This is a genomic window from Aliarcobacter vitoriensis, from assembly GCF_003316695.1.
GTDB lineage: Bacteria > Campylobacterota > Campylobacteria > Campylobacterales > Arcobacteraceae > Aliarcobacter > Aliarcobacter vitoriensis.
The window spans coordinates 57,672-115,342 of sequence record NZ_PDKB01000008.1 but is presented as its reverse complement, the minus strand read 5'-3'; the positions used below and the strand labels follow the sequence as shown (position 1 = coordinate 115,342).

Here is a 57,671-nt window from a genome sequence, read left to right as displayed (position 1 = left end):
ATTTTTCATTCTTTAAAAACCCATATTATAAAAGATATGTTATCATAACAAAACATTGCTAATTAAGGGGTTATTTTGAAATATTCAATTGAAAAAAATTTATCTAAAATAATTATTTCTACATCTATTATAATCATGTCTGCTATGATATTTGCAATATCTTACTTTTATGTACAAAATACTTATGAGGATTTTGAAGAAGATATGCAAAGATTTGTAAAAGAGTATTATGATGAAGAAGCAAAGGGACTAAAAAAAGAGGTAAATACAGTAATAGATATATTAAATTATAATATTGCAACATCAGATTTAAGTGATGAAGAATTAAAGCAAAATGCTATACAACTTCTAAATAATATAAATTTCGAAATCAATAAAAGTAACTATTTTTTTGTATATGACATAGAAAATATGAGTGGTGGAGATGATTTTGCTACAATGATTGTTAATCCAAATAGAACAGATTTAGTAGGAACTAAAATCTCTACAAATTATGAAGATGCTGATGGTAAAAAATTTCGTGAAGAGTTTATGCAAAATATAAAGCAAAATAAAGAGTCTTATTCAAAATACTCTTATAAAAAGCCAAATACAAGTGAATTACAATATAAGCTATCATATTTTAAATATTTTGATAGATTTAATTGGGTAATTGCTTTAGGTGTATATACAGATGATATAGAAAGTAAAATTGCACTCAAGAAAGTTGCTTTAGAAAATAAAATAAAAAAACAGATAAATCAAAATATTGTTCTTTTTTTAATGTTTTTAACAGTTGCGATAATAGTATTATTTACTATTTCATATAAAATTGATGATATTTTAAAAAAATATGAAGAAAAAGTAAGAAACTATGCAAATGATTTAGAAATGCTAAATGCAAGTTTAGAAGAAAAAATAAAAACACAAATTGAAGAAAATAGAGAAAATGAACAAATTTTAATACAAAAATCAAGATTTATAGCATTAGGAGAAATGATTTCAAATATTGCCCATCAATGGAGACAACCACTATCTGAACTATCTTCTATTTTAATGTTTATAAAATTCAAATATGATTTAAATGCTTTAGACAGTCAAACTATGGATAAAAAATCAAATGAAGCAACTAAAGTTTTAGAGTATATGTCACAAACGATTGATGATTTTAGAAACTTCTTTTTACCTAAAAAAGATAAAGAAGAGTTTTATTTATACAAAGCTATAAATAGTGTTATGAGTATTGTTGCAAGTGGATTAAGTAGTAGCAATATTGTTGTTGAAATAGATATAGACAAAGATATAAAATTAAAAACATTTTTAAATGAATATCAACAGGTTGTTTTAAATATTTTGAAAAATGCACAGGATATACTAGAAGAAAAATCTATAGAAAGTCCTCTAATCAAAATATATTCAAAAGATAATGAACATCACACTATTTTATTTATTGAAGACAATGGTGGAGGAATTATAACAGAACCAAAAAGTAAAATTTTTGAACCATATTTTACAACAAAAGATAAAAGTAATGGTACTGGAATTGGACTTTATATGTCTAAAATTATTGTCGAAAGAAATATGAAGGGAAAATTAAAAGTAGATAATATAAATATAGGTGCTAGATTTGCTATTTATATTCCAAAATAAAAAAGCAAGAGTTAAAACTCTTACTTTTTGAACAATTTTTTAATATCCAAACATTAAATTTGGAAGCCATAAAGATATAGCTGGTATATATGTAACTAAAATAAGTCCTAATAATAAAACTAAAGTCATAGGAATAGAGGCTTTCGTAACTGTTCCCATACTAAGTCCTGTAATACCACTACCAACAAGGATGTTAAGACCTACTGGTGGGGTAATCATACCTATTTCCATATTTACAACCATAATAACTCCAAGGTGAATCGGATCAATTCCAAGAGCTACTCCTATTGGAAGTAAAAGTGGTACTGTAATCATAACAACAGAACTAGGTTCCATAAATTGTCCCATTACTAAAAGTAAAATATTTACTATAATTAAGAACATTAATGGTGTAACATTTGCATCTAATATCATTTGAGTAATTGTTTGTGGAATTTGCTCATCTGTTAAGAAGTGTGCAAAAATCATAGCATTTGCAATAATGAAGAAAATCATTGAACTTGTTTGTGCTGAATCTAATACAATTTTATATAAATCTCTTATCTTTAAATCTTTATAAACAAAGAAAGATATAAATAATGCATAAACAACACTCACTGCACCTGCTTCTGTTGGTGTGAATATACCACCATATATTCCTCCAATAACCACAATAATGATTAATAAAGCCCAAACAGATTCCTTAAATGTTCTAAACATTTCAGAAAAAGGTGCTCTTTTACTTCCCTTATATCCACTTCTTACAGCTAAAATATAAGTAGCTATCATCATCATAGCACCAAGCATAAGTCCAGGAACAACTCCAGCCATAAAAAGTTTTGCAATTGATTGTTCTGCACTTACCCCATATACGATAAATACAATAGATGGTGGGATAAGAATACCTAATGTTCCAGCTGTTGTGATTGTACCAATAGCAAATTGGTTATTATATCCAGCTTGTTTAATAGCACCATACATAACAGAACCAATAGCAGCAACAGTTGCAGGAGAACTACCACTAATAGCTGCAAAAATAACTGAAGCTAAAATAGCAGCAATTGGAAGACCACCAGGTAAGTGTCCTACAACACTTTTAGCAAAATTAACAATTCTAGTTGCTGCGCTTCCACGTGCTAGAAGTGAACCAGCTAAAACGAACATTGGAATTGCCATAAGTGTATATTTATTTAAACCATCAAAAATATGAGATGCAACTCCCATTAAATCATTATCTGTAAATAAAAATGCTGAAGCTAAAGTACTAATTCCAAGCGATACAGCAACTGGAACCCCAACTAACATCAATCCAAAAAGCAAACTAAAAAGTGTAACTATAACCATATTATTTTTCTCCTTTTATTTCATCAACAATATGTTCATGTTCACTAAACACTTTTATATCTTTTGAATCAGTTTTAAGTAATTCAACTAATTTTTCAAAAACTCTATAAGCTGCAAGTAAGAATGCAATAGGAATAACTAGTTGTGGTATCCACATAGGAACTTGTAAATCAACACTTATTTCTCCAAAATCCATTAACATTAAAATTAATTGATAACCTAAATAAGAGATTAAAAGAAGATAAGCTATAGACAATAAGTTTGCTAAAACTAAAAAAGTTTTTGTCATAATAGGAGATAATTTTGCTATTAACAGTGTAATAGAAATGTGAGCTCCCTGTCTAAATCCATAAGCAGCACCAAAGAGAGCTGACCAAATAAATAACCATTGTGTAAGTTCTCCAGCCCATGGTAAACTAGCTCCAAAGGCATATCTTAGTATAACATTAACGAAGGCCAATAAGACTCCCAAAACCATACCGTAAACGGCTATGGTTTGGTTTATCGTACCAACTATAACATCCATGATTTTAAAAAATTTATCCATTGTTCTTCTTTAATTATTTTGTTTCAATAGCTTTTTTGATTAAGTCTTCACCAATTACATTATAGAATTTTGGATAAACTTCTTCCATAACTTTTCTCCAGTTTGCAACTTGCTCAGGTGTTAGCTCATATATCTCAAGTCTTTTTGACTCATCAGCATATTTTTTTAATTCAGTCATAATTTTTGCATCATCTTCTTCAGTTGCTTTTCTTTCAAATTCTGTTGCTTCTTTCATAGCTTGAGATACTTTTTCTTGTAAATCTTTTGGTAATTTATCCCAGAATTTTTGATTCATAACAACTAAATAACCTAAATATCCGTGATTACTTAAAGTAAGACTAGATTGAACCTCATGGAATTTTTTTGTCCAAAGATTTGATAATGGATTTTCTGTTGCATCAACAACACCTTGTTGAAGTGCTGAATAAACTTCAGAGAATGGCAAAATTTGTGGACTTCCACCAATAGCTTTAATTTGCTCTTCTAAAACTTTTGAAGATTGAATTCTAAATTTTTGACCTTTAGCATCGTCAGGATTAATAATTGCTTGTTTAGAACTTGAGAAGTGTTTAAATCCAGCATCCCAATAATCAAATGCTTTCATCTGTTTTTTAGCATCAACAAATGATTTAAGCTTTGCTCCAACTTCTCCATCCATAACTTTATATAAGTGTTCTTTGTCTCTAAATAAGAATGGTAAATCAAAAAGTTGAATTTGAGGTACGATAGATGGGAATTTAGATAAACTTGGCATAATTAATTGAACATTATTCATAGCCAAAGCTTTCATCTCATCAGCATCACCATATAATTGTGAGTTAGGGAAAACTTGAACATCAATCTTTCCACCAGTTAATTCTTCAATTCTTTTTTCTAAAAAATTAGCTGCCATACCTTTTGGAGTATTGTCACTTACAACGTGACTAATCTTCATAACATAATCAGCTGCGAAACTCGAAGTTGCTAGCATTGCTGCTGCAATCGTTCCTAAAACTACTTTTTTCATAAGGGGCTCCTTAAAATTTTGGTTAAGAATGGATTATATTTAAAAGTTATGTAACTATTATGTATTAAAATCGAAATTATTGAATTTCTTTTAAGCTATATTTAATCTTGCTTAAATTTATAAACTAATATATTTATTTTATAAATATTGACAAATTTTACTTCTAAATATTAATTTTTACTTAAATACTTAAAAAGTTTGACATCCGTCAAGAATAAACTTTATGCTTTCAGTTAAGATTACTTTGTTATTAATTTATTTCAAAAAAAGGAGAAAAGATGTCGCTTTCAAGAAGAGATTTTCTAAAAAGTTCAGCAGCAGCAAGTGCAGCAGCAGCGATTGGTATGAATATACCATCAAATGTACAAGCACAAGCAAACACTGCTGAAAGTGGTTGGCGTTGGGATAAAGCAGCTTGTAGGTTCTGTGGAACAGGCTGTGGAATTATGCTTGCAACAAAAGAAGGAAAGATTGTTGCAGTAAAAGGAGATCCAGCAGCTCCTGTTAATAGAGGGCTTAACTGTATTAAAGGATATTTTAATGCAAAAATTATGTATGGTGCTGATAGATTAAAGACTCCTTTATTAAGAGTAAATAAAAAAGGTGACTTTGATAAAAAAGGTGATTTTGCTCCTGTTTCTTGGCAAAGAGCATTTGATGAGATGGAAAAACATATAAGAGTTGCATTAAAAGAAAAAGGTCCAGAGGGAATTGGTATCTTTGCAAGTGGTCAGCACACAATTATGGAAGGATATGCTGCACTTAAAATGATGAAGGCTGGATTTAGATCAAATGCAATTGATCCAAATGCAAGACACTGTATGGCATCTGCTGTTGTTGGTTTTTACCAAACATTTGGAATAGATGAACCAAGTGGTTGTTATGATGATATTGAACTAACTGATACTGTTGTTTGTTGGGGTTCAAATATGGCAGAAATGCACCCTATTTTATGGTCAAGAGTTACTGATAGAAAATTAAGTAATCCAGATAAAGTAAAAGTTGTAAATATATCTACATATAGACATAGAACATCTGATATTGCTGATTTAGAAATCATATTTACTCCAAATACAGATTTGGCTTTATGGAATTATATAGCTAGAGAGATTGTTTATAATCATCCTGAATCTATTGATTGGGATTTTGTTAAAGAACATATTGTTTTTGCGGCAAGTCCAGTAAACATTGGTTATGGTATGAGAAGAAGTGATGAAAAATCAATCAAAGATGGTAAATACTCAAAAGCTGAAATGGAAATAATAAGCAAAGAGATGGAAAAAACAGTTTCTGAAACTGAAGCTCCAGCACTTGCTCCTTATGGATATAAAGCTGGTGATAAAATGACAAATAAAAATACAGGTCTTGCTCACTGGGAAATATCTTTTGAAGAGTATAAAAAATTTCTTGAACCTTACACACTAGATTATGTTGCAAAAATTTCTAAAGGAAATCCTGATGAAGATATTGAAGAGTTTAAAAATAAACTTCAACAATTAGCAAATTGGTATATTGAACAAGATAGAAAAGTTGTAAGTTTCTGGACTATGGGTATGAACCAACATACACGTGGGACTTGGGTAAATACTTTAGCCTATAATGTTCACTTTTTATTAAATAAACAAGCTAAACCAGGAAGTGGAGCGTTCTCACTTACAGGACAACCAAGTGCTTGTGGAACAGCAAGAGAAGTTGGAACATTTACTCATAGACTTCCAGCAGATATGATGGTTGAAAATCCAAAACATAGAGAGATAACTGAAAAAGCTTGGAATTTACCTAAAGGAACTTTAAATCCAAAAGGTCATCAACATATCATGAAAATTCATAGAGATATTGAAGATGGAAATATAAAATTTGCTTGGGTAAATGTTTGTAATCCATATCAAGATACAGCAAGTGCAACTCACTGGATAAAAGCAGCACGTGAAATGGATAATTTTATAGTTACAAGTGATGGTTATCCTGGTATTTCAGCAAAAGTTTCTGACTTAATTCTACCATCAGCTATGATTTATGAAAAATGGGGTGGATACGGAAATGCTGAAAGAAGAACACAACTTTGGAGACAACAAGTAGTCCCTGTTGGTGATGCGATGAGTGATACTTGGCAATGGGTTGAACTTTCAAAAAGATTTACAGTTAAAGATTTATGGGGTGAAAAAACACTATTAAGTTCAAAAGGGGAAGTTAAACTTCCAGATATGATTGAAGCTGCTCGTGCTATGGGGTATGATGAAAATACAACTATGTATGAGATTTTATTTGCAAATGAAAGAGCAAAATCATATAAAGCAGACAAAAATGACCCTATTCAAGCTGGATTTGATAATACTGAAGCATTTGGAGATAATAGAAAAGTATTAGGAAGCGATGGGAAACCTTGGGAAGGATATGGATTCTTCATTCAAAAATATCTATTTGAAGAGTATGCAGACTTTGGAAGAGGTCATGCTCACGATTTAGCAGATTTTGACACATATCACAAGGTAAGAGGACTTAAATGGCCAGTTGTTGATGGAAAAGAGACATCTTGGAGATTTAATACAAAATATGACCCTTATGCAAAAAAAGCAAATCCAAATAGTGATTTTGCATTCTATGGAACTTTGGCAAAAGAGTTAGCTCAAGGTGATTTATTAGGTGTAAAAGATGAAACTAAAAAATCTTTAAAAAATAAAGCAAAAATTTTCGCTCGTCCTTATATGGATCCACCTGAAATGCCAGATAATGAATATCCAGTTTGGCTTAGCACAGGAAGAGTATTAGAACATTGGCATAGTGGAACTATGACTATGAGAGTTCCTGAACTATATCGTGCTGTTCCAGAAGCACTTTGCTATATGCACCCTGAAGATGCAACAAAATATGGTGTAAAACAAGGTGAACTAGCTTGGGTTGAAAGCCGAAGAGGAAAAGTAAAAGCAAGAGTTGAAACAAGAGGAAGAAATAGACCTTCAAGAGGTTTAGTATATGTTCCTTGGTTTGATGAAAAAGTATTTATCAATAAAGTTTGTTTAGATGCAACTTGTCCACAATCAGGGCAAACAGACTTTAAAAAATGTGCAGTTAAAGTTTACAAAGCATAAAGGTAAATTATGGATATCTTAAATAAACCCAAAGAAGATAGAAGAAAATTTATTCTTTCTAGTGCTAGAGCCATTGGACTAGCTATTCTTGGGGGTTTAACTTGGAGTGCCTATTTAAGTGAAGTGAAAGCAACTTCACTAATTTTAAGACCACCAGCAGCCTTAGCCGAAAATGATTTTTTAGCAACCTGTATTAAGTGTGGTTTATGTGTTGAAGCCTGTCCTTTTGACACTTTAAAATTGGCAAAACCAGGTGATAATATGCCTTTAGGAACTCCATATTTTGTTCCAAGAGAAATACCTTGTTATATGTGCGTTGATATTCCTTGTGTTCCTATTTGTCCAACAGACGCACTTGATGAAAAACTTGTAAAAAATAGTAAAAATGAGTTTGAAATCAGACAAATGCAAATGGGAGTTGCTATTGTAGATGAGAAATCTTGTGTAGCTTTTTGGGGAATACAATGTGATGCTTGTTATAGAGCCTGTCCACTTTTAGGTGAAGCTATAAATATCGTTTATGAAAAAAATGATAGAACAGGAAAACATGCCTTTTTAAAACCAGTTGTAAATAGTGATATTTGTACAGGTTGTGGACTTTGTGAAAAAGCTTGTATTACTGAAAAACCAGCAATTTTGGTTTTACCAAGAGAAATTGCCTTGGGAAAAGTAGGAGATCACTATATCAAAGGTTGGGATGAAAGTGATGAAAAAAGAGTAAAAAATGCATCTAGTGATACGAATGAAAGAACAATAAATCAAAAAAATGCAATAGACTCTTTAAATAGTGGTATGAAGGATTTATTAGAATGAAAAAGTATAGATTTTTAATAGCAAGAAGAGTTACACAAATATCTATTATGCTTCTTTACATTTTAGCAAATGTATATGGAATAAATTTTTTAATGGGTAATTTAAGTTCTTCATTAGTTTTACAAACTATTCCATTAAGTGATCCTTTTGCAGTTTTACAGATGTTCTTTGCAGGTGCAGTTATATCGTTTGATATTTTATTAGGTGCGATAATAGTATCTGTTTTTTATCTTTTTATTGGAGGAAGAGCATTTTGTTCTTGGGTTTGCCCAGTCAATATTATAACTGATAGTGCAAATTTTTTGCGAAGAAAATTAAACTTAAACCAAATAGAAAAAAAACAACCAGCTTCAAGAAATATTAGATATTGGGTGATAGGAATAAGTTTTATAATATCTTATTTTATGGGAGTTGCAGCTTTTGAACTAATATCACCTGTATCAATGGTACATAGAGGTTTGATTTTTGGTTTAGGCTTTGGTTTTGCAACAATTCTTGTAATATTTTTATTTGATTTGTTTGTTTTGAAAAATGGTTGGTGTGGACATATTTGCCCACTTGGTGGATTTTATTCATTAATTGGAAGATTTAGTCTAATAAGAGTCCATCATAACCACAATAATTGTACTGCTTGTATGAAGTGTAAAGTTGTTTGCCCTGAAAATCAGGTTTTACATATGATTACAAAATCGAGTGAACCAATTCTTCAAGAGTGTACAAATTGTGGTAGATGTGTTGAAGTGTGTGATGATGATGCACTTAATTTTGAATTACGAAATTATATAAAGGATAAAAAATGAATTTATCAAAATTAACTTTAAGTATTCTTACTTTCTCATCTATTTTGGTAGTATCTATGAATGCTGCAAATAGTATCAAAGATGATTCTTTAGGATTAAGACATGAAAGTTTATTAAAAGAGGATAAAGTTACAGGGGATGAAACAAAATATGGTACAGATCCAGCTGGAACAAGTACAAAATTTAAAAGAGCTTTTGAAAATGCTCCACCAATGATTCCACATGATACAGAAGGATTACTTCCAATTACAATAGATAATAATATGTGTACATCTTGTCACGATCCATTGGTAGCTGAAAGTATGGGAGCAACTCCTATTCCAAAATCTCACTTTACAAATTTTAGAGAATATGTTGCTTTAAATAAAGATGGACAGTTAGAAAGAGATGGAAAAGTTGTAGGTAATAGTAGTGATTTAAAAACTATTAAAAAACCACTTGATATGTTAGCAAATGCTAGATTTAATTGTTCAGCTTGTCATGCTCCACAATCAGATAGTGCAAATATTCCAAAAAACAATTTTACTCCTGATTTTAGAAGTAGTGATTTAAATGATAAATCAAACCTTTTAGATGTAATAACTGAAGGTGTTAAATAGATGAAAAGAAGAGAGCTTTTCAGCTCTCTTGCTAAACCTTTTAGGCAAAAGCAAGAAAGCATAATTCGTCCACCATATTTTAAAGATGAAAATCTTTTTTTTACAAACTGTACAAAATGTATTGAGAAACCTTGTAGTACAGTTTGCGAAGAAAATATTATTGTTATTCAAGAAGATTTAACACCTAAAATAGATTTTACAAACTCTGGATGTACTTATTGTGATTTGTGTGCAGAAGCCTGTAAAAATGATGTCTTAAACTTGGAAGAAAAAAAACATATAAATGCTAGAATACAAATAGATACACAATCTTGTCTTGCTTGGAATCAAACAATGTGTTTTTCTTGTAAAGATCCTTGTTTAGATGATGCTATAAATTTTTTAGCAATGTTTAAACCAACTATAAATGATAACTGCACAAGTTGTGGATTTTGTATAAAAGTTTGTCCAACAAATGCTATAAAGGTACTTTAATGTTAAAAATTATATTTTTTACTCTATTTTGTTTAGTTTTAAATGCAAAAGAAATAAGTCCAGAGTTTTCTTTAAAAACTTCTGGAGCTATTACAGATTTTATCGTAGAAGATACTGTTTTATATGTTGCAACAACAGCTAGTAGTGTTGATATATTTTCTTTAGAAGAAAAAGAAAAAATAAATTCTATAAAAGTACCTAAAATAAAAGATTTTCTAGGTGATATAATAGATGCAAAAATATTTAGTGTAGATAAAATCAATAATAAAATTTTAATATTATCTCAAGGTGAAAATGGTGGACGAAATATTTTTATATATGAAGATAATAAACTACAAAATATCATAAATGCGAAAGATAGGCTATTTATTGCCCAAGCAAAATTTTTAGATGAAAACAACATAATATACACTCTTTTATCAAATCAAATTTTTATATATGATATAAAAAATTCTAAGATTATAAATGAAATTCAAGTTTCACAATCTTCATTTTCTCATTTTGTATTAAGTGATGATAAAAAAACAATTTTAGTCACAGATGAAAGTGGAGTAATAAACCAGTATGATACAAAAAATTTAAAAAGACTTAAAACTTTTAAAGGACAAAATGTAGATAGAGTTTTTCAAGTAGATATAAAAAAAGATACGATTTTAGCATCAGGTCAAGATAGAAGAGCATCTATTTACTTTACAAATGGAAAAGCACCTTTTTACAAATCTTTTGATTTTTTAGTTTATGCTGGTTCTTTAAGTCCATCATCAAATCTTGCTTGTGTTTCAAATGATGAAAATAATAATGCTTTAGTATTTGATATAAATACAAATGAAAATAAATATTTACTTACACAAAATAGAGCTATATTAACAAAAATTCTATTTTTAGATGAAGACAATATAGCTATCTCAAGTGATGATGAAAATATAAACTTTTACAATCTCAAAATAAAGGAATAAAAATGAATATCTCAAGTATTGTAGTGCAAACTTTGCCAAAAAATTTAGAAAATGTAATAGAGAGTTTAAAAAAGTCTGGAATATGCGACTATCATATGCATGATGAAATAGGAAGAGTTATCGTAACTATTGAAGGTAAAAATGTTGAAGAGGAGCTAAAAAAATTAAAAGTTATTGAAGCAATACCAAATGTAATTAGTGCTGATATGCAAATGAGTTATAGTGAAGAAGAGTTAAGTTCTCATTTGGAAGTTTTAGAAAACTCTGATGCCGTTCCAAAAGTTTTAAATGACAAAGATATTAAAGTTGAAGATATAGTATATCATGGTGATTTAAAAAGGAAAGATTTAATAGGCTTTGCAAAAGAATTTGATAATACAGGAAAATAAAATGGAATTTTTATCTGGAAATTTTTTAATTGAAACCATAGTTCCAAAAGATGAACTTATAGTATCAAGAACTGATTTAAAAGGAATTATAACTTATGCAAATGAAACATTTGCAAAGATATCAGGATATAACTCAGATGAACTTATTGGAAAATCACACAATATTGTAAGACATCCAGATATGCCAAAATTCATTTTTAAAAATATGTGGAGTGATTTACACACAAAAGGAAGATGGAGTGGTATTGTAAAAAATCTTAGAAAAGATGAAGGATTTTATTGGGTTTATGCAGAGGTTTCTCAAGTATTTAGAAATGACAAATTAGTTGAATATAAATCAATAAGAAGTCCAATATCTTTTCAAGACAAGAAAAATTATCAACTATTATATGATGAATTAAGAGAAAGAAACAATGAAGTAAAAAGAATCATATCTTATAAATAATTATTTTATAGCCTAATTAAGCTAACTCTAAATAGACTTTTTAATATTAAAGTTTATTATTAAAATAGTAAACTTTACTTTACCATATTTCCTGTAATACCGATAAAAACGACTTATTTAAGATTAACAAAAGGTTAATAACTATATACTTCTTTATATCTAATAGATAAGGATATACGATGGAAAAAAATAGAAAAATAATTTTCTATGGAGCAATTTTAAGCGTTATAATTGCTGCTGGATTATTTATTTACACGATGTATGCTTCTTCAATGTTGTCATATCTTTCTAGTGATCCCAAAGCCTGTATAAACTGCCATGTTATGCATTCAGCCTATACAACATGGGATAATAGTTCACATAAAAATGTGGCTAAATGTGTTGATTGTCATCTTCCTGTTGGAGATGAAATCGCTAAGTACACAGCAAAAGCAATTGATGGATGGAATCACTCAGTAGCTTTTACTTTAAATACTTATAAAAACAACATTAGAATAAGTGAAAATGCTGCAGAACGTGTACAAGCAAACTGTATTAGATGCCACAGTAGTGTGAGTGAAACTGTACAAAAAAATGCAAGTTTTTATCACAACAATAGCAATTTTGACAATAGTAGGAAATGTTGGGATTGCCATAAATATGTTCCTCATGGTAAAGTTAGAAGTTTAACTTCAACTCCATATAATTTGGGAATAAAAGAACACTTAAAGTAATTAAGTAGGAGGAGAAAATTATGAGAAAATATAAGTTTTTATTTGCAATTTCTGTTATTGCAATAGGTTTAATGTCGGTATTACTGGCTTCAATAAATGAAAAAAAAGCAGAAAAAGAACAACTTTTAGCTGTACCTCAAATTGAAAAGAAATGGGAAACAAAAAGTGAGGAGTTTAGAAAACATTATCCAAGAGAAACTGATTCATGGAAACAAACAAAAAACTCTGATAATATTGATGATATGCTAAAGGCACATCCTGAAATGGTTGTATTATGGGCTGGTTATCCTTTTTCAAAGGATTATAATGCTCCAAGAGGTCACTTTTATGCAATTGATGATGTAAGTAATACATTAAGAACTGCTGCACCAGTAGATAAAGAAAGTGGTCCACTTCCTAGTGCCTGTTGGACATGTAAATCTCCAGATGTTCCAAGAATAATGGATGAACAAGGAAATTCGGAATATTTTACAGGTAAATGGGCAAAATATGGTGCTGATATAGTAAACCCTGTTGGATGTTTAGATTGTCACAATCCTAAAACTATGGAGCTTCAAATTGGGAGAAGTTACCTAAATGATGCTTTAAAAGCAGAAGGTAAAAGTCCTACATTTGAAAATGCAACACAACAAGATATGAGAACTTTAGTTTGTGCACAATGTCACGTTGAATACTATTTTAAAAAGACTCCTTTAGAAAATGGTAAAGTAGCAATGGCTGTAACATTACCTTGGGCAGATGGAACAACAGTTGAAGATATGGAAAAATATTATGATAATATAGAATTTAGTGACTGGGTACATCAAATTTCTAAAACTCCTATGTTAAAAGCTCAACATCCTGAATATGAAACTTGGAAAACAGGAGCTCATGGAAGAAATAATGTATCTTGTGCAGATTGTCATATGCCATATACTCAAGAAGGTGGTATAAAATATACTGACCATAAAATTGGGAATCCTTTGGAAAATATGGATAAAACTTGTATGAATTGTCATAGAGTTAGTGAGAAATCTTTATTAGCAAATATTCAAGATAAAAAAATCAGAAAAGATGACTTAAACCAAAGAGCTTTAGAACAATTAGTTGCAGCTCATTTAGAAGCTGGTAAAGCTTGGGAACTAGGAGCGACACAAGAAGAAATGAAAGATATTTTAACTGATATTAGACATGCTCAATGGAGATGGGATTTTTCTGCAGCTTCACATTCAGCATTTTTTCATGCACCAGAAGAGACTCTTAAAACTCTAGGAACAGCTTTAGATAAAGTAGCAAATGCTAGAATAAAACTAGCTAAAATATTGGCAAAATATGGGGCTAGTGATTATGTTGCACCAGTTATAACTGATAAAAAACAAGCTCAAGAGCTTATTGGTTTACCAATGGAAAAACTAATTGAAGAGAAAAAAGAATTTACAAATGGTTTACTTCAAGAGTGGAAAAAAGAAGCTGAAGAAAAAGGGCTTTTTAATCCAAAAAGTAGAGAAGGTATAGAAAATAAAACTTCATATTAAAAATTAAGAGAAGAAATATCTTCTCTTAATTTATTTAAAGAGTACAAATGACTAATTTTTTTAAAAATCTTTTTGCTATGCCTGTTATGATAATTTTTTTAATATTTATGGCTTTAGCTTGTGCTGTTGCTACATTTATAGAGAATGATTTTGGAGTTCTTGGTGCAAAATCATTTGTTTATGGACAAACTTGGTTTGAACTTATAATGCTTATTTTAACAATTGGAATAGCATTTAATATAATTCTTTTCAAAATGTACAAAAAAAATAAATTTTTTACTTTTTTAATTCATATCTCAATAATTTTTATTTTTATAGGTTCAGCAATGACTAGATATCTGGGCTATGAAGCTGTAATGACAATAGATGAAGGAACTATGGAGAATAAAGTTTATTCAACAGATGAATATATACAAATAAAAATTAATGATGAAGACTATTTTGAGAAAATAGTTATGATGACTTCTTTAAATCAAACAAATTTTGAGTATAAAATTAATATAAATAATAAAACTTTAACTATAAAATATAATAAATATATAAATAATGCTATTGAAAAATTAGTTCCAAGTAGTGATGGTAAAATCGTAATGGATATTTTATTATCTGAAACAATGGGAGCAAAAAATATTCTTTTAGAAGACAAACAACTATTTGACTCTTCATTTTTAACTTTTACTCTTAATAACAATATAAAAAATGAAACTAAACCAACAATAAATTTTGAATCTATAAATGATGAATTTTATTTAACTTCAAACCTTCAAATTACTTTATATTCAAATGATTTAGAAAATCAAACAACTATAAATGCAAATACTAAAATAAAGATTGAAAAAAATAAAATTTATAAAGTTGGTCAAACTCAATTTAAAATCTTTGATGCCTTAATGAATGGTAAGCTTCAAGTTATAAATAGTGATAAAATGTTTGAAAAAGATGAACAAATCAATGCTGTTATTGTCGATTTAGAATATGACAATAAAACTTCACAAATTCCACTTTATAAAAAAGCTAATTCATCTTTAGGAGCTACTCAAACACTATTGATTGAAGATAAGAAAATTGAACTTCAATGGGGAGCAAAAGAGATAATATTACCTTTTTCTATTTTATTAAATGATTTTGTACTTGAAAGATATCCTGGTTCAAACTCACCTTCGACATATTCAAGTTTTATAAAAGTATATGACTCAATTGCAAATAACTCTTTTGAATACACTATTTTTATGAATAATGTTTTAGATTATAAAGGATATAGATTTTTTCAATCTTCATACAAAATGGATGAATCAGCAACAATTCTTTCAGTAAATAAAGACCCAGGAAAAATCCCAACTTATATTGGATATTTTTTACTTTTCTTTGGTCTAATATTAACTTTATTTGTAAAAAATAGTAGATTTTCAAAACTTATCAATAAAAAATATAGTTTAGAAGATATAAAAAAATCTTACTATTTGAAAAAAAATTTAAGTTTATTAATAGTTTGTTTGTTTATTTCTTTACCACAAAAAAGTTTTACTCAAGATTTAGAAAAAATTTATAATATAGACAAAACTCATAGCCAAAACTTAGCTTCACTTTTAGTTCAAGATTATCAAGGAAGGATAAAACCACTTAACTCTCTAGCAATAGAAATTTTAAATAAAACTACAAAAAAAAGTTTAATTAAAAACTTAGATGAGAATCAATTTTTTATTAGTATGATGATGTATCCTGAAATATGGAGAACAATCCCAATTTTTAAAGTAAAAGATTACAATATAAAAAAGATTTTAGAACTTTCTTTAGATAAATCTTATTTTTCTTTTGATGATGTTTATGATAAATATGGTGGTTATAAGTTAGCTAATGAACTTGAGATTAGTAACAATAAAAGTAGTTCAAATAGAACAAACTATGATAAAGAATTAATAAAAATAGATGAAGCTCTAAATATCACTTATTCATTATTTAATGGTGATTTTTTCAAAGTTTTTCCTCTAAAAAATAATTTAAATAATAAATGGCTAAATATAATTGAAGCAAACTCTTATGAAAATGCACAATCAGTTGAAATAAATACTTTAGTAAAAAACTACTATTTTTCACTTTTAGAAAACAACTGGGAAAAAGCAAATATCTATCTTGATGAAATAAAATCTTACCAAAATAATCTTGCTTCAAATATTGTTCCAAATAAGTTCAAAATCAAAGCTGAACTTCTTTTTAATAAATTTGATATTTTTGAAAGATTAATGCCTTTTTATTTAGTTTTAGGAATTATTCTTCTATTTATTGTTTTTATAAATATCATAAATCCAAATCTAAAAGTAGAAAAAATCACAAAATTAACTTTCTATCTTTTAATTCTTGCTTTTATTTTTCATACTTTTGGATTGGCTTTAAGATGGTATATTGCAGGACATGCCCCTTGGACAAATGGTTATGAATCTATGATTTATATCTCTTGGGCTATTACAATATCAGGAATATTTTTTTCTAAACAATCTCATTTAGCACTTAGTTGTACAGCTATTTTAAGTGGAATTACACTTTTTGTTGCTCATTTAAGTTGGTTAGAACCACAAATTACAACTTTAGCACCAGTTTTAAAATCATATTGGCTAACTATTCATGTAAGTGTAATTACTGCTAGTTATGGATTCTTAGCACTTAGTTGTCTTCTTGGATTTTTTTCTTTAATTTTATATATTTTTGCAAATCCTAAAAATGAAAATGAAAGATTTTTTAGAATACTTCTTAGTATAAAAGAGGCTTCAAGAATAAATGAAATCTCTATTTTAATTGGTATTATACTTTTAGTTATTGGTAACTTTTTAGGAGGAATTTGGGCAAATGAATCTTGGGGAAGATATTGGGCTTGGGATCCAAAAGAGACATGGACTTTAATCTCAATTATAATTTATGTGATAATTATCCATTTAAAATATATAAAAAATGTAATTAATGATTATATTTTAAGTCTATTATCTGTTATTAGTTATTTTAGCATCATTATGACATATTTTGGAGTAAATTATTTTTTAAGTGGAAAGCACTCTTATGCAGCAGGAGAACCTATACATATACCGAATTTTATATACTTTATACTAATAATTATAATATTAACTATATTACTTTCATTTAAAAATAGGAAAATCTTATAAGTTTTCTATTTGTTTGATTTGTTATAATATATTCTTATTTTTTAACACAAGGTAAAACTATATGAATAACATAAAATCAAAAACCCTTTTAAAATTAATATCAAAACACTCTCCTGATATGCTATGGGTAAAAGATTTAGAAGGAAAGTATCTATATGCAAATAGTGCTATATGTACTGGTTTACTTATGGCAACAGAGGATGAAGTCTTAGGCAATACCGATATCTTCTTTGCTAAACGAGAGCGAGAAAAATATAAAGACAATAAAGAATGGCACACTTTTGGGGAATTGTGTAAAAATACAGATGAAGAAACTATCAAAGTTATGAAACCATCTAGGTTTTTGGAGTATGGTAATATAAAAGGTAAAATGACTTATCTTCAAGTTGATAAAGCTCCTTTTTTTAATAAAAACAATGAACTAGTTGGAATTATAGGTACAGCTAGAGATATTACAGAAGAGACTATTCTAAAAGAAAAAAACAATCATCTTATGTATTTTGATCAACTCACATCTTTGCCAAATAGACAAAAAATTATTATAGATATTTTGGAAAAAAATCCAACTTCTTGTATTATTTTTAATATCGATGATTTTAAAGAAGTAAATGATTTTTTTGGTACACAAAATGCTGATCAAATTTTAAAAGATGTAGCACAAAGATTTATAGACTATAAATACGATACATATAGAATAGATGGAGATGAATTTGCAGTACTATTTTTTGATGATAAATCACTAGAAAATTTAAAAAAAGAGGCACAAAATATATTAAATTTACTAGATGAAAAACCTTTTTATATAGAAGACAAAGAGATTTTAATAGGCTTTTCAGTTGGAATTGCAAAGAGCAATGATAATCTTTTAACAAAAGCCGATATTGCAGTAAATAATGCAAAAACTTCAGATAATCATATTTGTATTTATGACGAAAACCACAATATTGAAGAGAAATATAAAGAAAATATAGAATTAGCAGCTGAGATAAAAGATGCAATTTTAGAAAATAGAATAGTATGTTACTATCAACCTTTATTAAATATAGAAAATGGCGAAATATATTCTTATGAATCATTAGTTAGGATGATAGATAAAAAAGGAAATCTTATCTCTCCACTAAAATTTTTAAAATTTTCTAAAAAAATTAGACTTTATTCAAGTATTACAAAAAAAGTTGTAGAAGAAGCTTGTAAAACTTTTCAAGATCGAGATGAAAATTTCTCAATCAACCTTAGTATTGATGATATAAAAGATTCACAAACAGTTGATTTCATATTAAAAACAATTAAAAAAACAAAAACTGCACCAAAAGTTACTTTTGAGATTTTAGAATCAGAAGGAATTGAAAATTATAACGAGGTAATAACATTTATTAATAAAATAAAAAAATTAGGTGCAAGAATTGCTATAGATGACTTTGGAACTGGCTATTCAAACTTTGAACATATTCTAAGATTAGATGTTGATTATATAAAAATTGATGGTTCTTTAATAAAAAACATAGTAGAAGATGATAAACATAGATTAATAGTCGAAACTATAGTTAGCTTTGCTAAAAGAATTGGTATTAAAACAGTTGCAGAGTTTGTTTCTGATGATGAAATCCTTAAAACAATTAAAAATATTGGGATTACTTGTGCACAAGGTTTCCATATAGGTAAACCCGAATCATTCTAATATGAAAAAGTATATCTTTGCTTTATTATTTGTTGTAAGTTATGCTTTTGCATCAAATGAAATTCAAAAAGCTTTTCTTGTAGCATTATTTACAAATAATGGCAAAGGTGAAAATGTACAACATAAAATTACTACAACTCTAAGTTATGTAAATAAAGGTGAAATAATTTCAAAAGTTGCTATTATAGGAAACTACAATAAGAATACAAAAGTTATAGTAAAACTAGCAGGAATCGAAGGTAAATTGCTAGATGAATTAACACTTTATAATGATATAAATAAGAAAGTTTTTGGAACAGAATTAACTTTTAAGCACAATAATATACCGAAAAAAGGATATTTTGAAGTTTTTGTTGATGGGAAGTTATATGATACAAAAGTTTTTGTAAAATAAGATTTACCAAATTCTTAAATTTTCTTAGAAAAGTAGCATTAAAATAGCAAAGTTTAAGTTTAGAAGTTGTAAGATTTCATTGATCAAGAGGTTTTATCTATAACTTATCTCTCCTTAGTTAAAAATGTAGCAATTTTGGTAAAACCTCTTTCAAAGGTCGTTCTGTTAAATATTAGGTTTATGTATAGTTTTAATATTTTTTTAAAACCTGATAAAAGGAAGATAGCTCTCCTGTCTTCCTTCCCCCACATAGTTATTTTTAGTTTTAAAGTTTTATGATTTATTTGGATATTTTTTAGCTATTGAGATTTTATCTCAATAGTTTATTTCATATATGGTTTTAATACTTCTGGAATGTTTACACTTCCATCTTCATTTTGGTAATTTTCCATAATAGCTAATAATGTTCGTCCAACTGCTAAACTTGAACCATTTAATGTATGAGCTAAAATATTCTTTTTATCTTCTTTGTATCTTATTTTTGCACGTCTAGCTTGAAAATCTCTTGTATTTGAAATAGAAGAAATTTCTCTAAATTTATTTTGTCCAGGAAGCCAAACTTCTAAATCAATAGTAACTGCTGCACTAAATCCTAAATCTCCACTACAAAGTTGTACTTTTTGGTGACAAAGTCCTAAAGAAGTTAATAAATCACTTGCACACTGTACCATTCTTTCAAAAATCTCATTTGATTGTTCTTGTGAAGTAATCGCAACCATTTCAACTTTATCAAACTGATGTTGTCTTATAAGTCCTCTTGTATCTCGCCCTGCACTTCCTGCTTCTTTTCTAAAACAAGGAGTGTATGAAGTAAGAAGAAGCGGTAATTCACTAATATCAATAATCTCATCATTATATAAATTTGTAAGACTTACTTCAGCAGTTGGGATTAAGTATAAATCTTCGCCTTCAATTTTAAATAAATCATCAGCAAATTTTGGAAGTTGCCCTGTTCCTTGAAGTGTATTTGAATTTGCCATAAATGGAACATACCACTCATTAAAACCTCTTTGTCTATTAAAATCCAGCATATAATTTATCAAAGCTCGCTCTAATCTAGCCCCATCACCTTTAATAGCGGTAAATCTTGATTTTGCTAATTTTACACCTCTTTGAAAATCTAGCCAATCGCAAGATAGATCCCAATGCTCTTTTGGTTCAAAAGTGAAATTTGGTTTATTTCCAATTACTTCTAAAATAACATTTTCATCTTCATCAACTCCAAAAGGAACATTTTCATCAGGAAGATTTGGTACTCCTAAAATTATTGAGTTTAGTTCTTCTTCTAAAATTCTTACCTCATCTTCAAGGCTTTGTTTTGTAGTTTTTAAGCCATTTATTTTTTCTTGAAGTTCACTAATATCAAGATTTTCTTTTTTATATCTTCCAAACTCTTTTGATAAAATATTTTGTTCAGCTGTAACCTCTTCCATAGCTTGTCTTTTATCTTTTGTTTTTTGTGCCAATGCTTTTAAACTATTTAAAAGTTCATCATCAACACCTTTTTTTTTCAAAGATGTTACTACATAATCAAAATCTTTTTGAAGTAATTTTATATCTATCATATTAACTCTTTATTTAAATTTTGGGCGATTATATCAAAGTTTAACAAAAAAAAGCTACCATTCAAACTGAAAAGTTGTATGAACTATTTTAAACTTTTCTTTTAAATTATGATTTATTTTATTCAATATCTCTTCATAGTTATCCAAATCTTTTTTATCTATTTTTACATGAGCTGTCATATTATACATATCTTGAGTTATTTCCCAAATATGAATATCATGAAGTTCCAGTACCTTTTCATTTTTTTCGATATATTCTTGAACTTCTTTTATATCAACTGGTGAACTCTCAAGTAGTGTATTTACAGAAACTTTTAAAATATCAATAGCCCATTTTAAAATTACAATAGAAACTAACAAAGCTAAAAGAACATCTACAAAATACCAAGAAGTATAATAAATAACAATATAACCTATAATAATTGCAACTGAAGATAAAGCATCTGTTAGCATATGCACAAATGCTGATTTTAGATTGATATTATTCTTATCACCTTGCATCAAGATAATTCCAGTAACAATATTTACAACAAGCCCTATTATTGCAACTAACATAGCAGTTTTTATATCTATTGTTTGAGGTTCAATAAATCTCTCATAAGCTTCATAAACAATCCATATTATTGATAAAATAATAGTAATTCCATTTATAAAAGCAGCTATTACTTCAACTCTATAATATCCAAATGTTTTAGAAATTGGTGCAACTTTACTTGCTAAAATTATCGCAATAAGTGAGACAATCAAAGCAAAAGAGTGTGTAAACATATGAATTGCGTCTGAAATAAGTGCTAAAGAGTTTGATAAAAATCCATAAAAAAACTCTAAAAACATTGTAATAAGTGTAATTCCTAAGGCCCACTTTAAAACTTTTTTATCAGTTCCTCTATGGTCATGTGTATGCCCCCCTATTCCATGATCATGCCCACAATTAGTATGTGTATGAGAATGACTATCTTGCTTTTTTTTTGCACTAAAAATAAACTTTTGTTCCAAGTTTTGTTTTGAATTAGTATTTGCTAAATTGTGTTTATGTTCATCATCATGGTGATGATGGTCAGATTCTTTACCTAAAAATGGTTTATGATCATTTAAACCAAATTTACAACTTGCCATTTTTTATCCTTTATTTTCCATATACTTTAATAATTTCAAGTAAATTATCAATTTGTGCTTCTGCATCAGCAGAATTACCATTTTTAATATTTTCTATCATATGACCTTTTGCAAAATGTTCAATATATGAGTTTATCATACCATTTACAGCACCTTTAATTGCAGTTAATTGTCTAATTATTTCATAAGGATCATCTTCCAACTTTAAATTTTCATCATTAAATCTATTTTTCAATGAATGAACTTGACCGTGAATTCTATTTATTCTATTTTGAAGTTTCTTTCGTTCTACATCACAACAATATGCCATTTTTTCTCCTATTTAATCTATAATATATCATAGGGGGGTATAGTATAATATTCAAACTTAAATAAATATTATTTCTTTATTCTTAAGATGCAACTAAGTTGCATAATAATATTATTCACATTTGCAACCTAGTTGCATTAATTTATCTTATAAAAGGAAAATTATGAAAACAAATAAACCTAGAAAAATTATCTCTTTATCTTATGCTATATTACCTTGCATATTATTTGGACAAACAACTGTTCTTAACGAGATTAAAGTACAAGAGAATAAAGAAATAAAAACAAATTCTATTGATGTAAATTTAGCAAAAACTGAACAAAATCAAGCAAATTCTTTTTTTGATTTATTCGAAAACAACTCTTCAACTGACACTGGTGGTGGTGCTAAAAATGCACAAAGAATCTATATAAGAGGTTTAGAAAGTTCAAACTTTAATATATCTTTAGATGGAGCAAAACAAGGTAAAAATATGTTCCAACATAGAGGAAATGAACTTGGTGTTAATCCAGATTTACTAAAAGTTGTAAATATTAAAACATCTCCTGATGCCTCAAAAGGTGGAGCACTAGGAGGAAGCATAAATATGACTACAAAAGATGCACAAGATTTTGTAAAAGGTGATAAAAATTATGGAGCCATTTTTAAAGTAGGATATAACACAAATGCCGAACAAAAACTTGGAAATGCAACAGCCTATCAAGTTTTTAATGAACATTTAGGAACTTATATAACTATCGGTGGAGTAAATAGCAAAAATTATGAAAATGGAGCTGGAAATAAAGTTTTAGCAACTGGGTATAAAGATAGAGATTATCTATTTAAATTAAGTTTATTAGATGTAAAAGATAATGATTTAAGAACAACTATTAGCCAAAATGAAAATAGTGGAATCTATCAGTGGGGAAGAGCTGGAAGCGATGTTGGATTGGCTACTGATCCAACACTGCTTGAAAAAATCATAATGACAACAACAAATTATGCTTTAAATCACAACTATAATCCAAATAATTTAATAAATTTAGAAACAAATTTAAATTTTAGTGAAGTAAAAATTGATAGAGAAACAAATCATAAAGAGTACAAAAATGATGCTTTTGGGTTAAAAATTCAAAATCACTTTGATTTTGACATAGCAAAATCTCAAAACAGAGTTTCTGTTGGTGCAGAACTTCAAAAAGAAGATGGAAAAGGAAGCTTTGATCCACATAATTTAGATAAGGCAATTACAAAATATTCTCCTGTAAAATCGCAAAATCAAGCTTTATTTATACAAAATAGAACTTCAATTGGGTCTTTAGGTATTGATTATGGATTAAGATTTGATGATTATGAATTTGAAACTGGGTTTGGAAAAGCTAGTGATGATACTTTTTCCCCAAATATTGGACTTGATTATGAAATAACTTCTAACTCTTTAATATATGCAAATTATGGGCAAAGTAGTAGAATGAATGGGATTATTCCTTTTACTTGGATGACACAAATCAAAAAAGATACAAAATACTCATCAAAACTTGATGCTGAAAAATCTAAAAGATATGAAGTTGGATATAAATATGATAAAAATAGTCTTTTATTATCTGATGATTATTTAGTTTTTAATGCAAATTTATTTAAAACTGAAATTAAAGATTTAATAATTGCAAAAGCTACAAATGGTGGAAGTGGAGAAGGAGGAAGAACTTTAGTTGATATTTTTAATAGTTCTAGTGAATTTGAATCTAAAGGTTATGAATTAAAACTATCTTATTCTTATGATATTTTCTCTACAAGTTTAGGATATACAAAAATCAAAACAAATACTATAAATGATGACTCAGGTTTAGTGGCAGGAGTTGATGAATCAATCACTTTAAGAAGAGTTGGAGCTTACGATAGTGAAAATTTTATTTGGAATATTGGAATTGAACCTATAAATAATCTGGTACTAGATTATACTTTAAATGCTGTTTCTGGAATAAATGACCCTTTAATAAGAAGTGGTTATACAACTCATAATATCAATGCAAAATATCAAGTCTTAAAAAATTTAACACTTTTTGCTACTATAAATAACCTAACAAATAAAGATTATGGAAAACATACAACACTTGATAGAATGGGTGAATATAGACATGAAATGGGAAGAGATTATAGAGTTGCTTTAAAATATGAATTTTAAATATAAATATCTCGTATAATTACGAGATATTTAATAATATTTTTTTATTTTTAAAAGTTCTTTTGGATTAAATCTAAAATATTTATTAAATGTAGCCGTAAAACTTTGTTGATATTTATATCCTAAAATAATAGAAACTTCATTTATATTATATTCGCCTGTTTCAAGTAGTTGTTTAGCTTTTAACATTTTTTGTTCAATCATCAAATTTCCAGGACTGGTGTTAAAATATTTTTTAAATCCTGTTTTTAATTTAAACTCATTTAATGCAACTTTTTTTGATAAAGTTGATATTGTAAAATCTTCTTGCAAAGATAAAATCAACTCTTTTGCTTTATATAAAGCTTGTATATCTTTTTCATCAAACTTTACAATACTATTTTTAGATATTGTTTTTTCTTTAAAAAGTTCAAAAAACTCACAATACAAAAGCTCTAAAACTTTTGATTGTAAAAAAATATCTCCTAGATTTCCTTCATACATATCAAAATGGTAAAGTTGATTTAAAATCTTATTTGTTAAAAAATTTGTAGCTTCGCTTTTTAGAAGTTCTTGGCAACTATTTTTTTCTAAAGCATTTAGAACATAATCACTTTTTTTATTCAATGGCAAATTTTTAACTAAAAAATCTTTTTTTACAATCAACGAAATTTTATTTATTTCACCCCTTTTTGCTTTTGATTCGCTACTTTCTTCTTTTATTAGTTCTATATCTGTTCTATTATTTGAAGTTGAAAAGCCGTAGTTATGGATTTTTGATTTATAACTTACATCTCCAATAAGATTAAAATCAAGTAATATTCCATCAACTTGTGACTTTGATTGAACTGTAATATCATCTTTTAAAGTCAGGTTTGCTTTTACAAAATAGACATCATCAACCACTTTTTTATCAAAAATAGAAAATTCAACTTTCTCTTTTGGAAGAAACATCATTCCTTGATTATCACAAAATTGAAAAATTGTTTCATTTGAAGACATATTTATCCTTTAAAATACTACTAGAATAAAAACTAATACTAATAAATTAAAAAAATCAGCATTAATAATACTAAGTATTGATTATAATATTTTTAAAATAAAACTTAGGGAGTAAAAATGTATAAAGCATTATCAAAATTTACAATTATGTCACTTATTGCCAGTCAAATATGTTTGGCAAATGATTCAAAAACAACTACTTTGGAAGAAATCACTGTAAGTGCAAATAAAATGGAAGAAAATATCCAAGATGTACCTCAAAGTATAAGTGTAGTTAGTGAAAACGATATGGAAGAAAAAGCAATAAAAAGTGTTCCAGATATTATTGAAAAAATACCAAATCTATCTTCAACATATATGTATTCTGAAAGAGTTAATTTTAGAGGTATAAACACTTCTGTTTTTACAAATAATAATCCAGTTGTTATTTATATAGATGGAGTTCCACATAGTAGTGTTTATGGTTTTGATGCATCTTTACAAAATGCACAACAAGTTGAGATTTTACGAGGACCTCAAGGTGCATTATATGGAAAAGATAGTATTGGTGGAGTTATAAACATCATCACAAAAAAACATAAAAATGAGTTAAATGGACATATTGGAGCAGAATATGGTACAGATAACTTTATGCAAACAACTTTTAATGCAAATGGAGCAGTAATTACTGATAAGCTTTTTTTAGGAATAAATGGAAAAGTTGGAAAAGATGATGGTTGGCAAACAAATCATAATCCAAATCAAGACAAAGATTCTACAAGAAAAGAGTTTCATCAGTTAAATGCAAACTTAACTTTTAAAGCCACAGATAATTTTACTATGGCTTTAAATATTTTTAATGACAAAGATTATAAATATGGTTTTGAAGGTGGAGCTGTTCATCAAACACAAAATATAAACGATTTTAAAAGAAAAGATTTTAAAGATGTAAATTACGAAACTGATACTTATATGAAAAATAAATCAAATGCCCAATCACTAAAAATGGAATACTCTTTTGATGATAATAATTCTTTGACATCAATAACAGCAAATAAAAATATGGATATAGATGGAACTTGGGATGTTGATTTAGGAAACAATCCAAGTTATGATGGAATGTCTATGTTCCAAGATGCAAAATCTAAAAATTTTTCTCAAGAAATTAGACTAGCTGGTGAAAATAATCTATTTAGATACATTACTGGAATATATTTTGAAAAAGATAGTTTTGATTTCGACAATTATGGTAATGAATATCCAGGGTATTTATTAGGAGATCCATTTGGTGCTGGAGTTGGAGTGAAATTTAACTCTGTATCACAAGCAGATAGTTCTACTTATGCAGCTTTTGGACAAGTTATTATCCCTTTTGGGGAAAGTTATGAATTAACTCTAGGTGGAAGATACCAAAAAATAAAAAAACAGATGAACTTAGATTATTATTACAATCCTATAAATGTATCAGCTAATCCAATTTTTCAATTTGATGAAGAGCATACTTGGAATAGTTTTTTACCAAAAGTTGCTATTTCAAAAAAATTTGATAATAAACTAACAACTTATGTGACTGCCTCAAAAGGTTATCTTCCAGGAGGTTATAATAATTATGCTTCTTCTGGAAATGAAGAAGATAATAGATTTGATGCTCAAACATCAATGAACTATGAAGTAGGATTAAAAGGGTCATTTTTAGATGATAAACTTTTATTTGCAACATCATTATTTTATTTAGATATAAAAGATATTCATGTTTATAGCACTGATAAAACAACTGGTATGATGTACACTTCAAATGCGGGAGAAGCTGATTCTAAAGGAGTAGAATTGGAACTAGCTTACAATATAAACAATAATTGGAGAGTAGATACTTCTATTGGTATAATGAAAGCAACTTACTCAAATTTTATTGATGCAAGTGACAATAACAATAAAAACAATAAAATAGAAAGAACACCTTCTCATTCAGCAAATTTTGGAGTTTCATATTATGGTGATAGTGGATTTTATGGAAGAGTTGATATAAGAAATCAAGGAGATATGTATTTTAATGCACAAAATAGTTTAAAACAAGACTCTTATACTATTGCAAATGCAAAAATTGGTTATTTGTTTGATGATTTTGATGTATATACTTATGTTAAAAATATTACAGATGAAAGTTATATAGTTGCTCTTGAAGAAATGGCTGAATTTAGACAATTAACTTATGGAAAAGGAAGATTTATAGGCGTTGGATTAAAATACTCTTTTTAAAAGAGTATTTTATTCATAATATTTTTATATCTAATACAAAAACGCAAATAGCCAAAGTGGAATTTTATTTTTAAACCCTATTTCAATATCATCGCTCACAACAAAACTATTTTCAATATCTTTTACTTGTGAAAAATCTTTGTTTTTCCCACCAATTTAAAAAATGTAAATCCGTATTTACAACCTTTATATTATTTTGTAAATTTAGATTAACATATTATATAAATTTGTCAATGACTCAATAGTAATAAGTTATTGTTTATTCAAAAAAATATTCCCAAAAAGGTACAACTTTTACATCTTCTAAAATATCATTTTGCCTATAAGTTATAATATATTTTTCATCTACTTTAAAAGGAAGTTTCATCAAACCATTTAATTCTCTTATTTTATTTTGTTCATTTAACTGATAACAAACTTGAATAGCGATAATAAGATTATCTTTTTTCACTATAAAATCACACTCAAAATCTTTGTTATAAAAATATATCTCAAAATCTCTTTTTTGAAGTTCACTAAAAGTCAAATTTTCTAAAAGTTTTCCATAATTTGAAGAAAAACTATATCCTAAATTCATAAATCCATTATCACATAAATATAGTTTCTTTTTATTATTCATTTGCTCTTTTAAAGAGTATGAAAATTGTTTTATTTCACTAAATAGATAACAACTTTCTAAAACCCAAATATACTCTTTTATCGATTTATCATTGAGTTTTAAAACTTTTGATAAAGATGAGTAAGAATACAAAGAAGTAAGATTTGTAAGTGAATAAAAACTCAACTCTTTAAAACTTTTTATATCTCTAATTTGATTATTTGCAACACAATCTTTTAATAAAATAGTTTCATAATAACTACTTATTAAATCTCTTTTTAAATCTTCTTCTATCTCATAAACTTCAACAAAAGAGCCAAACAAAAGCATATCATCTACTATTTTTAAAACCTTTGGCAAATTCTTATTTAATTCTAAATAGCTATTTATTTGGTTTATTTTCAAAATCTCTTTAAATTTTAAAGGATAAATTTGTGTTGAAAGATATCTGCCTGTTAATAAAGTTGAAAACTCTGTATTTAAAAGTGATGAATTTGAGCCTGTAACAAAAATTTTTATAAATTCATTACTATCATAAACACTTTTTACATACTTTTCCCAACTATTAATTGCTTGAACTTCATCTAAGAATAAATATTTTATATCTTTTTGTGTTAGTTTTTTTGCTGTTTGAATTATTTCATAAAAGCTTTGTGGATTGTTTGAATACTTTATAAAAAATGGGTCATCTAAGTTAAGATACAAAATTTCTTCTTTATCAATACTTTGACAAAGATGATTTATAAGTAGTTTAAAAAGTGATGATTTACCACTTCTTCTTACACCTTGTAATACTTGAATCTGTTTTGTTTTTAGATTATCAATAAGTTTATAAAAAATATCTCTTTCATACAAACCATCATATTCACTTTCCCAATGTTTATTCTGAGATATTATTACATTATTCATATTGTAATCCTTAAAATATATAAATATTTCGTAGTATAGGACGAAATATTAATTTTGTCAATGACTTAATAGTAATATTTTCTTGTTTTCATAACATCTTTTGGACGAACACCAAAAAATTGAAAAAAGGCATTTGAAAAACTTTGTTGATACTTATATCCAACATAAAATGCTACTTCTGAAACAGAATATTCACTATTTTCAAGAAGTTGTTTTGCATAGAGCATTTTTTGTTCTAGTATCATCTGTCCAACAGTTGTATTAAAAAGTTTTTTGAATCCAAATTTTAATTTAAATTCATTTATTGCTACTTTTCTAGCCAATGTTGGTAAATCTGGAAAATCTTGAGTTAAAAGAATAATATCTTTTGCTCTATATAAAGCATCAATATCATCATTTGAAAGTTTTATATTTTCACAGCTACATTTAGTTTTACAAAAACAATTATTTACTTCATTGAATTCATTATAAATTATCTCTAAAACTTTACTTTGTAAATATATATCATTTAATTTTCCACAAAATGGTGAATTAAAAAGTTCATTTGCTAATTTTATATTTGCTAAGGTATCTTGTTTATGTATAAATGTTGATACATTTTTATCTTTCGATTTTCTAAGCTTTTCAAGTAAACAAAATTCTTTTGATAGATATTTCTCTAAAAAATCACTCTTTATACCTATTGCCAAGCCTTTTGAAAAACTATTTTTTTCAAGTTTAGATGTAGATTCACACTTATCTATATATTTTATATACAAATCATTTTTCTTAAAAAGTTCAGATTTATCTGAAGAATTAGCCCTATACTCCATTTTCCCTTCTAAAATAATATTTATAAATAATATATCAACATCTGAATTTGAATGTATAGAAATATTTTCATTTGATTTAGCTTGAGTTTTAAATATCAAAATATCATCATTTATAACCTCTTTTTTAGAACGCATATATCCTAAGTCATTTGGCAAAGATAAAGTAAAATCATTGTTTGAGGAAGAAGACATAAATTCACTTATGTCATCTATTGTAAAAGTATAAGACATTTTTATCCTTTTATATTTAAAAAAAATCCAAAAATATTATATTTATTTTTGAAATTGACAAATATTATTATTATAATTCAAACTTATTTAAAGTTTAGTAAAGGAATAAAAAGTGAAAGAAAGAAAGAAAGAAAGTTAATACTTGCATCACTATTTGTAAGTTCACTGCTATATGCAAATGAAACTACAAAATTAGAAGAAATAACTGTTAGTGCAAATAAAATGGAGGAAAATATAAAAGATGTTCCTCAAAGTATCTCTGTAATATCTGAAGAAGAGATTGAACAAAAAGGGATTAAAAATATATCAGATATAGTAAAAGAAGTTCCAAATATGAATATATTAAATGCAGCAAATGGAGCAGCAGTTTCATTTAGAGGATTAAATAGTTCTATGTTTACAAATAACAATCCTGTTGTTATATATGTAGATGGTGTTCCATACTATGATAGATTTGATTTTAATCCAAGTTTAGCAGATGTAGAGCAAATAGAAGTTTTAAGAGGTCCCCAAGGAACATTATATGGGAAAGATGCCATTGGTGCTGTTATAAATATCACAACAAAAACTCCTAAAAATAAATGGAGTGGAAGTATAGAAGCAGAATATGGAAATGATAATACTTTTAATACAAAGCTAAATACAAGTGGAGCGATAGTTGATAATAAACTATTTGCAGGAATAAATGGCTCTTTCTATCATACTGATGGTTGGATTACAAACAATTATTCAAATATGAGAAAAGATGCAAATGAAAAAAATGATAGAAAAACAAGCGGTTTTTTACTGTGGAAACCAACAGATAATTTTTCAGCTAGATTAACAATAGCTGATAACTATGAGAAAAAATACTTTATGGATGGGTTCAGTTCAGACCCTAATCTTGATATAAATAGTTTAAAAAGAGATGATGCTAAAAATGTAAGCTTTGATGTACCAGCTTGGGATAAAACAAAAGTTCAATCTCAAGCTTTAAATCTCTCTTATGAACTTGACAAAGTAAAATTTGACTCTACTACAACTCATAAAAAGATGGATTTAGATGCAGAATTTGATATAGATAATAGAGCAAATCAAGGACAAGAAGATGGATTAGGACAATGGAATTATACTGATCTTGAAACTTTATCTCAAGAGTTTAAGCTTTCAAGTAAAAATCAAGATATAAAATGGGTAACTGGACTATATTTTGATAAAGAAAAAAGAGAACAAGGTCCTTATGGTGGAGAACAATGGGCAGATATGTCATATTATGGTATGGGACAAGGAGTATATTTTGGAGATGCCTACTCTAAAACCGATAGTAAAACTTATGCTATCTTTGGACAAACAATGATTCCTTTAGGAGAAGATTTTGAACTTACTTTAGGGGGAAGATATCAAAAAATAAAAAAAGAGATAGATGTAATAGCAAAATCTAGTTTTGCAGGTATGCAATTTCCTGATGTAAATTATGGTGATAAAAAAACTTGGAATTCTTTTTTACCCAAAGCTGCACTTTCATATAAAATCAATGACAATCTTACAACTTATGTTTCAATCTCAAAAGGTTATATGCCAGGAGGATTTAACTATTATCCCTCAAATAATATAAGTGAAGAAAATACATTTGAAGCACAAAAATCTATAAACTATGAAATAGGAGCAAAATATATAGGAGATAGTTTTGCTTTAAATACAAGTATATTTAGAATGGATATAAAAGATATTCATATTTATAAACAACTTATGGGAGGAACTGTATTTGCTACTGGAAATGCTAAAAAAGCTCACTCTCAAGGTATAGAAATGGATGGAACTTATTTTTTAACTGACAATTTAAGTCTTTTGGGAAGTGTGGGACTAATACAAGCAAAATATGATGACTATGATGATGGAAATAGAAAATATAATGGAGAAAAGATAGAAAACACACCTTCTTATACAGCAAGTTTAGGTGTTTCATATCTAGCTGATAGTGGATTTTATGGAAGAGTAGATTTAAATGCAAGAGGAAATACAAGTTATAGCGATGGAGCAAATAATGGTAGATTGATAAGAGCAGATGGGGGAATAACTGCAAATGCAAAAGTTGGATATAAAGTAGGAAATTTTGATATTTATGGATATGTTAAAAATATCACAGATGAAGATTATGTAATATCTTATATGTCTAAATCTGGCTCATCTTGGGTTGGTTTTAATGAACCAAGAAAGTTTGGAGTTGGAGCAATTTATAAATTTTAATCCTTATTAAATAAAAAATAATCCTTTTAAAGTAAACTAGGTATTGATATATTTTATCAATACCTATAAACTTTTATCTCAAAAATTTTGTAGGAATTTATATGAAAAAAGAAGAACAAAAACAGGGACTTTGGGCTATTATGTCACCTGTTAAATTTAAAATAAGAATGGCTATGTTATTAGCAAGTATTGGAGCAATAAGCTTGATTTTAAGCCTATTACTTTTATCATTTGCACTAACAAATATTTTACAAAACACTCCTTTAGTTGTTTTTGGATTTGAACTAAATTTAGTTAATACTATACTTTTATTAGCACTTTTAACTATCATTGCTTTTTTATCAAGATTTGGAGCCTTTGCAGTTTCACACTTGGGTGCTTTTCATCTAGAACAAATTTTGCGAACAAAACTATCTTTACATTTAGCAAAGTTGCCTTTAGGATATATTATATCAAATGGTTCAGGAGCTTTAAAAAAAGTAGTTCAAGATGATGTAAAAACTTTACATGCTTTTGTTGCAGATAGCACTCCAATGATTGCAAAAAGTATAGTTGCACCAATTACTACTTTAATTATACTTTTAGTGATTGATTATAGATTTGCTCTTGCAACACTTAGCGTATTTATCTTAGGTTGGATTACTATGGCAGTTGCTATGAAAGACTCAAAAAGTTTAAGAATAAAGTATGAACAAAGTCAATCAAATATAAACAGAGCTGTTATAGAGTTTGCACAAGCTATGCCAGTTGTACGAACTTTTGATGATGGTACAACTTCATTTAAAAGATATAATGATGCTTTGATTGAGTTTAAAAACAATCTTCATCATTGGATGAGTGTAAGTGCTTTTAGTGCAAAACTTGGAATGATTATATTAAGTCCACTTCCAACACTTTTAGCAGTTATTATCACTGCTATTTTTCTTTTAAACTTTAGTTCTTTGGAGTTATTTGCTTTTATAAGTGCTTTGTTTTTAAGTACAGGAATGGCAGATGCTATGATGCCACTTATGTGGTTAAATAACCATATTAAAAAATCTCAAACCTCAGCACTTAAAATTCAAGAAGTTTTAAGTGTAAAAGCACTTGAAATTGCAAAAGAGCCAAAAACTATAAATAGTTTTGATATAGAGTTTAAAAATGTTTCATTTAAGTATGACAATGTTGAAAATTATGCTTTAAAAGATATAAATTTTAAAGTATCAAGTGGAAGTGTAACTGCTCTTGTAGGTCCAAGTGGAGCAGGAAAAAGTACAGTAGCAAAACTCATTCCTAGATTTTGGGATGTAAGTAGTGGAGCGATTAAAATAGGTAGTATTGATATAAAAGAAGTTAGTAGTGAAAATCTTATGGATACAGTTTCTTTTGTATTTCAAGATACTTTTTTATTCCAAGATACAATTTATAACAATATAAAAATGGCAAACACAAATGCAACAGATGAAGAGATTATAAATGCTTCAAAAGCTGCACAAATCCACGATTTTATTTTAAGTTTACCAGATGGTTATGAAACACTTGCAGGAGATAGAGGAGCAAACCTATCTGGTGGGCAAAAACAAAGAATTACAATTGCTAGAGCAATTTTGCGAAATACTCCAATCATTGTTTTAGATGAAGCAACAGCTTTTGCAGACCCAGAAAATGAAGAAGAGATAGTAAAAGCTTTAGCAAACTTAACAGTAAATAAAACTGTAATTATGATAGCTCATAGACTTTCAACTATCAAAGACTCTGAACAAATAGTAGTATTTGATGAAGGAAAAATATCTGAAATTGGAAAACACGAAGATCTGTTAAATACTAAAGGTGTTTATAGCAAACTTTGGAGTAACTATGAAAAAGCTAGTTCATGGAACTTAGAAAAGATAGAAGATAAAAAAGGAGAAAATAATGAGTAAAGAAAAACTATCTTCATTTTGGGACTCGTACAAAATCACTCTTGAAATTGCACAAGATAAAAAATATTTAATTAAACAAAGCTATTTTTATTTTATTATGTCGTATGTTTTCCAAGGATTGGCATTTGCATTTTTTTATCCTTTGTTAAATACTATTTTTGTAGATGAATTTAACTTAAACAATACCCTATTTTGGTTCAGCCTTATTGTTATTTTAAGTATATTTTCTTTTATCTTTAAGTGGAAAGCAAGTGATTTTAACTATTCAGGTGATTTAGTAGAAACAACTCATAATTTAAGAGTAAAATTAGGCGAAAAAATAAAAACTATGCCTTTACAAAAACTCTACTCATACAGAACGGGCGAACTAAACTCAATATTAGCAAATGACGTTGATTCTTCTGTTTTACATATGGGAATAATTGCGGGAATGTTTTTTGAAGTAGCAGTTGTACCAGTTGTTATCATAATAGCTACTTTTTTTATAGATCCAATTTTGGCTATTGTACTTATATTTGCAATACCACTAGCCTATCCTATTTATAAATGGAAAAGAAATGGTACAAAATGGGAAAAAATAGAAGTATCAAAAGCAAATGCAACACTTGAAGCAGATACTATTGAGTATATTCAAGGATTGCCAGTTTTAAGAGCTATTAATCAAATTGGTTCAAATGCCAAACAACTTCAAAAATCAATCTCAACGGTAAGAGAAATTCAAAAAAAAGGCTTATTTGGTTCATCTATTCCAATGGTTGTAATGAACACTTTAATTGAATTTTTGTTTTTAACTATTTTAGCTATTGGAACACTTTTTATCTTCAAAGGAGAATTAACAATAGCTACTTTACTTGCTCTTTTGATTATCTTAGCACGATTGAGTGAACCTTTGGCAAATTTCTTAGCAGTTACTTCTGCACTTGATGTAATGGAAGCTGGATTTACAAATATTAAAAAATTACTTGATATAAAAGAGTTTGAAGTTATAAAACCAATAGAAAAACCAAAAAACTTTGATATTACTTTTAATGATGTTTCATTTAACTACGATAGCAACAATCAAAAAGTTTTAAAAGATTTCTCTATAAATATCAAAGAGAACTCTCTTACAGCTATTGTTGGACCATCTGGAAGTGGAAAAACAACTATTACAAAACTTATTATGAGATATGCGGACCCATCAAACGGAACTATAAAAATAGGAAATATTGATATAAAAGCAATGGAGCAACAAACTTTGATGAAGTTTATCTCTGTTGTTTTTCAAGATGTATATTTGTTTGATGATACTATTTTAAACAATATTAGAATGGGAAAACCAAGTGCTACTGATGATGAAGTTTTAGCTGCTTCAAAAGCTGCTTATGCACATGAGTTTGTATCAAGATTACCAAAAGGTTATGATACAAAAGTTGGAGAAATCGGTGGAAGTTTAAGTGGTGGTGAGCGACAAAGAATAAGTATAGCAAGAGCAATTTTAAAAGATAGCCCAATAGTTATTTTAGATGAACCAACATCAGCTTTAGATACACAAAGTGAGGTAGCAGTTCAAAGTGCTTTAGATGAACTGATAAAAAACAAAACTGTAATAGTAATAGCTCATAGACTAACAACAATTTCTCATGCAAACAATATTTTAGTAATTGAAAATGGAGAATTAAAAGAACAAGGGAATCATAAAGATTTGGTAGATTTAAAAGGGAAATATTACTCTATGTTTGAAGCACAACAAAGAGTAAAAGAGTGGAACATAAACAATAAAGGCACTATATGAAAAAAAAATTAACTTGGTCAAATTTGACCTTGTTGTTTAGCCTTTATACAACTCAATTTTTAGCTTTAGGCTTCTTTATGGAAGCCTTTATAGGGATTTTACGACAAAATGGTGTTCCTTTAGAAAATCTTGGATTTATATATATGCTTGGGCTTTTTTGGGTATTTAGATTTTTATGGGCTCCATTTATAGATAGAATATATTTTAAGAAAATGGGACACTATCGAGCTTGGATTATCATTTTCCAATCTTTGATGGTCATAGCATTATTTTCAATCTCTATTTTGCATATAAATGACCACTTAAAAATAATCATAATTTTAGCAATATTGGTTGCATTTTTTGCATCTTCACAAAGTGTTGCACTTGATGCTTTTGCATTTAAAATAACATTTAAAAAAGAGCGTTCTATAATAAATGCTATCAAAGTATCTGGTGGACTTATTGGTATGGTTTTAGGTGGAGGAATAGGACTTATACTATACTCAAAAATTGGTTGGCATTTTACTATGTATATTATGACTATAATCACTGCAATTTCACTTATTCAAATACTTTTTTTTACTGAACCAACTATGAAACACCCAAATTTGATAGAAAAAATTGATTATAAACAATTTTTAACTTTTTGGAAAACAAAACAAAAAAAGCTTTGGTTTATTTTACTTTTTTTATATCCAGCTACAATTAGTTCAGCTTTTGGACTTACAACTCCACTTTTAGTTGATTTAGGTTGGGATTTAGCCAAAATTGGTTTTGCTGTTCATATAATAGGTTATGGAATAGGATTTCTAGCATCTTTTGGTGCTTCTTATGTCATAAATAAATTTGGTAAAAAAAATATTTTAATATTTGCTGCGATTGGACAAATTGTTGGTATATTGATGATGTTATTACTATTTAAATATCACCATAATGAAATATTTGTAATGTTTATAATAGGAGTTATATTTATGTTTTATACTCCATCACAAGTTCTTATGACAACAATTATGATGGACTTATCATCTTCTAAAACTCCAGCTTCACAGTTTGCAGTACAACATAGTATTTATATGTTTTCAGGAATATTATTTAGCTCATTATCTGTATCAATGTCAGGAATTTTAGGTTATGAGAAAATCATATTTATTTGTGCTTTTATAGGAGTATTAGCAATGCTTTTATCAACAAAAATCGAATATATTTTAAAAAAGGAAAATAGTGAAAGAGATTAAACCTTTAATGCTTATTACAATTTTATGTGTATCTTCAATGATGGCTTTTTTAGCCGTAGTTGGTCCAATCATACGAAAATTAGGCTTACAAGAGTGGCACGCAGGAGTTATGGTTGCACTTGCAGGAGTTGCTTGGATATTTTTATCAAGATTTTGGGGTAAAAAAAGTGATATTCACGGAAGAAAAAATATCTTACTTCTTGCAATATTTGGATTTTTTATATCATATTTACTTTTAGCAATATTTGTAAATTATGCAGTTGTTACTGTTCCTCTTGTGATAGTTTCACTTTTAGTTTTGATGACTACAAGATTGCTAATAGGAGTATTTTATTCAGCTGTTCCTCCTGTATCAAATGCTTTAATTGCAGATAAGGTTGCACCAGAAAAAAGAACTTCATATATGGCAAGTCTTGGAGCATCAAACGGTTTAGGTATGATTTTAGGACCAGTTTTAGGTGGAACATTGGCTAGTTTTGGACTTGCAACTCCACTTTATGTAGCAGCAATTTTGCCACTAATCGCAGTTTTTATAGTATTTTTCTTTTTAGAAAAAGATAAGAAAATAGAAAAAACAAAAGATACTCCATTACGTTTTTTTGATAAGAGATTACGACTTCCTATGATTGCATCATTTATAACTATGTTTAGTATTGTTACTTCACAAGTTTGTTTAGGATTTTTTATCTTAGATAAATTTCAAATGGGTGAAATTGAGGCTGCAAAAGTTACTGGATATATCTTAGCAATAATTGGAGTTGTATTTATAGCTACTCAAATTATTGTTTCAAAACTAAAAAATGTCAAATCTATAACTTGGCTTATTTTGGGTTCAATTTTTGCAACAATAGGATATTTTTTAATAGGTATTATTTCTACACAAGTTGAATTAACTCTAGCTTTTTGTATAGGAATTATTGGTTTAGGTATGATAATGCCTGCATTTATGGCAATCACTTCAAATAGTGTAGAAGCAAATGAACAAGGAGTTGCAGCTGGAACTGTATCATCTGCTCAAGGTTTTGGAATTATAGTTGGACCTCTTTTAAGTACAATTTTATATAAAATATCTCCCGAAGCTCCATTCTTTTTTGCAAGTTTAATTTTTGCTATTTTGGTTATAATCTCGCTTTTATATAAAAGAAAAGGGATTTTATGTTAGAAGTTATAATTTTGGCATTTGCTCTAAGTATGGATGCATTTGCAGTTTCTATTGGGCTTGGAATAAAAAACAGACAAAATTTAAAAATTATGGCTTTAAAAGCTGGACTATTTTTTGGTATTTTTCAAGCACTTATGCCATTTTTAGGGTTTTTAGGTGGAATTGGACTAAAAGAGTATATTCAAGGATATGATAAAATCGTAGCATTTATCTTGCTTTTACTTATTGGTGGGAAAATGTTATATGAAGCATTTAATGAAAATGTGGAAGAAGAGATATCACAAGTAACAAATAAAATATTATTGACTTTAGCAATAGCTACAAGCCTTGATGCAATGGCAGCTGGATATAGTCTTCATCTATTCAGTGTAAATATATATTTATCTTTATTTATCATTGGATTTACTACATTTGTTATTAGTTATATTGGTGTTTATGTTGGAAGCCGTGGTGGTGAAAAATATGAGAGAAAAGCTGAAATTTTAGGTGGAGTTGTTTTAATATTAATAGGTTTTAAAATACTACTTTTTTAAAATATCTTTAGGGAGAATTTTAAACTCTTTATAGAAAGCATTTGTAAAATTATTTGCAAATTTATAACCAACTTGCAAAGCTATTTCATTGATATTATATTCACCACTTTGTAGCATATTTTTTGCTATATCCATTTTATGAGTTAATAAAAATTGATAGGGACTAGCTTTATATAGTTGCTTAAAGCCTTTTTTTAGCTTTACTTCACTTAAATGAACCATTTTAGACAAAGCAACAATTGAAGGTGGATTTTGTATATTTTGTAATAAAAGTTCTTTAGCTTTATAAAGAGCTTTTTTATCATACATATCAAGATAAACATCATCTTCATTTTGTTCAAGTTTTGCAATTTCAAAAGATAATAATTCAAAAATTTTACCTTGTTTATATATGCTTGCTAACTCTCCAATAAACTTGCAATTTAATATATCATTCAATAAAAGCTGTGAATGAATAGAAGTTTTTGTAAAACTTAATAATTGAAGATTTTGTCTATTATAAAAGTATTTTTCAACCAAACTTTTTTTAAAATTCCTTAATAAAAACTCTTCACTTAATATCAATCTAACTTGATTTATATATCTATCTTTAAACTCTCTAAAACCTTGTGTCCCTTCAAATAATGATATTGTTGTAAAGCCCTCTTTAAAAGGAATGATTTTTTTATCACTATTTATATAATTTGTATTTCCATTAAGTGATATTGTAATTACAAATTTTCTTTCTTTTTGTTTTGCTTCTAAAAATATCTCTTTTTCTAATTTATAGTTTGTTTTTGAAAAAATCAAACCATCTTGGATATGTGTTTTTTCCATATAATCACTACCTACTTCTATGGGAAAACTATTTTTTATAATATTTTTTTCACTATTTAAATTTGAAGTTATCAAATCTTTTAAATAAAATTTAGTCATTTTTAACCTTTAGAATAGAAATAAAACCTTTTAGAATAATCTTAAGATTGACTATCAATTTATTGAAGTATATACTAGCCAAAATAAATTTCATATTAAAGGAAACATAATGTTTAAATCAAAACTAACAATTTCTATTTTACTAGCAAATTGCTTGTTTGCACAAACAACTATCTTAGATAGTATTACAGTAACTGCACAAAAGAAAGAGGAAAATATACAAAAAGTTCCTATTTCAATCTCTGCTTTTGATGATATTTCAATAGAAGATAAATCTATTGAAAGTTTAGAAGATATTGCAAAATATACTCCAAATTTGATGCTTTATAATACTGCTCAAGAAGGATTAATTGTGCCTTCAATTCGAGGTATTAGTGGAAATGTTTTATCTTTTTCTACTCCAGTTGGGCTTTATGTAGATGGAGTTCCAAATACTAGTGCTTTTGGCTTTGATGATTCTTTAGGAGATATAGAAAGAATTGAAGTTTTAAGAGGACCTCAAGGAACTTTATATGGTAAAAATAGTGAAGCTGGAGTTATAAACATCATCACAAAACAACCAGATAATGAACTACGAACTAAACTCTTTTCAACAATCGGAAATGAAGGAAGAAGAGATTTTGGACTAAATATTTCAACTCCAATAGTAAAAGATAAATTTTATGTAGGTATAGCTTATAAACATAAACAAAAAGATGGTTTTATAAAAAACACTCTTACAAATGACTATGAAAATGACAAAAAAAGTGATTATGGAAAATTAATCCTTAGAACAACTCCAACTGATAATCTTGATATATCTTTAATATCATCAATTCACAAAGAAGATAATGGAGCACATAATTGGGTAAGTGCAACAAACAATAATAAAGAAGTTAGTTCAAATTTAAAAGGAAATTCTACTCCAAAAGATACAACTTTTGCTTTAAATGTAAATTATAATATAGATGAAAACTCTAAAATAAAATCTATAACAACAAAAAAAGAGTACAAGGATAAAGCTATAGTAGATGCAGATTTTACTCCTTTAACTTTAAGACATATTTATAAACAAAACAAACTAGATACAATTTCTCAAGAGTTTAGATATGAAACTATGTTTAATAAAACTGAATTTATATCTGGAATTTATTTAGATAAACAAGATAACGATTTATACACAAGAGTATTTGCACCTTTTAATCCTACTGGTTTTGCAAATCCACAAGATATGAGTTCAAAAAGTATTGGAGTTTTTGCTAATATTATTCATCCTTTAAGTGATAGCTGGACTTTAAATAGTGGTATTCGATATGACAAGGAAAAAAAAGAACTAAAAGTTAAAAATACTCCTACAAATTTAGAAGAAGATTTTTCTAGTATCTCTTCTAAAATAGCAATTCAATACGATATAAACCAAAATCAAATGACTTATTTTACAGTTGCAAAAGGATATAGAAGTGGTGGATTTAATCCTTTAGCACCATCAACTAATTTACAATCTTACAAAGAAGAGAATTTAATATCTTATGATCTAGGATTTAAATCTATGTTTTTTGATAATCGTTTAAAATTCAATGCAAATATATACTTTATGGACATAAAAGATATGCAAGTTGAAGAAACTTTGATGGTTGGCACGGTTTTTATAACAAACTCTGCAAGTGCAACTTCAAAAGGAATAGAGTTAGAAATTGAAGGTTTAGTGACAAATGAATTAAGTTTATTTGCAAGTGGAGGTTTCAATAAAACAACTTTTGATAAATTTAGTGATGTTGTAGGTAATTATGATGGAAACTACAATCCTCTTGCTCCAAAATATAACTTTAATTTAGGAGCTCAATATAGAGCAAATAGTGGATTATATGCCAGAATCGATTTTAATGGTTATGGAAAGACATATTTTGACAAAGCAAATAAATACTCACAAAAAGCTTATACTTTAGCAAATACAAAAATAGGTTATGAAGCCGATAACTTCGACATATATTTTTATGCGAATAATATTTTTGATAAAAAACATGATGCAATAGGTGCATATTTCAATGGTACAACAACTATTTTAAGAGAAGAACCAGAATTTGGTATCAAGTTAGCTTATAGATTTTAAGGACTAAAAGTGATAAATAAAAAATATGAAAAATATGCTTTTGCTATTGTTATGAGTGCCATAATGAGCTTTATTATGAGCTTTGTTGTAACTTTTATAAATTTAGGATTTATTGATGATTTTTTTATAAAGTGGATTGAAGCATGGATAAAAGCATTTATTATTGCTGTGCCCATTATCAGCGTTGTTGTACCATTGGTACGAAAAATTGTTTCTAAAATAATAAAAGGATAAAAATGCAAAATATAAATAAATATCTAAATATGTTATTAGTACAACAAAAAACTGAAATTTTAGAAATTGCCTTAAATTTTAAACTTTTTAAACTAATTGAAGAAAGTATAAATACGGTTTCTATGCTATCTTCAAAAATAAAATTAGATGAACATAAAACTAAAATATTATTAGATAGTTTAGTTTTTATAGAACTACTTGAAATAAATGAAGATAAATACTTTAATACAACTATTTCAAAACAATCTTTTATTTATGGAACTTCTTCATATTGTGGCGATATCTTTTTACATAGAAAACAGTTAATAACTTATGGAAAAGATATGATTAAATCTATTTTAGAAGATGATATACAATTAGAAAACAATAAAACAGAAAAACTTTGGGCAAATGCTTCAAAACTTTTCTTAAAACAAGAACAAAAAAACCTTATATCTCCAATAGCACTGAATATTATAAAAAATCTAAAAGGGTTTTCTAGCTTTGATAAAATGCTAGATTTAGGTTGTGCATCAGGGATTATTGGTTTAGAAATTACAAAAAACCACCCTACACTAAAAACAACTTTGTTTGATTATAAAGAAGTTACAAATATAGTAAAAGAGCATATCAAAGAGTATAAATTAGAGAAAAGAGTTTCAATTTTAAGTGGTGATATTGAAAAAAATGATATTGGTAAAAACTATGATTTGATTTGGTGTAGCAATATTTTTTATTTTTTAAAAGATAAAAAAGATGTGATAAAAAAGATTTACGATGCTTTAAATCCAAACGGTATCTTAGTAAGTTGTCATGTTGAAATAGATACAAAAAATAGCCTTGATGAAAATAGTTTTTTTTACTTTTTATCTTTAAATTTACAAGGTAAAGATATATTAAAACCTATGGAACTATCAAATATATTTGAAGATATTGGCTTTAAATCTATCAACTCATATACAAGCTTTGATACACCTATGACTCCTAGTCAAATCCATATTTGTAGGAAATAAAATGAATCAATTAACAAAAAAGAATATCCTATTTTCAGTTTTATTTACAGCCATTTTAACCCCTATGATTTTTTTTGTGATGGGACTTCCTATGATTTTACAAATAAAAGGTTTTGATGCTTCATTGATTGGGCTTTTTCAATTAGCGGGATTACCTATGGTATTTAAGTTTTTAATGTCCCCACCAATAGATAAAATTGTATTTGAAAAAAAGCATTATAAAAAATGGACATTTTATATAGGAATAAGCTATATATTTTTACTTATTTTCATCAGTTTTTTATCTTTAGAGCATAGTATTTATACTGTGTTTATAGCTATTTTAGTAACTGCATTTATCTCAACTTTTATGGATATTCCACTAAATGCTTTAGCTATAAAAACTTTTAAAAAAGAAGAAAGAATTAGTGCTGGAAGTTATAAAATAAGTGCTTATAGTATGGCATCTTTGTTAGGTGGAGGTGTTTTTTTACTGATTTTTAATCATCTTGGTTGGAGATTAACATTTATTTTAATGGCTTGTTTTATACTTTTTTCCCTATTTGCTTTATATTTTATAGAAGAAAAGGATGAAATAATTGACTCTCAAAAAATATCTTTAAAAAATATTATCACTTTTTTTAAACAAGAAAATATAGGGATTTGGATTTTTATTTTAAGTTTTTATTTTGTTCCTATAAGTGCTTTATGGGTATTTATGAAACCATATTTAATAAGCAAAGGTATAAAAGCTGATGATGTAGCTATTTATGTGGGAATTTACGGAAGTTTTATAGCCATTTTAGGAGGGGCTTTAAGCAACTATATTGGACAAAAATTTTCAAAGAAAAATCTACTTATTATTTTTATGTTTTTTAATATTTTTAGTACATCAATATTAATTTTTATTGAATTCTATAATCTAACATTTTATTATTTGATTATATGTGTTACTTTTGTAGCCTTGGCTATCGCTTTATCTTCTGCAATAGTTTTTTCTATGATTATGGACTATTCAAGAAAAGAATCACGAGCAATCGATTACTCAATACAATCAAGTATCTTTTCACTTACAAGAATTTTATCAGCTGTAATTGCAGGGATAATTGTTTCAAATTTTGGCTTTGAAAGAATGTTTATCTTTGAACTTATTTTTCTAATTTTTATTACTTTTGTTATTTATAAAAAATTTTAATCTATTATAATATCATCTGTTCCATCAAATATATCATCTATTGATACATTTAAGATGGAACAAATTTTAAAAATATGTTCTAAATTAAACTTTTTATTGTACTTATAAATTTCTGCTTTTGCAATGTGTCCAACAGAATCATAACCCATAGCATTTGCAAGTTTTAATTGGCTAAAACCTTTTTTCATTCTTGCTTTTTTTACATTTTCACCAATTTTTTTATAAAATAGTTCTAGTTTTTCATCTTTATAATAATTTTCCAATTTTATTAAATGTTCCATAGGTATTAATTTTCTTGTAAGTTTATTAAAGTTAATATTCTCTATCAATGTTCAATTGAACATTAAAAGCAATATATTGCAACTAAGTTGCATAAAAGACAAATAATATTAAAATCTCAAAAACATTTTGCAACTTAGTTGCTAATTATAAAAAAGAAAGGAAAAAAATGTTAGAAACAAAAAGAAAAGTTGTATTTATCTCTTTATTTGCAAGTTCTTTAGTATTTGCGAACAATACTACAAAACTTGATGAAATAACAGTTTCAGAAACTGGAGGTAATTATTTAAGTGGAAATAATGCCTACTACAAGACAAGAACTCAATCTGCCACAAAAACAGACACTCCAATAAGAGAAACAGCTCAATCAGTTTCGGTTATAACAAATCAAACACTTGAAGATTTAAATTTTGTTAAACTTGATGATGCTTTAGATTATGTAAGTGGTCTTTCAAGACAAAATAATTTTGGTGGATTATACGATAATTATTCAGTTAGAGGGTTTCAAGGACATGAGAATACTGGTCTAAGTACACTTAAAAATGGTTTTGCAGATAATCGTGGATATAATGCTCCTAGAGATACAATAAATATTGAAAATATAGAATTTTTAAAAGGACCATCTGGCTCTTTATATGGAAATAGTGAACCAGGTGGAACTTTAAATGTTGTTACCAAACAACCAAATTTTGATAACCAACACTATATCAAAACTGATATTGGAAGCTATGATTTTTATAGAGTAGCTTTTGATTCAACTGCACCAATAAATGAATCTTTTGCTTATAGATTAACAGCTGCACTAGAAAAAAAAGGAAATTTTAGAGACTATGTAGATAGCCAAAGATATATAATAGCTCCATCGTTAATTTGGACTATTAGTGATGATACATTTATAACGTATGTTGGAGAATTTATAGAACAAAAAACGCCACTTGATAGAGGAATATCTTTAGTTAATGGTCAAAATATTATGAATCATAAAACATTTCTTGGAAATCCAGATGATGGAGATATAACTTCAAAAAATCAAACTCATCAGCTTAAACTTGACCACTATTTCTCTGATAATTGGAGTAGTAGCGTTGGAATTGCTTATAAAGATAATACTACAAAAGGTAAAGCTACTGAAATTGTTCCATCTAGGGCTATTACAGGAAATAGTGCATTATTAAGAGTTAGAGATAGAGATATTAGTTCAGAGGATATTCAATTTCAAGCTAATTTAAAAGGTATTCAAGAAATAGGAGATATAAAAAATACTATTTTATTTGGTGTGGAATCATATAGATTTGAACAAGATTTTACGATGTATGCAAACAATAATGCAGTAAGAGTAGATAATATCCTTTCAAAACCAACTTATACAGTTTTAAATTCAGGTTTGGGTAGTAAAACTACAGATAGGTATGAAAAACAAAAAGGTCTTGCCTTATTTGTTCAAGATGAGTTATCTTATAAAGATTTTAGATTTCTTGCAGGACTTAGATATGATGAAGTAAAAATGGATAATTCAAATCATTTAGATAATAGTTTTATAGAACAGAATGATTATGCTCTTTCTCCTAGAATTGGAATTACATATTTGATAAATGATATGTGGTCTGTATATGCAACATCTGGAACATCTTTTAGACCAAATGGTGGAACAGATAAAGATGGAGATACTTTTGAAGGGGAAAAAGGAGTTTCTATTGAAACTGGTTTGAAATTTGAATCAGAAGACAAAAGATTTGGTAGTACACTATCAGTATATCAAATTGAAAAGAAAAATGTATTAACAAAAGATCCAACTGATGACCAATTCTCTATTGCAGCAGGAAAAGTTAAAAGTAAAGGGGTTGAACTTGATTTAAATGGAAAAGTAACAGATAATCTAAGAATAAATGCAAATTATAGTTATACAAATGCAAAAGTAATAAAAGATAATACTTATCAAGGTAAAGAACTTTTAAATGTTCCTAAAAATAGTGCTTCTCTTCTTTTAATGTGGGAAGATAGCCTAAGCCAAGATAGTTCTTATGGTATAGGTGCAGGTGCAACTTATATGGGTAAAAAAGCAGGAAATTATATGAACGATTTTTATTTACCAAGTTATACAACAGCAAAATTAGTTTCATATTATAAAGTAAATAAGAACCTAGATTTTAGATTAAATATAGATAATCTATTTGATAAAGAGTATATAGCAAGTAGTTATGATATATCATGGCTTACAGTTGGAAGCCCTAGAACAGCAACTTTAAGTATGACTTATAAATTTTAATAAAGGATAAGAAATGATAAAAAAATTAGGATTAGTAGTTATTTTTACTACACTTTCAACTGTACAAAGTTTAGCCCATGATTTTTGGGTTGATGGATATAATAGTTCAACATTTAAAGCGACTTTAGGATACGGACATGATTTTACACCTGAAAAAATAGCTGAAGATAGAGTTTCTATATTTGAGCCATTGGTTTTAATAAATAAAGATTTAAAAAGCACAACTTTGAAAAATGAAGGAGAAAATTATCAATATGTTTCAAAAAAAGCATTAGATGATGGAAGTTATATTTTAAAAGGTACTTATAAACCAACTCTTTGGACAAAAACAAGTGATAACAAATGGCACATTGGAAAAACAAAAAAAGATTTTGACAATGCACAATATTGCCAACAAACATCAATGTTTGCAAAAAATATTGTAAATATAGGAAATGATAAAAGTGATTTTGTAACAAAACATATTGGACAAAATCTTGAAATTATACCGTTAGATAATCCAGCAAATTTTAAAGTTGGAGTTCCTTTTAAAATTCAAGTTTTACTTGATGGAAAACCTGCAAAGACAGTTGAAGTAAAAGGTACTTTTGATGGTTTCCCATCAAACAAATTTGCCTTTTTTGGAACTACTGATTTAAAAGGGGAGATTGAAGTAACTGCTTTAAGAAGTGGGAAATGGATTTTAATGACAAAAAGCAAAAAAGCTTATGAAAATGATACTTGCGATGAAGTAGCTTATTCTTCATCTTTAACTTTTCAAGTTAATTAAAATATTACAAAGAGAATTACTCTCTTTGTAAGCTGAAAGATTTTAGCTATTTTTGATATAATCCAAACAAAAATAGGAGAATTGATTTGAGAATTTTATCAGGTATTCAACCCTCAGGAACAATACATATAGGTAACTACTTTGGAATGGTAAAAAAGATGATAGAATCACAAAATGATGGTGAACTATTTGCTTTTATTGCTTCATATCATGCTTTAACATCTGTAAAAAGCAAAGAAGACTTAGAAAAAAACTCTTATGAAGCAGCTATAAACTTTTTGGCACTTGGAATGGATCCAGAAAAATCAACTTTTTGGATACAACATGATGTAAAAGAAGTTTTAGAACTTTATTGGTTACTATCAAATCATACTTCTATGGGACTACTTGAACGAGCACATTCATATAAAGATAAAACTTCAAGAGGAATAAGTGCAAATCATGGACTGTTTTCATATCCAGTTTTAATGGCAGCTGATATTTTATTATTTGACTCAAATATAGTGCCTGTAGGAAAAGATCAAATACAACATGTTGAAATGACAAGAGATATAGCAACATCTTTTAATCATGCTTATAATGAAGAAGTTTTTGTATTACCAGTTGCAAAAGTAGATGAAAATGTAGCAACAGTTTCAGGAACAGATGGAGCAAAAATGAGTAAATCATATAATAATACTATTGATATGTTTACATCTTCTAAACAAAGAAAAAAACAAGTTATGTCAATTGTAACTGATTCAAAAGAACTAAATGAATCTAAAGAGTGGGAAAATTGTAATATTTATGCGATTTCAAAACTATTTATGAATGAAGATGAATTAGCAAATTTAAGACAAAGATATGCAACTCCTGGAGAAGGATATGGACACTTTAAATTAACACTTCTTGAAAAAATAGAGGAGTATTTTAAACCTTATGAAGAAAAAAGAGAGTATTACTTAAATCATAAACAAGAAGTTCGAGAAATACTTGAATTTGGAGCTTCAAAAGCTCGAAAAATTGCTCAAAATAAAATGGAAAAGATAAGAGATATTATAGGTTTAATCTAAAACCTCATCTCTTTTTATACTCAAAAACAAATTTGGCTCTCCTACAATATATATATTTCCTTTACTGTCTTTTGTAATACCTTCTGGATTTACCATCTTTGAAGAGATTTCATTATCCATCAAATCCAAATATTTACTGAAATCTTTTTTATCTTCAACTCTTCCTAAAAGTGATGATTCATCACTCAAAACATAAAAATGTCTTGTTTTCTCATCAAAGTGAATAGCTGAAAAATCACTTAAGTATGTATTATTATCAAGTAGTTTATCTTTAATTTTTATTTCTATTGGGTTATTTTTCATAACACCTTTTACTAAAACAATTTTTTTTGGATTTCTTTCATTTACAAGATAAAAGATATCATCAATATTATCATAAGAGATACCTTCTAAACCAAAATTCTCAAAATTTCTTACATCTAAATAAAACTCTTTTATGATATGTTTTTTATCTATAAGCTTTGTATCTTTATATATGTTTACTATAAAAAAAGCACTAAGTTCTTCATCAAGAATAGCAAACATATCATCTTTTATGTATGTCAAATCTTCAGTATCTCTAAATCCTTTTAAATCAATAATTCTTAATACATTTCCTTCTTTATCAAATTCATAGATGTCTCTTGGAGAATTTGTTATAGCAAATAAAGTATCTGTTTTATCATTATATGTAATACCTGAAAGATTTTTTTTAACTTCTTTAATCTCTTTTAGATTATATCTATATTCACTCTTCGGAATTATGCTAGTTTCTGAAGCAAAAAGTTTAAAAAGAAGTTTATCATCTAAATCTGTATAGTGCACCAGCACAAAAGTGCTGATTAAAAAAGAAAAAAATATTAATAATTTTTTATTTGCCTTCAAAATCTTTTTCATTTACATCCTCAATAATCAATTTCGCTATTTTATCATTTAATAACGCAATTTCTTTAGTTTCAGATGTAACTTGTGCATTTTGTTGTGTCTTTTGGTCTAAAATAGATACTGCATTATTGATCTGCTCTATTCCTAGAAGTTGCTCTTTACTTGAATTCTCGAACTCTTTTATCAATTCAATAGTATTGTTAATATCACTATTTAATTCTGTATAGCCATTTATCATTTGTGAAGCTACTATTTTTCCATCATTTGCTTTTGTTGTAGCCTTTTCAACTATATCTTTTATCTCTTTTGCTGCTTGGGCACTTCTGTTTGCTAAGTTTCGTACTTCTCCAGCAACAACAGCAAATCCTTTTCCTGCTTCTCCTGCTGTTGCTGCTTCTACTGCTGCATTTAAAGATAATATATTTGTTTGGAAAGCTATATTATCAATTACAGCAATAGCTTCATTTATTGATGTAACTTGATTGTTTATCTCTTCCATAGCATTCATCGTTTGATTTGCTAAATTCTCACCACTTTTTGCTTTTTGTGTAACATTTGAAGCAATATGTGACATTTTTTGCATATTTTGAGTACTATTTCTCAAGTTTGAAGTCATCTCTTCAAGTGATGCAGAAGTTTCTTCAAGATTTGCAGCCGTACTTGTAGAGCTATCATTTAATTTTTCAACATTTTTCAAAAGTGTGTTAGAGCTAGATGATAATGTTGTTCCATTTTTTTTATTCTCAACCAACATTTTAGTTATAGAATCACCTAAAGTATTCACACCATTTGCTAATTTTAAAATATGATTTGAAACTTTTGTTGTATCTACTTTATTTATATATTTGTAGTGACTATATTCATCAATAATTTTTAAAACATTTACAATATTTTGCTCTAACTCTTGTGCCATTTGATTCATAACTGACTTTAACTTTATCAAATTTGCATCATTCACTTCAATATTCAATCTTTGAGATAAATCACCATTTTGGAATTTTCCTAAAATATCTATTGTATTTTCTATAAAAATATTATTATCATCTATATCTTTTCTTGCTATTTCTATATTTCTATCAAGTGTTTTTGACATTTGCCCTATTTCATCTTTTGAATAGTTTTTTATTCTATGCACTTCATTTGTTTCACCATTTAAATAATTGAAAAATTCTTCCAAAGTATTTTGAAAAATATTTAAAGGTTTTATAATGATTTTATTTACTGCTGGGATTATAATAAATACCAGCATAATACAGAGGACTATTGTTACTGTTATAGCTATTGTAAAAAGTATATTTATATCTGAATTTACTTCTTTTTTTAACTCATTAATACCTTTTTGAATATCATCTGCATAAATTCCTGTTACTAAAATCCAATTAAATTCAGGTATATATATAGAAGACGCCATTTTTAATACAACTTCTTTAGTTGTAGGGTTTTCATAATGGTAATTTATATATTTTTGTTCTTTTGCGTATTTGATTAAATCTTCTCTAAAAGCATATCCTTTTGCATCAGGTGCTTTTATATCAGTTTTTTTGTTATTTAAAGATGGATTTGCAGGATGAAAGCCAAAATAGTATCCATCAGCTCTTTGTTCATAAGCGAAAAAATATCCACTTTTGTCATCTAAATATCTAATTCCACTTAGAAGTTCAATAACTTTCAACTTTGCAGTTTCTATATCACTTTCTTTTGCAATTATAGTATCAATTAAACTTTTAGCAACTTCAAATTCATGTCTAATAAGAGATTCTTTCTCTTTTGTAATAGCAATCTCAAACTTATCTAAAGTGCTATTTAATGTATTCTGAGTCTTCTCAAAATTTATACCAGAAAGAACAAATATACCTATTATAACTGGTATCAACGTAATTACTAAGATTTTTATTTTTAATGAGTTTAAATTCAAGCTTATCTCCCCTTTTTTAACTTATATTTATTATAAACTGTTTTTATTATATTTACTAGATTATTTTATAGGGGTTAAAATAAGAATAGTTAATAATTATTATTTAATTATGTGTATTTTTTACACATAGTTTAAAGTATTATTTTATTTTTTTACAAATAAATATTAATTTATCTGCTTCTTCATTTGTATGTAAAAAAAACTCTTTTATTTCAATAAGTTCAAAATTTATATTTAAAAGTTTTTCAATATCTTCTTTTGTATGGTACTCTTGTATTATACTATCTTGCTCTTTTATGAATTTTCCACTTTCATCTTTTTCAAAAAGTGTAATATCTGTTTGAAGTTTATTATCTTCAAAATTTGCATCTATTGCTATAAAATTATCTTCATTATCTATTGTGATAGTTCCTTGTGCAATTTCATCGAATCCAAAATATGTATTTACATCAAAAATAAAATACCCATTTGGATTTAAAATATCACTAACATTTTTTATAAAAGTTTCTATTTCACTTTTTGGAATATAGTTTAATACATCAAAAATAGCAGTTGCACAATCAAATTTATCTTTAACTTCACATAAAGGCATAGCTTTTGCATTTAAGTTTTTATCTTCACAAATTTTTATTTGCTCAATACTCAAATCTATTCCAAAAGATCTTTTTTTATTGATTTTTAAATTTTCTAAAAAATAACCTTGTCCACAACCAATATCTATAATATTATCTATATCATTTACAATGATAAATTTTAAAAACTCTTTATGAAGAGTATAAATTTCCTCTTCAAAATCTAAAAATCCTTCTATTTTTGCATATAAATCTAAACCCATTATAAAAACTTCTCTAATTTATCTTTTAAGTCAAATATCAAATCTTTTTTTGCATAAAATGAGTTTTTATTTGCTATTAAATGTGCTGTTGTTTCCATAATAGTTGGACCCACTTCAAGACCATTTTGCTTCATAGTTTCGCCAGTTTCAACAATATCAACTATACAGTCACAAAGACCAACTAAAGGAGCTAATTCTATAGAACCATAAAGCTTTATAATCTCAACTGCCATAGCTTTTTGTTCGAAATATTTTTTAGCTATTTTCTCATGTTTTGTAGCAATTGTTATTTTACTTTTATCAAAATTTAATTTCTCACCTGCTCTTAAACCAAAAGCAACTTTACAACGACCAAGTTTTAAATCCAAAAGTTTTATCAAGTCATACTCTTTTTCTTCTAAAACATCAAGCCCAACAACACCCAAATCAGCAGCTCCGTGCATAACATAAGTTGGAACATCTTGATTTCTTACATTTAAAAATTTAAATCCAGCTTTTTCCATAATAAGTTTTCTATCTTCAAAAATAAACTTCTCTCCAAAAGCTTTTTCAAATCTATCAAGAGTCTCATCAGCAATTCTTCCCTTAGGCAATGCAATCGTTAGCATCTATTATCCTTTTCATATTTTCAAATATTAAATCTTTTTTATATTGGCTATTTTCAAAAAATTGGCTTAAAAATTCTCCATCTCCACCAGTAAAAATTATATTTTTATTTAAACTTACTTCTTTGATAGGTAAAATGATAGATTTCATTAAAGCATACAAAATAGCATCTTTTGTTTGAAGCGGTATTTTATCTAAATTAATATTTTTTTCAAAATCAACTTTTAGTTTTTTTGATATTTTTTCATAAGCATTTAAAAAACTATGAATTCCTAAAAGTATAAATCCACCTTTATTAATTGAATTTTCTATAATATCAACTGTTATTGCACTTCCTGCATCTACTATTATAGTATTTTCTTGATACAAACTTGCAAATATTCTATCTATTCCCATTCCTTTGTAATCTGTCTCGAAACTTACAAATTTAGATAAATCTTTCGATTTTGGATTTTTCTTAAGTAGCTTTTTTGTGGCTTTTTCATTTACACTTATATAAAAAATATCTTCTTTAAATTTTGGTATTTTTTCATCTAAAAAATATTTTTTATGTTTTCCATCTATAAAAAAATGAAAAGTAGTATTTCCAATATCACATAAAATCAACTCTAACACTCCAACCAAACTCTTTTAAATACTCTTTTGCTTTAGAACAAAGTGAGCTACTTATGAGTAACTCTTTTACTTTAAAATTATGTCCGACAAAACTTGATAAACTTTGACAAAGTTCCATCAAATCATCGGCATTTCTTCGTATAAATCTACTTTTACTATCAACTACAAATATTGCATAAAACTTCAAATCTATTGTAGTTCCGACAAAAATTTGTATCTTTTTTCTACTATTTAACTCTTTTGGTAAAACTTCTTTAAAATCTTTAAATAAAATATTTTTCTTTGCAAAAAATTGAGTTATATCTTTCATTTTTATCCTTAAAACCTTTATTATAACAAAATTTGTATAATTTCATAAATTTAAAAAAAAAGAAAAAAATGGAAAATATTTCTCACAAAGAACAATCAACAATAACAAGAGGTATCATAAAAGCAGCAGTTTTAATGAGCGAATATGGAGCTGAAAGTATTTTAATAGAACAAACAGCCCAAAGGCTTGGAAAAGTTCTAGGTGCTTCAAGTGTTGAAATATCTTTAATTCCATCAGCAATAGTTTTAACAACACTTTATCATGGACAATCTGTAACAACAACAAGAAGAGTTCATCATAAACCAATAAATATGAATATAGTTTGTCAAATACAAAATATAGTTTTAAAAATGGAAAAAAAAGAGAGAGAAGTAAACTATGATATAAGTTATTTATATACTATTTTAAAACAACTCGAACCAAATTACTACAACAGATGGCTAGTTATTTTTATGGTAGGAATTGCCTGTGCTAGTTTTGCTTATTTACAAGGTGGGGATTTAAAAGCAGTTGGAATAACATTTATAGCTTCAAGTATTGCTATGTTTACAAGACAAGAGCTAGCAAAAAGAAGATTTGTGATGATTATTAGCTTTGGAGTAACAGCTTTTGTAGCTACTGTAATTGCTGGATTATCAAAAATATATGGATTTAGTGAAACTCCAAATATTGCTCTTGCTGCTAGTGTTTTATTACTTGCCCCTGGATTTGCTTTTGTGAACTCTATCTTAGATTCATTTAAAGGTTATATGATGATGGGTTGGGGACGATGGATGGATGGGATGATTCTCACTCTTGCTACTTCTGTGGGAATTATATTAGCAATAGCAATTTTGGGATTAAAAGGATAATTTATGGAACTTATTTCAAAACTTATAATTGAAGCAATATTTGCCGCTTGTGCATCTGTTGGATTTGCTATGGTTTTTAATGTTCCAAAACATACATTAAAATATTGTGCATTAGGAGGAGCGATAGTTTATGATTTTAGAACTATTTTTTTAGCCTTGGATTTTGGTATAGAAATATCAACTTTCTTATCTTCAGCAATCATAGGTATTATCGCTCTTTATTGGTCAAGAAAATATAAAATCCCAAGACCTGTTTATACTGTTGCTTCTATAATTCCTATATTACCAGGGACTTTTGCTTTTAGTGCAATGATAAATCTAATAGACATAAATAGATTTGGTGCAAGTATTGAACTTATAGAGCTATTTGTTCACAATGGCTTAAAAGCAATCGCTATTTTAATAGCTATCACCTTTGGTTTAGTTCTTCCATCTTTATATTTTTTAAGATTAAATCGACCTGTGATTTAATCTTAAATGTAAAAGAGGAAATGGTTTGCCAAAACCATCAGTTTCACTTCTATTTACAAACTCAAACCCCATATATTTATAAAAATTTACTGCATTTAGATTTTGTTCATTTACATCAACTTCATTAATATCATGATTTTTTATAACATATTGCAAAAGTTTTTTACCAATACCATTTTTAAAATATTTAGATTTTATAAAAAGCATTTCAACTTTATTTTCATCAATTCCAATAAAACCTAAAATATTTCCTAATTCATCTTTATAAACATATACTTGAACAGCATATAGATATTCATTTAAAATTTTAGGTCTAAAAAAATTAATGTCAGATTCATTTAAAAAATTGTGCGTTGCTCTTACTGAATCTTCCCAGATTTCAGTAAGATTTTTATATTCATTTTCTTTTGCTTTAATAATCAAATTTTTCTCTTATTACAAATAAAATTTTTTTATAAATTCATCATCTATATCAATAATTTTTCTTTCTCTTAAACTATCAATTACACTTTTTGTACAATCCACATCATCTGGCCAACGTCTAGTAAATCCATCAAGTGAATTTTTATTTGTTCCATCCAAACATAAAGTTTGACCATTAATATATAAATCTCTATTCGAGTCAATATTATTTACAACCCTCCAAATTAGCATATAAGTATTTTCCAAATCGTTTGATTTATTATCAACAATCACTAAAATTTTTATATGAGAAAATAGAGGTTTTAGCTCTTCAAAAAGGTATTTTTGACTTCTAGTTTTATCTACACTTATTACACAAATTGGGTTTTTTGTGTCTGTGTAATATTGCTTTAAGCCTTTTATATCATTTGAAATATTTTGCATTTTTTCTAGTAAATCACTATCTCCTAAAAGAGTAATTCCAAATTCATCTATCTCATTTCCAGTACAATCAAGACCCAATTTTCCTCCAACTGCAAATTTTGGGCTAGAGTGGTCAAGATGATCAACAACACCTTTTGAAACCAAAATATCTTCAATATTGATTCTATTTAAAATGTATTTTGTTATTTCATCATGATTTGTAAGCTCTGGTGCATCAGAGTTTACAAAAATAGCATGTTTAACAAAACTCATCTGCCCTACTCCCCAAAATGCATGCATCATCTGACTTGCGTGTCCAGGATAAAAACTATTTATTTTTGCAATTATTAGATTGTGAAATACTCCATTTTCAGGCATATAATAATCTACTAAATCAGGTGCTGTTGTTTTTAACAGTGGTAAAAAAATTCTCTCTGTTGCAAATCCCATATATTTATCTTCAAGTGGTGGTTTTCCTACAACTGTTGCTAAAAATGTAGGATTTTTCTTACTTGTAATAGCACTGATTTCCATAAAAGGGAATTCCTCTTCAAGTGTATAATATCCTGTATGATCTCCAAAAGGTCCTTCAATTCTTAATTTACTTGTATCAACAAAACCTTCTATTATAAAATCATTATCAGCAGGTACATAAATATCATTTGTTATAGATTTTACAAGTTTTGCTGGAGTATTTTTTACAAAACCATAAAGCATAAGTTCAAAAACCCCAATTGGAAGAGGAGCTTGTCCACACCAAATATACATGGGATCTCCACCAATTCCTATTGATACTGGCATTTTTTTACCAGCTTTTTTATATTCATGGAAAAAGTGGTTGCTATCTTTGTGAATTTGCCAATGCATACCTAAAGTATTATCATCATAAACTTGAAGCCTATACATTCCAAGATTTTTCAACTCTCCATTTAAAGAAGTTGTATAAACTTGTCCCATTGTAATAAATGGTCCTCCATCTTGCTCCCAAGTTGTAATAATAGGTAGATCAGTAAGTTTTGCATCTTTTCCAAGCTTTATCACTTCTTGACACTCACCTTTTGTTTTCAATTTTTTTGGAATTGTATTTTTAAGCGAAAATAACTTTGTAAAAGTTGATATCTTCTCGCTAAAAGTAACAGGTGGCTTTAATTTGAGTAAAGATTCTATCTCTTTTCCTATTTTATCTCCATCACCTATAAAGAGTTTTACTGCTTCTTCATTACAAAAAACATTCATCAAAACAGGAATATCAAATTTTTTACCAGTTTTCTTATCTACTGGTTTTGTGAATAAAATTGCTTTTGAATCCTCTCTTTTTACTTCTATATAAGCAATATGTGGGATTTCTAAATAA

51 protein-coding genes (2 of these 51 cut by a window edge) are annotated in these 57,671 nt (G+C 27.4%); 31 read left to right on the top strand and 20 right to left on the bottom strand.

Going from position 1 to position 57,671, the window contains the following annotated elements:
* A protein-coding gene (locus tag CRU91_RS06065; protein WP_113894327.1) for a response regulator transcription factor crosses the window boundary here: on the bottom strand, positions 1-9 show its start. 681 nt of this gene lie to the left of the window's left edge; 9 of the gene's 690 nt are visible here — the first part of the coding sequence; the start codon lies at positions 7-9; its stop codon lies beyond the left edge, outside the window.
* Positions 10-75: 66 nt separating this feature from the next.
* Here CRU91_RS06065 and CRU91_RS06060 point away from each other — a divergent pair, with 66 nt between their 5' ends.
* Positions 76-1,629, top strand: a complete 1,554-nt coding sequence (locus CRU91_RS06060; protein ID WP_113894326.1) for a cache domain-containing protein — start codon at positions 76-78, stop codon at positions 1,627-1,629.
* Between the two features lie 39 nt (positions 1,630-1,668).
* On the opposite strand, the gene CRU91_RS06055 is transcribed toward CRU91_RS06060, so the two are convergent.
* The 3 genes from CRU91_RS06055 to CRU91_RS06045 are packed head-to-tail and all read right to left on the bottom strand — an operon-like array spanning position 1,669 to position 4,505.
* Positions 1,669-2,952, bottom strand: a complete 1,284-nt coding sequence (locus CRU91_RS06055) for a TRAP transporter large permease (protein ID WP_113894325.1) — start codon at positions 2,950-2,952, stop codon at positions 1,669-1,671.
* 1 nt (position 2,953) lies between these two features.
* Positions 2,954-3,499, bottom strand: a complete 546-nt coding sequence (locus tag CRU91_RS06050; RefSeq protein ID WP_113894324.1) for a TRAP transporter small permease — start codon at positions 3,497-3,499, stop codon at positions 2,954-2,956.
* A 13-nt stretch (positions 3,500-3,512) separates the two neighbouring features.
* Positions 3,513-4,505 (bottom strand): DctP family TRAP transporter solute-binding subunit, encoded by a 993-nt coding sequence (locus CRU91_RS06045; RefSeq protein WP_113894323.1) that lies wholly within the window; start codon positions 4,503-4,505, stop codon positions 3,513-3,515.
* A 278-nt stretch (positions 4,506-4,783) separates the two neighbouring features.
* Here CRU91_RS06045 and napA point away from each other — a divergent pair, with 278 nt between their 5' ends.
* The 13 genes from napA (at position 4,784) to CRU91_RS05980 (ending at position 19,521) form a co-directional block, all read left to right on the top strand.
* On the top strand, positions 4,784-7,594 hold the full coding sequence (napA, locus tag CRU91_RS06040; RefSeq protein WP_113894322.1) for a nitrate reductase catalytic subunit NapA: 2,811 nt from the start codon (positions 4,784-4,786) through the stop codon (positions 7,592-7,594).
* Positions 7,595-7,603: 9 nt separating this feature from the next.
* Entirely contained in the window at positions 7,604-8,407 is an 804-nt protein-coding gene (gene napG, locus CRU91_RS06035; protein ID WP_113894321.1) for a ferredoxin-type protein NapG, read from the top strand.
* Positions 8,404-9,207: a quinol dehydrogenase ferredoxin subunit NapH gene (napH, locus tag CRU91_RS06030; protein ID WP_113894320.1), complete on the top strand. Its 804-nt coding sequence runs from the start codon at positions 8,404-8,406 to the stop codon at positions 9,205-9,207. The genes napG and napH overlap by 4 nt, the downstream gene beginning before the upstream one ends.
* Positions 9,204-9,806: a nitrate reductase cytochrome c-type subunit gene (locus CRU91_RS06025; protein WP_113894319.1), complete on the top strand. Its 603-nt coding sequence runs from the start codon at positions 9,204-9,206 to the stop codon at positions 9,804-9,806. Before napH ends, CRU91_RS06025 begins: the two co-directional genes overlap by 4 nt.
* Positions 9,807-10,280, top strand: coding sequence for a ferredoxin-type protein NapF (locus tag CRU91_RS06020; RefSeq protein ID WP_113894318.1), 474 nt, complete (start codon positions 9,807-9,809; stop codon positions 10,278-10,280). It begins immediately after the preceding gene.
* Entirely contained in the window at positions 10,280-11,236 is a 957-nt protein-coding gene (locus CRU91_RS06015) for a WD40 repeat domain-containing protein (protein ID WP_113894317.1), read from the top strand. The genes CRU91_RS06020 and CRU91_RS06015 overlap by 1 nt, the downstream gene beginning before the upstream one ends.
* Positions 11,237-11,238: 2 nt before the next feature.
* Positions 11,239-11,625, top strand: coding sequence for a chaperone NapD (locus CRU91_RS06010; protein WP_113894316.1), 387 nt, complete (start codon positions 11,239-11,241; stop codon positions 11,623-11,625).
* A gap of 1 nt (position 11,626) precedes the next feature.
* Complete coding sequence (locus tag CRU91_RS06005) at positions 11,627-12,070, top strand: PAS domain-containing protein (RefSeq protein WP_113894315.1); 444 nt, start codon at positions 11,627-11,629, stop codon at positions 12,068-12,070.
* 179 nt (positions 12,071-12,249) lie between these two features.
* Complete coding sequence (nrfH, locus tag CRU91_RS06000; protein WP_113894314.1) at positions 12,250-12,783, top strand: cytochrome c nitrite reductase small subunit; 534 nt, start codon at positions 12,250-12,252, stop codon at positions 12,781-12,783.
* 20 nt (positions 12,784-12,803) lie between these two features.
* Positions 12,804-14,297 carry an ammonia-forming cytochrome c nitrite reductase gene (gene nrfA, locus CRU91_RS05995; protein ID WP_113894313.1) on the top strand — a complete coding sequence of 498 codons (1,494 nt, stop codon included), beginning with the start codon at positions 12,804-12,806 and terminating at the stop codon, positions 14,295-14,297.
* Positions 14,298-14,344: 47 nt separating this feature from the next.
* On the top strand, positions 14,345-17,449 hold the full coding sequence (ccsA, locus tag CRU91_RS05990; protein ID WP_113894312.1) for a cytochrome c biogenesis protein CcsA: 3,105 nt from the start codon (positions 14,345-14,347) through the stop codon (positions 17,447-17,449).
* A 61-nt stretch (positions 17,450-17,510) separates the two neighbouring features.
* Positions 17,511-19,127, top strand: a complete 1,617-nt coding sequence (locus CRU91_RS05985; protein ID WP_113894311.1) for a sensor domain-containing protein — start codon at positions 17,511-17,513, stop codon at positions 19,125-19,127.
* A gap of 1 nt (position 19,128) precedes the next feature.
* Positions 19,129-19,521, top strand: a complete 393-nt coding sequence (locus CRU91_RS05980) for a hypothetical protein (protein ID WP_113894310.1) — start codon at positions 19,129-19,131, stop codon at positions 19,519-19,521.
* Between the two features lie 323 nt (positions 19,522-19,844).
* Here CRU91_RS05980 and serS read toward each other — a convergent pair whose 3' ends face one another.
* The 3 genes from serS to CRU91_RS05965 are packed head-to-tail and all read right to left on the bottom strand — an operon-like array spanning position 19,845 to position 22,512.
* Complete coding sequence (gene serS / locus CRU91_RS05975; protein ID WP_113894309.1) at positions 19,845-21,086, bottom strand: serine--tRNA ligase; 1,242 nt, start codon at positions 21,084-21,086, stop codon at positions 19,845-19,847.
* Positions 21,087-21,140: 54 nt separating this feature from the next.
* Positions 21,141-22,202, bottom strand: a complete 1,062-nt coding sequence (locus tag CRU91_RS05970) for a cation diffusion facilitator family transporter (RefSeq protein WP_113894308.1) — start codon at positions 22,200-22,202, stop codon at positions 21,141-21,143.
* Positions 22,203-22,212: 10 nt separating this feature from the next.
* A complete protein-coding gene (locus CRU91_RS05965) occupies positions 22,213-22,512 on the bottom strand; it encodes a metal/formaldehyde-sensitive transcriptional repressor (RefSeq protein WP_113894307.1) in 300 nt (99 codons plus the stop codon).
* 163 nt (positions 22,513-22,675) lie between these two features.
* Between CRU91_RS05965 and CRU91_RS05960 the strand changes: the two genes are divergently transcribed.
* The gene (locus CRU91_RS05960) at positions 22,676-24,676 is read left to right on the top strand and encodes a TonB-dependent receptor domain-containing protein (protein ID WP_113894306.1); all 2,001 of its coding nucleotides are present in this window, start codon (positions 22,676-22,678) and stop codon (positions 24,674-24,676) included.
* A 30-nt stretch (positions 24,677-24,706) separates the two neighbouring features.
* Here CRU91_RS05960 and CRU91_RS05955 read toward each other — a convergent pair whose 3' ends face one another.
* Entirely contained in the window at positions 24,707-25,657 is a 951-nt protein-coding gene (locus tag CRU91_RS05955; RefSeq protein ID WP_113894305.1) for a helix-turn-helix transcriptional regulator, read from the bottom strand.
* 117 nt (positions 25,658-25,774) lie between these two features.
* Between CRU91_RS05955 and CRU91_RS05950 the strand changes: the two genes are divergently transcribed.
* Positions 25,775-27,892: a TonB-dependent receptor gene (locus CRU91_RS05950; protein WP_113894304.1), complete on the top strand. Its 2,118-nt coding sequence runs from the start codon at positions 25,775-25,777 to the stop codon at positions 27,890-27,892.
* 259 nt (positions 27,893-28,151) lie between these two features.
* Here CRU91_RS05950 and CRU91_RS05945 read toward each other — a convergent pair whose 3' ends face one another.
* Positions 28,152-29,399 carry an ATP-binding protein gene (locus tag CRU91_RS05945; protein WP_113894303.1) on the bottom strand — a complete coding sequence of 416 codons (1,248 nt, stop codon included), beginning with the start codon at positions 29,397-29,399 and terminating at the stop codon, positions 28,152-28,154.
* A 65-nt stretch (positions 29,400-29,464) separates the two neighbouring features.
* Entirely contained in the window at positions 29,465-30,442 is a 978-nt protein-coding gene (locus tag CRU91_RS05940) for a helix-turn-helix domain-containing protein (protein WP_113894302.1), read from the bottom strand.
* A 54-nt stretch (positions 30,443-30,496) separates the two neighbouring features.
* Between CRU91_RS05940 and CRU91_RS05935 the strand changes: the two genes are divergently transcribed.
* The 6 genes from CRU91_RS05935 (at position 30,497) to CRU91_RS05910 (ending at position 39,255) form a co-directional block, all read left to right on the top strand.
* Entirely contained in the window at positions 30,497-32,668 is a 2,172-nt protein-coding gene (locus CRU91_RS05935; RefSeq protein WP_235826963.1) for a TonB-dependent receptor, read from the top strand.
* A gap of 101 nt (positions 32,669-32,769) precedes the next feature.
* Positions 32,770-34,569, top strand: coding sequence for an ABC transporter ATP-binding protein (locus CRU91_RS05930; RefSeq protein ID WP_113894301.1), 1,800 nt, complete (start codon positions 32,770-32,772; stop codon positions 34,567-34,569).
* A complete protein-coding gene (locus CRU91_RS05925; RefSeq protein WP_113894300.1) occupies positions 34,562-36,343 on the top strand; it encodes an ABC transporter ATP-binding protein in 1,782 nt (593 codons plus the stop codon). The genes CRU91_RS05930 and CRU91_RS05925 overlap by 8 nt, the downstream gene beginning before the upstream one ends.
* Positions 36,340-37,560, top strand: coding sequence for an MFS transporter (locus CRU91_RS05920; RefSeq protein ID WP_113894299.1), 1,221 nt, complete (start codon positions 36,340-36,342; stop codon positions 37,558-37,560). The genes CRU91_RS05925 and CRU91_RS05920 overlap by 4 nt, the downstream gene beginning before the upstream one ends.
* Entirely contained in the window at positions 37,547-38,722 is a 1,176-nt protein-coding gene (locus CRU91_RS05915; RefSeq protein ID WP_113894298.1) for an MFS transporter, read from the top strand. Before CRU91_RS05920 ends, CRU91_RS05915 begins: the two co-directional genes overlap by 14 nt.
* Positions 38,716-39,255 (top strand): manganese efflux pump MntP, encoded by a 540-nt coding sequence (locus CRU91_RS05910; protein ID WP_113894297.1) that lies wholly within the window; start codon positions 38,716-38,718, stop codon positions 39,253-39,255. The genes CRU91_RS05915 and CRU91_RS05910 overlap by 7 nt, the downstream gene beginning before the upstream one ends.
* On the opposite strand, the gene CRU91_RS05905 is transcribed toward CRU91_RS05910, so the two are convergent.
* Positions 39,244-40,170 carry a helix-turn-helix domain-containing protein gene (locus CRU91_RS05905; protein WP_113894296.1) on the bottom strand — a complete coding sequence of 309 codons (927 nt, stop codon included), beginning with the start codon at positions 40,168-40,170 and terminating at the stop codon, positions 39,244-39,246. The two genes, CRU91_RS05910 and CRU91_RS05905, sit on opposite strands and share 12 nt — an antisense overlap.
* 109 nt (positions 40,171-40,279) lie before the next feature.
* On the opposite strand from CRU91_RS05905, the gene CRU91_RS05900 reads away from it, so the two are divergent.
* Genes CRU91_RS05900 through CRU91_RS05885 form a run of 4 tightly spaced genes read left to right on the top strand, consistent with a single transcriptional unit; the run spans position 40,280 to position 44,659 of the window.
* Positions 40,280-42,259, top strand: coding sequence for a TonB-dependent receptor (locus CRU91_RS05900; protein ID WP_113894295.1), 1,980 nt, complete (start codon positions 40,280-40,282; stop codon positions 42,257-42,259).
* A gap of 9 nt (positions 42,260-42,268) precedes the next feature.
* Positions 42,269-42,493 carry a DUF2798 domain-containing protein gene (locus CRU91_RS05895; protein ID WP_113894294.1) on the top strand — a complete coding sequence of 75 codons (225 nt, stop codon included), beginning with the start codon at positions 42,269-42,271 and terminating at the stop codon, positions 42,491-42,493.
* A 2-nt stretch (positions 42,494-42,495) separates the two neighbouring features.
* Positions 42,496-43,485 (top strand): class I SAM-dependent methyltransferase, encoded by a 990-nt coding sequence (locus CRU91_RS05890; RefSeq protein ID WP_113894293.1) that lies wholly within the window; start codon positions 42,496-42,498, stop codon positions 43,483-43,485.
* A 1-nt stretch (position 43,486) separates the two neighbouring features.
* A complete protein-coding gene (locus CRU91_RS05885; RefSeq protein ID WP_113894292.1) occupies positions 43,487-44,659 on the top strand; it encodes an MFS transporter in 1,173 nt (390 codons plus the stop codon).
* Here the strand turns inward: CRU91_RS05885 and CRU91_RS05880 are convergent.
* Positions 44,656-44,940, bottom strand: a complete 285-nt coding sequence (locus tag CRU91_RS05880; protein ID WP_113894346.1) for a helix-turn-helix domain-containing protein — start codon at positions 44,938-44,940, stop codon at positions 44,656-44,658. The genes CRU91_RS05885 and CRU91_RS05880 overlap by 4 nt on opposite strands.
* A gap of 167 nt (positions 44,941-45,107) precedes the next feature.
* Between CRU91_RS05880 and CRU91_RS05875 the strand changes: the two genes are divergently transcribed.
* The 3 genes from CRU91_RS05875 to trpS all read left to right on the top strand — a co-directional run bounded on the left by CRU91_RS05875 (position 45,108) and on the right by trpS (position 49,025).
* Positions 45,108-47,204: a TonB-dependent siderophore receptor gene (locus tag CRU91_RS05875; RefSeq protein ID WP_113894291.1), complete on the top strand. Its 2,097-nt coding sequence runs from the start codon at positions 45,108-45,110 to the stop codon at positions 47,202-47,204.
* A gap of 13 nt (positions 47,205-47,217) precedes the next feature.
* Positions 47,218-47,973 (top strand): DUF4198 domain-containing protein, encoded by a 756-nt coding sequence (locus CRU91_RS05870; RefSeq protein WP_113894290.1) that lies wholly within the window; start codon positions 47,218-47,220, stop codon positions 47,971-47,973.
* A gap of 86 nt (positions 47,974-48,059) precedes the next feature.
* The gene (trpS, locus tag CRU91_RS05865; protein WP_113894289.1) at positions 48,060-49,025 is read left to right on the top strand and encodes a tryptophan--tRNA ligase; all 966 of its coding nucleotides are present in this window, start codon (positions 48,060-48,062) and stop codon (positions 49,023-49,025) included.
* On the opposite strand, the gene CRU91_RS05860 is transcribed toward trpS, so the two are convergent.
* The 6 genes from CRU91_RS05860 to CRU91_RS05835 all read right to left on the bottom strand — a co-directional run bounded on the left by CRU91_RS05860 (position 49,017) and on the right by CRU91_RS05835 (position 54,170).
* Positions 49,017-49,901, bottom strand: a complete 885-nt coding sequence (locus CRU91_RS05860; RefSeq protein WP_113894288.1) for an SdiA-regulated domain-containing protein — start codon at positions 49,899-49,901, stop codon at positions 49,017-49,019. The two genes, trpS and CRU91_RS05860, sit on opposite strands and share 9 nt — an antisense overlap.
* Complete coding sequence (locus tag CRU91_RS05855) at positions 49,876-51,804, bottom strand: methyl-accepting chemotaxis protein (protein ID WP_113894287.1); 1,929 nt, start codon at positions 51,802-51,804, stop codon at positions 49,876-49,878. The genes CRU91_RS05860 and CRU91_RS05855 overlap by 26 nt, the downstream gene beginning before the upstream one ends.
* Before the next feature lie 139 nt (positions 51,805-51,943).
* Positions 51,944-52,639, bottom strand: coding sequence for a methyltransferase domain-containing protein (locus CRU91_RS05850; RefSeq protein ID WP_113894286.1), 696 nt, complete (start codon positions 52,637-52,639; stop codon positions 51,944-51,946).
* Positions 52,639-53,247, bottom strand: a complete 609-nt coding sequence (gene hisG, locus CRU91_RS05845; protein WP_026807313.1) for an ATP phosphoribosyltransferase — start codon at positions 53,245-53,247, stop codon at positions 52,639-52,641. Before hisG ends, CRU91_RS05850 begins: the two co-directional genes overlap by 1 nt.
* Positions 53,225-53,860: a type III pantothenate kinase gene (locus CRU91_RS05840; protein ID WP_235826962.1), complete on the bottom strand. Its 636-nt coding sequence runs from the start codon at positions 53,858-53,860 to the stop codon at positions 53,225-53,227. The genes hisG and CRU91_RS05840 overlap by 23 nt, the downstream gene beginning before the upstream one ends.
* Positions 53,838-54,170, bottom strand: coding sequence for a hypothetical protein (locus tag CRU91_RS05835; protein WP_113894284.1), 333 nt, complete (start codon positions 54,168-54,170; stop codon positions 53,838-53,840). Before CRU91_RS05835 ends, CRU91_RS05840 begins: the two co-directional genes overlap by 23 nt.
* 68 nt (positions 54,171-54,238) lie before the next feature.
* On the opposite strand from CRU91_RS05835, the gene CRU91_RS05830 reads away from it, so the two are divergent.
* Together CRU91_RS05830 and CRU91_RS05825 are read left to right on the top strand one after the other, a co-directional pair.
* Positions 54,239-55,021 (top strand): threonine/serine exporter family protein, encoded by a 783-nt coding sequence (locus CRU91_RS05830; RefSeq protein ID WP_113894283.1) that lies wholly within the window; start codon positions 54,239-54,241, stop codon positions 55,019-55,021.
* A gap of 3 nt (positions 55,022-55,024) precedes the next feature.
* Positions 55,025-55,492, top strand: coding sequence for a threonine/serine exporter family protein (locus tag CRU91_RS05825; protein ID WP_113894282.1), 468 nt, complete (start codon positions 55,025-55,027; stop codon positions 55,490-55,492).
* Here the strand turns inward: CRU91_RS05825 and CRU91_RS05820 are convergent.
* Both CRU91_RS05820 and CRU91_RS05815 read right to left on the bottom strand, forming a co-directional pair.
* Positions 55,472-55,915, bottom strand: coding sequence for a GNAT family N-acetyltransferase (locus tag CRU91_RS05820; RefSeq protein ID WP_113894281.1), 444 nt, complete (start codon positions 55,913-55,915; stop codon positions 55,472-55,474). The genes CRU91_RS05825 and CRU91_RS05820 overlap by 21 nt on opposite strands.
* A gap of 12 nt (positions 55,916-55,927) precedes the next feature.
* Positions 55,928-57,671, bottom strand: partial view of a menaquinone biosynthesis decarboxylase gene (locus CRU91_RS05815; protein ID WP_113894280.1) — the 3' portion only. The gene runs 68 nt beyond the window's last position; the window shows 1,744 of its 1,812 coding nt (coding positions 69-1,812); the start codon falls outside the window, past its right edge; it ends in the stop codon at positions 55,928-55,930.

What these genes read in the sequence shown, in the direction of transcription:
- CRU91_RS05940 (WP_113894302.1), bottom strand. Translation starts at nt 30,442, where the DNA reads ATGTCTTATACTTTTACAATAGATGACATAAGTGAATTTATGTCTTCT.
- CRU91_RS05930 (WP_113894301.1), top strand. Translation starts at nt 32,770, where the DNA reads ATGAAAAAAGAAGAACAAAAACAGGGACTTTGGGCTATTATGTCACCT.
- nrfA (WP_113894313.1), top strand. Translation starts at nt 12,804, where the DNA reads ATGAGAAAATATAAGTTTTTATTTGCAATTTCTGTTATTGCAATAGGT.
- CRU91_RS05870 (WP_113894290.1), top strand. Translation starts at nt 47,218, where the DNA reads ATGATAAAAAAATTAGGATTAGTAGTTATTTTTACTACACTTTCAACT.
- CRU91_RS06020 (WP_113894318.1), top strand. Translation starts at nt 9,807, where the DNA reads ATGAAAAGAAGAGAGCTTTTCAGCTCTCTTGCTAAACCTTTTAGGCAA.
- napH (WP_113894320.1), top strand. Translation starts at nt 8,404, where the DNA reads ATGAAAAAGTATAGATTTTTAATAGCAAGAAGAGTTACACAAATATCT.
- CRU91_RS05860 (WP_113894288.1), bottom strand. Translation starts at nt 49,901, where the DNA reads ATGAAAAAGATTTTGAAGGCAAATAAAAAATTATTAATATTTTTTTCT.
- CRU91_RS05875 (WP_113894291.1), top strand. Translation starts at nt 45,108, where the DNA reads ATGTTAGAAACAAAAAGAAAAGTTGTATTTATCTCTTTATTTGCAAGT.
- CRU91_RS06055 (WP_113894325.1), bottom strand. Translation starts at nt 2,952, where the DNA reads ATGGTTATAGTTACACTTTTTAGTTTGCTTTTTGGATTGATGTTAGTT.
- CRU91_RS05945 (WP_113894303.1), bottom strand. Translation starts at nt 29,399, where the DNA reads ATGAATAATGTAATAATATCTCAGAATAAACATTGGGAAAGTGAATAT.
- CRU91_RS06005 (WP_113894315.1), top strand. Translation starts at nt 11,627, where the DNA reads ATGGAATTTTTATCTGGAAATTTTTTAATTGAAACCATAGTTCCAAAA.
- CRU91_RS06025 (WP_113894319.1), top strand. Translation starts at nt 9,204, where the DNA reads ATGAATTTATCAAAATTAACTTTAAGTATTCTTACTTTCTCATCTATT.
- ccsA (WP_113894312.1), top strand. Translation starts at nt 14,345, where the DNA reads ATGACTAATTTTTTTAAAAATCTTTTTGCTATGCCTGTTATGATAATT.
- CRU91_RS05850 (WP_113894286.1), bottom strand. Translation starts at nt 52,639, where the DNA reads ATGGGTTTAGATTTATATGCAAAAATAGAAGGATTTTTAGATTTTGAA.
- CRU91_RS05905 (WP_113894296.1), bottom strand. Translation starts at nt 40,170, where the DNA reads ATGACTAAATTTTATTTAAAAGATTTGATAACTTCAAATTTAAATAGT.
- CRU91_RS05825 (WP_113894282.1), top strand. Translation starts at nt 55,025, where the DNA reads ATGGAACTTATTTCAAAACTTATAATTGAAGCAATATTTGCCGCTTGT.
- hisG (WP_026807313.1), bottom strand. Translation starts at nt 53,247, where the DNA reads ATGCTAACGATTGCATTGCCTAAGGGAAGAATTGCTGATGAGACTCTT.
- CRU91_RS05920 (WP_113894299.1), top strand. Translation starts at nt 36,340, where the DNA reads ATGAAAAAAAAATTAACTTGGTCAAATTTGACCTTGTTGTTTAGCCTT.
- nrfH (WP_113894314.1), top strand. Translation starts at nt 12,250, where the DNA reads ATGGAAAAAAATAGAAAAATAATTTTCTATGGAGCAATTTTAAGCGTT.
- CRU91_RS05960 (WP_113894306.1), top strand. Translation starts at nt 22,676, where the DNA reads ATGAAAACAAATAAACCTAGAAAAATTATCTCTTTATCTTATGCTATA.
- CRU91_RS05980 (WP_113894310.1), top strand. Translation starts at nt 19,129, where the DNA reads ATGAAAAAGTATATCTTTGCTTTATTATTTGTTGTAAGTTATGCTTTT.
- CRU91_RS06015 (WP_113894317.1), top strand. Translation starts at nt 10,280, where the DNA reads ATGTTAAAAATTATATTTTTTACTCTATTTTGTTTAGTTTTAAATGCA.
- CRU91_RS06045 (WP_113894323.1), bottom strand. Translation starts at nt 4,505, where the DNA reads ATGAAAAAAGTAGTTTTAGGAACGATTGCAGCAGCAATGCTAGCAACT.
- CRU91_RS05985 (WP_113894311.1), top strand. Translation starts at nt 17,511, where the DNA reads ATGAATAACATAAAATCAAAAACCCTTTTAAAATTAATATCAAAACAC.
- CRU91_RS05925 (WP_113894300.1), top strand. Translation starts at nt 34,562, where the DNA reads ATGAGTAAAGAAAAACTATCTTCATTTTGGGACTCGTACAAAATCACT.
- CRU91_RS05955 (WP_113894305.1), bottom strand. Translation starts at nt 25,657, where the DNA reads ATGTCTTCAAATGAAACAATTTTTCAATTTTGTGATAATCAAGGAATG.
- napG (WP_113894321.1), top strand. Translation starts at nt 7,604, where the DNA reads ATGGATATCTTAAATAAACCCAAAGAAGATAGAAGAAAATTTATTCTT.
- CRU91_RS05835 (WP_113894284.1), bottom strand. Translation starts at nt 54,170, where the DNA reads ATGAAAGATATAACTCAATTTTTTGCAAAGAAAAATATTTTATTTAAA.
- CRU91_RS05950 (WP_113894304.1), top strand. Translation starts at nt 25,775, where the DNA reads ATGTATAAAGCATTATCAAAATTTACAATTATGTCACTTATTGCCAGT.
- CRU91_RS05890 (WP_113894293.1), top strand. Translation starts at nt 42,496, where the DNA reads ATGCAAAATATAAATAAATATCTAAATATGTTATTAGTACAACAAAAA.
- CRU91_RS05910 (WP_113894297.1), top strand. Translation starts at nt 38,716, where the DNA reads ATGTTAGAAGTTATAATTTTGGCATTTGCTCTAAGTATGGATGCATTT.
- CRU91_RS05900 (WP_113894295.1), top strand. Translation starts at nt 40,280, where the DNA reads ATGTTTAAATCAAAACTAACAATTTCTATTTTACTAGCAAATTGCTTG.
- serS (WP_113894309.1), bottom strand. Translation starts at nt 21,086, where the DNA reads ATGATAGATATAAAATTACTTCAAAAAGATTTTGATTATGTAGTAACA.
- CRU91_RS05885 (WP_113894292.1), top strand. Translation starts at nt 43,487, where the DNA reads ATGAATCAATTAACAAAAAAGAATATCCTATTTTCAGTTTTATTTACA.
- CRU91_RS05965 (WP_113894307.1), bottom strand. Translation starts at nt 22,512, where the DNA reads ATGGCATATTGTTGTGATGTAGAACGAAAGAAACTTCAAAATAGAATA.
- CRU91_RS05970 (WP_113894308.1), bottom strand. Translation starts at nt 22,202, where the DNA reads ATGGCAAGTTGTAAATTTGGTTTAAATGATCATAAACCATTTTTAGGT.
- CRU91_RS05830 (WP_113894283.1), top strand. Translation starts at nt 54,239, where the DNA reads ATGGAAAATATTTCTCACAAAGAACAATCAACAATAACAAGAGGTATC.
- CRU91_RS06010 (WP_113894316.1), top strand. Translation starts at nt 11,239, where the DNA reads ATGAATATCTCAAGTATTGTAGTGCAAACTTTGCCAAAAAATTTAGAA.
- napA (WP_113894322.1), top strand. Translation starts at nt 4,784, where the DNA reads ATGTCGCTTTCAAGAAGAGATTTTCTAAAAAGTTCAGCAGCAGCAAGT.
- CRU91_RS06050 (WP_113894324.1), bottom strand. Translation starts at nt 3,499, where the DNA reads ATGGATAAATTTTTTAAAATCATGGATGTTATAGTTGGTACGATAAAC.
- CRU91_RS05880 (WP_113894346.1), bottom strand. Translation starts at nt 44,940, where the DNA reads ATGGAACATTTAATAAAATTGGAAAATTATTATAAAGATGAAAAACTA.